Origin of the sequence: Rhodohalobacter sp. (genome assembly GCF_041686455.1) — a bacterium.
In the GTDB taxonomy this organism is placed as follows: Bacteria; Bacteroidota; Rhodothermia; order Balneolales; family Balneolaceae; genus Rhodohalobacter.
This window is the reverse complement of sequence record NZ_JAWLDW010000005.1, coordinates 1-48,423: the sequence shown is the minus strand read 5'-3', so window position 1 is coordinate 48,423 and position 48,423 is coordinate 1. Positions and strand designations below refer to the sequence as shown.

Here is a 48,423-nt window from a genome sequence, read left to right as displayed (position 1 = left end):
TCCCCTCCTTGAAAAAGGAGGGGAAATTGATCCAAAAAATAGGGCACATTCCTCTGAATTACCCAGAATACTCCGGCAACAGTTCAAAAAATTTCGCAGAAGTCTGGATTCCCCGGTGGAAATCCTTCAGCGAAAAACTCTCATTGGGAGAGTGCAGGGCATCTTTGGTTTGTCCAAAACCCATCAAGATTGAGTTCACTCCCAATACTTTTTTAAAATCGGCAACAATCGGGATGGACCCACCTTCACGAGCGAAAAGCACATCTTTGTTGTATACCTCTTCGAACGCTTTTGCAGCAGCTTTCAAACCATAGAAATTGAGATCTATAACTACGGGATATCCACCGTGATGCTCTTCTACTTCAACGGTTAAGGTATCCGGAGCCAGGGATTTTACATAATCTGTGAACAGTTTGGAAATTTTCTTAGGTTCTTGATCCGGAACAAGGCGCATGCTGATTTTTGCTCCTGCTTTTGCAGGCAGTACAGTCTTGGCACCTTCACCCTGGTAACCGCTCCATAATCCGTTTACATCCAGTGATGGCCGGGCAGATGCGCGCTCTAAAGTGCTGTACCCTTTCTCACCGTGAACGGTTTTCAGGTTTAAATCTTTTTTGTAGCCCACTTCATCAAATGGCAGCTTTTTGTAAGCTTCGCGCATCTCAACTGTCATCGGTTCCACATCATCGTAAAAACCGGGTATCTGAATAACTCCGTTTTCATCTTTCAGTTTTGCGATGATTTCAGCCAGAGCGTTGGCCGGATTTTCTACCGCCCCTCCAAATACGCCGGAGTGAAGATCGCGATTCGGCCCTGTAACATGAACTTCCATGTAAGCCAATCCTCGCAGTCCGTAGGTGATGGACGGCTGATCTTCGCCGAACATGGCGGTATCGGAAATCAGAACCATATCACATTTCAGTAACTCTTTATTTGCTTGAATAAATGGAATCAGATTTGGTGATCCGATCTCTTCTTCACCTTCAAGAATAAACTTCACATTAACGGGGAGATCGGTTCCGGTTTTCATATAGGCTTCAATCGCTTTCACATGGGTAAAGGATTGCCCTTTGTCATCACTCGCACCACGGGCATACACGCGCCCTTCTTTCACAGTTGGCTCAAAAGGTGGTGTTTTCCATAATTCATCGGGATCGGAAGGCTGCACGTCGTAGTGGCCATAAATCAGAACCGTGGGTCGATCCTCATGTGGGCACTTTTCGGCAGTGATGATCGGATGTCCATCTGTTTCATGCATAGTTACTTTGTCCAACCCGATTTCACTTAGCTGATCAATTAAAAACTGCGCTGCTTTTTTTACGTCCCCTTTGTGCTTAGAGTCCGTACTCACACTTGGAATACGGAGAAAATGAAATAGTTGTTCTTCAAAGTTTTTAGCGTTTTCCTGAATATATATTTCTACAGAACTCATAATAAATTTTTGTCAGTTAGATTCTTAAAAAGATACGTTTTTAACGGCTGAATGTCATTTGGGATTGGGATGATTTGGACTGTGGAATGATAATGTTACAATGTTTTCACGGCTTGATTCTCGATCCAGCCTTTCATCCCGTTTTCAAGACGGATGTAAATCCAATCTTGATGGTTTTCACTTTTTTGATAGTCAACTCTTACGGTGTACCCTTCGTACGCAGTGCTTATTTCACCCGAAGTTGTATCGGGGGATTGGTAGACAATTGACTGCCTCTCAGTCACAACTCCTGTCCCATATCTGTTATCAACATACTGTATGTAAAACGCAGTAACAAAAAGCAGAACCGACATGACCACTGCGCTAATGCCGGTATAATAAGAGTAAGTACGAAATTTGCCGTAAAACCAGAAAATCAAGATCCCGGCTATACCCAAATGAAGAAAGATAAGCGCCATTGAATAGAGTGACGGTATGCCTACCTGGTTATTGAGATAGTTGGATAAGCGTTCCCACGGTAAAGAAGGAAGTGTTGCCGATCGACGGTCAAAGCGTTCATTTACATACTCAATAGCGCTTTGAGCATCTGCTTTTGTTTCTGGATAATCGGAAGATTTCAGAAAGTGATATTTAGCAACTCCAAGTGAGTCAAGTTCAGTGTAGGCGGTACCGAGGTTGAACCACAATGCTCCGGAATGATGCCCCTCATCGGCGATCTTATGATATTGGGAAATGGCCTCCCGGTAGTTTTGCTTCTCAAGCTGTTCGGTAGCTTGTTCAAAGTTTGATTGTTGAGCAAACAGAAGCGAAGGAATATACAGTGCTGCCGCAAAAAGCAGAAGTGCAGTAGAGAGTGTTTTCAAAACAGTTTTTTTAACTCTTTGATTATACGTTCCGTTTTGTCGATATCAGACTGCTGATCAGCCATGGAGCCTGCCGGAGCGTAGCTAATGGTTGCACATTTGTCAAGCAGTTGTTTCAGAAGCTTAACAGTTTCAGAAGCAGCGTTTTTTTCTTTTACTTTTTTTATCAATTCAGAATCTGAAATACCAGCTTCCGGGAGTCCGACTTTGTCGCTGATAAAGCCGGTTAATGCCTTATGGAGTTGATTATAGAGCTCTTTCGGCTTTTGACTCTCATGGGCTTGTTTTGCCTGTTCAATTCTTACTTGAGCTTTTTCGAGGGCATTGTAGTTTCGGGAATAGTTTCGATCAGATTTCAGGCGATCGAGCTGATTCTTTTTCAAATAACCGACTACAAGCGCTAAAATTGGGACTCCCAATAAAATCCAGAATAGAGTAGTTTGGTGAAGGGGAGTACTTTTTTGATTGTTCCATACAGCAAGGCCTGTAATTGGGCCGGGCATGCCTTGATTCGATCCGGATGTTGCAGCTATACTTCTGTTTGACGAGGGATTTGCAGTAAAAGATACTGCCGGCAGGGTGATGTATTTGTAGCGATTATTCCGGGCGTCAAAAACAGCAATCTGCTGCTCGGGAATTGAGTAGCGACCCGGCGCGCGGGGAACAAGAAGTTCGGTAAAATTTTTATCTCCCCGTATACTTAAACCCCTGCGCTCAACATTGCTGCTCTCCTCCGGAGTATAGAGGTCCAAACCATCCGGAAGGTCATAAATTGGGCGTCTTACAAGCGGTACATTTCCGGTGCCCCGAATCGTTGTGGTAAGCTCTACAGTTTCACCTGTAACAACATCACTCCGATTTAAACTTCGCTCAATGTTCAGATCTCCAACGGCATTAATGGATACGGCATTTGAATCAGCTTCCGGCAACGGCTTTACGTCCATGTCGATAGGTTCAGATTCAAGGCTAACCCTTCGTTGGTTAACGCCACCTCCAAAAAAGCTGCCAAAAGGATCGTTTCTTTCAGGTCGGGTTCGAACTCCTACACTCATTGGATATTCTGACAGGGTAAGTGTGCCGCTCCGGCTTGGAAAAAGTGCATAGCGAAGCAGTGTAGCCGTTCGATAGCGCACCCCATCCAGAATAACAGATTCCGGTTCCGGCTGGCGGATATTTTCAAGTTCCTCTTTCCAGAATCCATCGGTTCTCCATCCTGCCGTAGGTTGAAAGGATGTAATCTCAATTCCTTGTTTAAAATAAAGAACAACACTTGCCACAATCTGCTGACCGGTAACGGGATTATCATCATCGAGTTCAATTTCAAGGAAAATATCCGGGAGTTGCTGGCTACCGTCTGTCGAGAGATTTCCTTTTTCAATAATCTCAATTTGAATAGGATTGGTGGTTCGTGTTTCACCGTCAATTTGAATGGAAACCGGAGGAATTGTGTAAACTCCTGTTTCTCTGGCAATTAAGGAAAAACGATAGGTGGTACTGGTGGTGGTTCTGCCATTTATTATGGAAATGCTCGTGCTTCGCGAGGGTGAAGAAGACAGCACACGCACACCCGACAGTTGAGGCAGGGTAGGTAGAGAAACATCCTGCATGGACGACCCTGAAACTTCAATATTGAGATTGAACTGCTCACCGACAAAAATTCTGTTTTCTGAAACAGTGGCTTCCAGGTTGAAATCCTGGGCAAAAAGATCAAGAGGTAGAAACAGAGCAGTAAAGAGCCCCAAAAGGGATAAGATTAAGAATTTACCAGTCTTTATCATTTTGATGTCTTCTGACATTTGCTTCTTTTTCACGATTTTCCAGAAGTTCTTTTTCCAGTTGTTCCAGCGCGTCCAGAATATTTTCCGCTTCTTGCTGACTCATACTGGAGGGCTCAGGTAGCTGTTCTTGGTTTTGTGGCTGATCTTCATTCTGAGGCTGCTGGTTGGGATTTTGCTGCTCACCTTCATCCTGATTTTCATCGTTCTCTTGCTCTTGTTCACCTTCAGATTCGTCCTGATCTGATTGTGAATCTTGCTCCTGCTCTTTCTCCTGTTTCATTCTCTGAGCCAGTTCGTAGTTAAAGCGCGCGTCTTCATCATCTGGATTTTTACGAAGGGCTTCCCGGAATTGAGAAATAGCTTCATCATAATTTTCCTGTTCAGAGAGCAGTTTGCCTTTATTGTAGTCAGCCAGGGCTTGCTGATTACTTGCTTCAGTCATATTTCTGAACTGTTCATAAACTTGCATGGCTTCTTCTGTATTTCCGGCCTCTGCCAAAGCATTCCCGAGATTGAAATAGAGGCGTGAATTATCCGGGTTTTGGTCAATAGCCTGCCTGTAAAGCTCTACAGCGAGCTCATAATCTCCATTTTTGAATGCTTCATTCGCTTTACGTGCGTCATTCAGTGATGAAGCAATAAGTAAGAAGCCGATAATAAGTAGAATGAACTTATTCATGTGAGTATATCAATTTTGTAAACTGCTGCTGAATAAACGGCTCAAACAGAGATGAAGTATAGAACATGTCAATCAGGAGTCTTCTTCGAGGAGACCCAGTGTCTCTTCATCCAGTTTCAAGTTGGTAAAAATGTTAGACACATCATCATTATCGTCAAACTTGTCCATCATTCTTAAATTCTTACGGGCTGTATCCGGATCAGCAGAAATTTCAGTCATTGGAATTCGGATCAGCTCGGCACTCTCCACATTTATATCATTCTCTTCCAGGTTTTTACGTACATTAAAAAGCTGCTCTCGGGAAGTGATGACTTCAAAGAAATCGTCTTCTATATTTACATCTTCCGCACCGGCGTCAATAGCTGTTAGCATAAACTCATCCTCATCAAGCCCCTCAGCATTCACTTTTATAGAACCCTTTTGCTCAAACAGGTATGCAACAGAGCCATCCGTTCCCAGGTTCCCGCCAGATTTGGTAAATATGTGGCGAATCTCTCCAACTGTACGGTTCAGGTTATTACTGGTAGCTTCCACAAAGTAGGCAATGCCACCCGGTCCGTATCCTTCGTAGGTAACTTCTTCATAGTTTCCGGATCCGTCATCCAGTTCACCGGTTCCTTTTTTGATGGCGCGCTCAATATTATCCTTTGGCAGGTTAACGGCTTTTGCATTTTCAATAGCCAGTGATAACCTTGGGTTTGCATCGGGATCACTGCCGCCTTCACGAGCCGCAACCGTCAATTCGCGGATATGCTTTGTGAAAACTTTTGCTCTTTTAGCATCTTCTTTAGCTTTCTTATGTTTGATGTTAGCCCATTTGGAATGTCCTGCCATGAGTATGTAATCAGTGTTTTAAGGGAAAATTGAATTTAGAAATATAACGGAAATGTCAAATTTCACCTAATGTCTTCTACACGATCCTGAAATATCGAGTATGATTAAAACGAATATGCGAAACGGTTTGTTTTTAAAGATCTATTTAGAGCAGTGTAAGTATATTGGTACATTCTCAGCAAAGATATAATCACTTTTTTAAAATCATTTAAACAGTAAAATATGAACATAGGTATTGTCTGTTACCCTACGTACGGCGGCAGCGGGGTTGTTGCCACAGAACTTGCCAAAGGTCTTGCAAACCGGGGTCACAATTTGCACATTTTGAGCTATGCACGACCGGCGAGACTCGATTCGCTGCGTACAGATATCACATTTCACGAGGTTGATCTCAGCAGTTATCCGCTCTTTGAATATCCGCCCTACGATCTTGCTCTTGCAAATAAAATGGTTGAGCTGATTGAGTATGCCAATCTGGATATTTTGCACGTACACTATGCAATTCCTCATGCCACCAGTGCTTATTTGGCGCGACAGATTGTGAATGAAAATGCATGCAAGGTTCCCGTAATTACTACACTTCACGGAACAGATATCACGCTGGTTGGAAGTAACCCCATGTATAAGAAGGTGGTGGATTTCTCTATCAATCAAAGTGACGGTGTGACAGCCGTTTCCGAATATCTGAAAGAGGAGACATACAAACTGTTTGATATAAAAAAGGATATCAAAGTCATTCCTAACTTTATTGACCTGGATCGATTTAAGAGATCAAAAAAAGAGCATTTTAAAAAGGCGATCTGTCCGGAAGGTGAGAAGGTAATCACACACGTATCAAACTTCCGTGAAGTTAAACGAGTAACGGATGTTGTGGAAGCTTTTGCTCAGGTCTTAAAAAATGGAGTTCCCGCAAAACTTCTGATGGTGGGTGATGGACCCGATCGATCAAAAGCCGAGCAAAAATGCCGCGATCTGGAAGTGTGTGAGCACGTCAGATTTTTAGGTAAGCAGGAACAGGTTGAGGAGGTTCTATCCATTGCTGATCTGTTTATGATCCCGTCTGGAAGTGAAACATTTGGACTTGCAGCGCTTGAGGCGATGAGCTGCAGTGTGCCGGTTATCAGCTCTAATGTTGGCGGGCTTCCGGAAGTAAATATTGACGGTAAAACCGGCTTTGTTTGTGAGCTGGCTGATGTTGAATGCATGGGCAGATGTGCTACAAAGGTTCTGAAAGATGAAAAGCTTCACAAAAAAATGTCGAAAGCAGCACGAAAGAGGGCCGAAAATTTTGAAATAGACAAAATAGTGTCCATCTATGAAGAGTACTATTTGCAAGTAAAAGCAACGATGTAGATGGGGCAAATGGTAAACGGATTGAAATTCAAAACGACAGCAGGGATCATTTTTATTCTCCTGATTGGTATATCCTGCGGGGATGAACAAGATCAGGAATCGGCATACGAGTACTCCGCTCAAATTGATAAGGCAGTTGAGAGTGGATTGAGTGAGTCAAGTTTTACAGGAGCTGTTGTATTGTTAGGTACCGATGATGAGATACTCTATCAAAAAGCATATGGCTATGCTTCTCTTTATGATCAAGAGCTTAACGTTGTAGAAAATCCGGAGAGCACTACAGTTGATCATATGTTTGATATTGCATCTCTTACAAAAATTTTTGCCACAACATATGCTATGATGGCACTTCACAGTGACGGGCTTATTCAGCTTGATGATCCGGTTTCTGAATATATTGACGAGTTTGCAAAACCATCACATTCGAACATTACGATTCGGGATCTTCTCTCGCACTCTTCAGGATTACGCCAATGGTATCCTACATACTACACGATCGACAATTCTTCGGAATTTATTAACTGGGTTGTTGATTTAGACTTAGTAGGTTCACCGGGGGAAGATCGTCGATATAGCGACCTGGGATTTATGATTTTGGCTGAAATCATTGAAAGAGTAACGGTACAGAATATTGAGGAATATTTGTATGAACGCATTTATGAACCTCTCGGGCTGTCAGTGATTGGTTTTAATCCGGTTATGGGTAGTGACGAAAAAATTGTTTCTACTTCTCATGGAAATCCGTTTGAAAGAAAAATGATTTCAGACGACAGTTTTGGGTACAGTATTGATGTGAATCCGGATGCCTGGAATGAATGGAGAGATTATACTCTGAAAGGAGAAGTTAATGACGGAAATGCTTTTTATACCTTTGACGGTATGACCGGTCACGCAGGCCTTTTTTCTACGGCTGATGAACTTTCAATTCTATTGCAGCTTATTTTGAATGAAGGATATTGGAATGATGAAGAGATAATTTCAAGCTCAACAATTGAAAAGTTTGTTTCAAAGGATCAATTTAGAAATGGACTTGGGTGGGCTATGGATCCCGGATTTTTACACGCAGAAACTTTACCTGAGGGTAGTATTGGTCATACAGGATTTACGGGTGTTAATTTTATAATGAGTCCTGAAGATGATATGTTCTACATTTTTTTGACAAACCGGCAACACGTTGGCGTAGACGAGAGTGGTAATTATCCCGATTTAAGTAACATCAGAGAAGAGTTGAGCAGCATCATTTTTAAAGGTTTATAGAGGTATGAAATTGAATTCTTGCAAAAGGTTTCAATAGTTAAAAATGAAGTAAATCAGAGGGCGGGAGAGATATTTAAGTTTAGAAAATTGCTAGTTCCGAATAGACAATTTCATTAATTATTGTATTTTTCTCTGCTTATTCTTAAAAGTATTTTGTGCAAAATGTTAAAGTCTACGATGAAGCGTAAGTAGAATCTTTAATTAGAAATGGTTTTAGCACAAATTTCACAAAGTATCATGCAGACAGGCGTTTGGTTTAATTCAAAAAATAAAATAACAGCAGGGCTGGTTTTCGCTTTTCTTCTGTTAGCCGGCAGCCTATACACGGTTAATTATTACAGCAGTGGTTTGCAGGTAGGGATGAGGTCTTTCAATTTTGGAAGCAGTCAGTTCTTGAAGTCTCAGCAACACGCTGTAAATGAGTTGGTTCAGTTTATCCATACCGAAGAGCCTGAAAATATTGAAGCTTTTTATAATCATATCAAAGTTGTAGAGCGGCTAAAACAGGGTAGAGATTTGCTGGTCTCAGAAAGCGGCGATCGAGAAGAGATTATAGAATATCTTCATCTGGGTAATAACGAACCACATGGCGTTACAGAATTGGTTAGGCTGTACGATTTTTTTTCACATACAGAAATTGTCCAGCAACTAATTTCTCTTTGGCAACAGACTGATCAAAAAGTGGTGGATGTACAGCTTCTTGCTAATGAAGTATCTGAGGCATCTGGTTATAATGAGTTAACCCAGGAATCCAGACAGGAATATCTCATCCGGATTTATACATTATCAAATGAGATAACCGAGCTCGATCAAAAGTTTTTTTCAAATCTGACTCTTGCCGGTATAATGATTGATCGTATCGTGAATCGAGTCAATTTGGCTGCCATTATAGTCTTTGTCTTATTGCTTGGATTATTTACTTGGATGCAATTGAGAACTGTTAGAAAGTGGAATGAAAAAATTTCCGAGTCCGAAAAGAAATTCAAAGTGGTACTGAACAATTCTCAGGATGTAATCTATCAAATGGATCTGGAGACTGGTAAATATGTGTACATGAGTCCCTCCGCAGAAAACATGCTCGGCTACAATATCGAAAGAATGAAGGAAGGAGGGGCCGATTTTATGCTGAAAATCACACATCCTGAAGACCTGAAACGAATGGAGGAACAGGTTGAAAGCTATTCATCGGATGATCTTGAGCAGCGCCTGTCCGATGACACTCAGTTTCGGGTTAGAAAGAAGAATGGGGAGTATATCTGGGCAAATAACAAGCGAACCTTGTTAAGAGACGTAAATGGCAATCCCAAATATATTATCGGTAACGTCAGGGATATTTCGGAACGCAAAAAATATGTTGATGCGCTGGATCAGTCATTAAAAGATAAAGAGATGCTGTTGTCGGAAATCCACCATCGGGTTAAAAATAACCTTTCAATTGTATCGAGTCTGATTGAGCTCCAAAAAGGAGCCCGTGATGAAATTACAGAAGCGGACCTGAAAGATATTCAGGATCGAATTAAATCAATTGCGCTGGTTCATGAAAAGCTGTATCAGGCAGAAACCCTGGCTGATGTTGACCTCTCTGTATATATAGAAGATTTACTGATGATGATTAAGTCAGCTTTGGGCTCAAAGCAGAAAGATGTTGATATCGTAAGTGATTTGGATGCAATTCTGATCGATAATAAAAAAGCAGTGCCCGTTGGTCTGCTGATAAACGAACTTGTGAATAATTGCTACAAATATGCCTTTTTGGATAAAGAGAGTGGGGAAATACATATCTCGCTGAAGAAAAAAAATCAGGATATTGTACTGAAAGTTGAAGATAACGGAGCAGGTTTACCTGCCAATTTTGAAGAAAAATCGAAGGCATCATTGGGAATGACTCTGGTTCGGGCATTTACTCGCCAACTAAATGGAGATCTTGACTTTAAGTCTGACCATGGTGCGAAGTTTACGATTCGATTTGAGGTTCCAGATAAAAATGGAGAGAAATAAAAAACCCCAATCTCAAAAGAGAAAGGGGCTTTGTGACGGAGAATCTTGACTATCCGACATTATTAATCAGAATAATTCTGAATAATAATTAAGCAGCCAATACTTTAGAAACCTCTTCGGCTGCTTCTTTCAGAAGAACAGCAGAAATTACGTTCAGATCACTATTGTCGATGATCTCTTTCGCTTCCTCAGCATTGGTTCCCTGAAGACGTACAATAATTGGCACGTTTTTCACCTTGTCGGCAATTTCAGGATCCTTAACGGCTTCAATCACACCGTTGGCAACGCGGTCGCAGCGTACAATCCCGCCAAAAATATTTATAAGAATCGCTTTTACATTTTTGTCGTCCAGGATGATTCGGAATCCGTTTTTAACGGTTTCAACATTTGCGCCGCCGCCTACATCAAGAAAGTTGGCAGGCTCACCGCCTGATAGTTTAATGATATCCATTGTTGCCATTGCAAGTCCGGCACCGTTTACCATACAGCCAACGTTACCATCCAGCTTGATATAGTTCAGATCATACTTGGAAGCTTCCAGTTCAATCGGATTCTCTTCAGCAGTATCGCGCAGTTCAACGATATTTTTGTGGCGATAGAGTGCATTTCCGTCGAATGTTACTTTTGCATCGAGAGCCATTACATCGTCGTCGGTTGTAAGTACCAGCGGATTAATCTCCACCATGTTGGCATCTTTCTCAACATAAAAGTTGTAAAGTGCCGTGATAAACTTTACCGCTTTTTTGAAGGCAGCCCCTTCAAAACCCAGTGCAAAAGCGAGGCGCCGCGCCTGTGCTGGAAACAGTTCCATTCCGGGCTCAACCCACTCTTTTACGATCTTTTCGGGAGTCTCTTCGGCAACTTTTTCAATCTCAACTCCACCTTCAGTTGAAACCATAATCACGTTTTTACTATTGCCACGGTCTAGCAAAATGCCAAGATAAAACTCCTGTTCGATGTCAACACCGTCGGTAACATAGATGGTTTTAACTTCCTGTCCTTCTTCTCCGGTTTGGATAGTTACCAGTGTGTCTCCCAAAAGTGACTCAGCGGCTTCACGAACTTCGTCGATTGAACGACAAAGAATTACACCTTTTGCATTATTCTTTTTGGTGCGCCCTTTTCCGCGTCCCCCGGCATGAATTTGTGCTTTAACTACAAACAGTTTGGTTCCGTTGGCCTTCATCTCTTCTGCAGCTTTTACGGCTTCATCAACAGAAGATGTGGCAACACCTTTCGGAACGGCAATGCCTGCTTCTTCAAATAACTCCTTTGCTTGATACTCGTGAATTTTCATGATTCAGTTGGTTAATCAGTCAGCATTTTGGTTTAAAAATTTCGGCTGAATAATACCCAAATACACGAGCAAATAAAAGCGAGTGATATCTTTTGCTGTAAGGCTTTGCAATTTTTTGCCTCTTACAGAAAAGAAGATCTAAAATTGAATTTGAAATATGAGCAAAAGATCAAGAAACAGAATAAAAGAGCTTTTTTACGTAGAGCTAAAAATAACGGGTGAAGTACCTGTTTTCATCAGAAAGTCCGTTTCGAAAAAGATAACCGAAGGTTTGAAATGGTGTTGTGAAAAAAGAGGGCTTCGGATTTATGACTACATTATTTTGCCGGATAGAATACTATTCGTCGCTGATACAGCATGGGGTTCACTGCGGGATGTATTAGATTCTTTCCAGAGCTTTTCTTCTAAAGCCGTTATAAAGGTCTTGCAATCAGAAAGACAATCCGGGCAAGCGGATTGGATGCTTAAGTTAATTGATAAAATCGGCAGTGTGGATCAGACAGGAGAACGCAATATTTGGGAGTCATCTCCTGTGATAGAGAAGCTGATCAAACAAGAACAGCACGACAAACATGCAGAGATGATATCTAATCGGATGGTTCGGCTGGGTTGGGTTCACAAGCCGGAGCACTACATTTTATGCAGCTCATCACCTCGGCATCCACTAAACGGCTGGATTGTGGAAGGTATTGATCCGTGGAGTTAGAAAGTGATTTTTACACTATCGTTTGAACGGCTTCGTAAAGAGTATCAAATACTTTAATATTATGCTTCTTCAGCCACTTTTTATCTTGATTTGGCTCATGCCTGGAACGGATAAAGAATGGTTTGATTCCCAACCCTAACGCAGGCTTAAGATCAGTGATTTTATCTCCGGCCATAAAAGACTGTTTCGGATCAATCCCGTGTTTATCGATCGCCTTAAGAAACATACCGGTTCCGGGCTTTCGGTCGGTTGGATCAAAATCCCGAGGTTTTTTATCAAACTTTGGGTGGTGTGGTGCAATATACCAGTCATCAATATGGAGCCCATCTTTTTCAAGCTGTTGATCCACCCAATTGTGAAGCTGAATAACATCTTCTGTAGTATATCGTCCCCGGGCAATTCCGGATTGATTGGTAACAACGATGATTTTGAACTCATTTTCATTCATCCAGCGAATGGCTTTCAGTGCATCTTTACACCATGTCCACTCCTCGGGCTTGTGAACAAAATTGTAATCCACATTTAATGTACCGTCGCGATCAAGAAAAAAGGCTCTCATTGAAATGAAAATTATCTTTAGATGTTTTCAGACCGGCCGCTAATCCACCCGGTCCAGAATTTTAAGGTGGAAACGACTAGAAGAAAAATTAGCGGTGTAGTCCAGTTGCCTACAAAATCGTGAAATGCACCGAATAATGCGGGGCCAACAGCGGCAAGTGTATACCCGACTGATTGGGCCATCCCTGATAGTTCGTTGGCGGTTTCAGTATCTTTTGTGCGGAGAACGATAAAAAGCAAAGCCATCCCAAAACTGCCACCGAGGCTTATTCCCAGTATTGATGCCCAAAATTCTGTATAGGTCGTGTCGGTGATGAAAATAAGTCCCAACAGACTGAAAACCTCAAGCCCAACTAATATTCCCACAGGTAGTCTTTGCCGCTGCCGTCTGGAAGCCCAAGCCGGCATTAGAAAGGTGCCTAAGACACCGGATCCCTGAACAATAGCAAGCATCAATCCGGCTCTTGCTGTATTCATGCCGCGTTCAATTAGAACCTCGGGAAGCCAGGCAACAATGATGAAAAATGTAAAGGATTGCAAGCCCATAAACAGAGCTACATTCAAAGCTATGCGTGAGTTTGTAAGATGCTTTATTGCATTCTTGAAACTTCGGTTTGCCACTACCGGCATGTTTTTTTTCATTTGAGGCAGCCAAACCACCAGTGCAACAAAAGAGAAAAATGCCCATATGCCTAAGGCCCATCTCCATCCTAAATCAAGACCTTCTGAAACAGGCACACTTATTCCTGAGGAAACGGCCGCACCGGTTCCCAGCATGGCTGAATAGATCCCGGTTACCAGTCCGTACCTGTTTGGAAAACTCTTTTTTACAATACCGGGCAGCAAAACATTGCCAAGCGCTATACCAATACCAAGAATGGCTGTTCCGGCAAAAAGTGCGGCATGAGCGGGGTAGACCCTGATAAGCAGCCCGGCCGTTAACAGTAAAAGGGCCAGCGTCATTGTCCCTTCGGTACCCAGTTTTTTGGTGAAAAATGGTGTCAGAATAGAGAACAGGCCGAATGCCAGAACCGGGAGCGTTGTGAGCATTCCCAAAAGCGTATTGGAAAGTCCCGTTTCTAGCCTGATTTCATAGATCAGAGGACCTACAGCTGAAATTGCTGGTCTGAGATTAAACGCAATTACTGCAATCGCTACAATCAGTAAAACTTTCTTATTCTGTTCAGGTGACATTGCGTAGTTTTATAAAACGCTAAAGGTAAGGATTGTAACACCAAACTGTGAGCTATGATTTGTTCGAATTCAAAATTGTTTACCACATCGACATTGACTAATTTTGAAGCAAAAATCCCATAGAGGTAACTTTTTGGAACAAGCAAAAATCATGACGGAAGAGGACGTGAAGCGCACTTATTTGCGTTTTGCCTATCAGTTTCTCGAGCCGTACGAAGATCCATCCCATCCCGCAATAATTGGTATGCAAACGCGAGGAGTGTATATGGGCAGGCGAATTATGCAGATCATTAAAAATGAAACAGATGTAAAGCCGGATTTTGGTGTGCTTGATGTTACATTTTACCGAGACGATTTCCGGTCGAAGCTGAAAATGCCTGAAGTGAAAGTCACCGAGATCCCTTTTGATCTTTATAATAGGGATGTGATTTTGGTTGATGATGTTCTCTATACGGGAAGAACGGTTCGGTCAGCTATGGATGCGCTGATGGCATACGGCCGGCCGAGAAGTATTCGATTTTGCTGCATGATAGACCGCGGTCACCGGGAGTTGCCTGTCTCAGCTGACTACGTAGGGTTGACGGTTCCAACACATGAATATGAAGAGGTTAGGGTGAAAGTTAAAGAACTGGACGGCGAAGATGCGGTTTTTGTAGTGAAGGGAGGGCCGGATGAGTAAAGAGAAACAGACGGATTATAATTTTAAACAGAAACATCTGCTCGGGCTTGCTGATTACAGTGCAGATGATTTGAGGTATGTATTGGAACAGGCTAAAACCTTCCGTGAAGTGTTGGATCGTCCGGTTCCGAAAGTGCCAACCCTTCGAGATAAAACAATTGTAAATCTTTTTTACGAAAACAGCACCCGAACAAGACTCTCTTTCGAACTGGCCCAGAAAAGAATGGGTGCAGATGTAGTTAATTTTTCTGCCGGGACCTCAAGTGCAAAGAAAGGGGAGTCCCTGAAAGATACGATTCAAAATATCAGCTCCATGAAAATTGATATGGTGGTCAGCAGGCACGAAAGCCCCGGTGTGCCGCATTTTCTCACTCGCTGTGTAGATGCTGCGATCATTAATGCAGGAGATGGAGCTCACGAACATCCAACCCAGGCACTTCTCGATATTTTTACGATGCAGCAGATTCACCCTGAAATGAAAGGTAAAAAGGTAGCCATTGTCGGGGATATCTCTCATAGCCGCGTAGTACGATCAAATATCATCGGTCTTAAAAAACTAGGAGCAGAAGTGGTTGTCTGCGGACCAAAATCATTGATGCCGGTTTATGTAGAGACCATGGACGTAGATGTTTCATACAGTATTGATGAGACACTCGCATGGTGTGATATTGCAATGGCGCTTAGAATACAAATGGAGCGCATCACCGGAGGAACAGATCTTTTCCCTTCTCTTCGGGAATATCATGAGACATTTGGTATAAAAATGAGCCATCTCGAGAAATATCCTGATTTTACTGTAATGCATCCCGGTCCAATCAATCGTGGTGTGGAGATGGAGAGCCTCGTGGCAGACAGTGATCGGGCTGTTATTTTAAATCAGGTTACCAATGGTGTTGCGGTGCGAATGGCAATTCTTTACCTGCTGAGTGGCGGAAACCGAATGTTATGAAATGCGGCCGCCGTGGCGTGTGATTAAAATTCCCGCAATCACAATTGCAGCTCCCATGTATTGCAGTAATTCCAGATTTTCGCCTAAAAGCACAACGCCGGAAATTAGCCCAATAACGGGAACCAGGTTTTGATAAGTAGAAGACCGTACTGCCCCCACAACTTTAATTCCATTGTTCCATATAAGGTAGGCAAGGCCAATGGCCAGTAAGCCACTGAAAAAAGCACCGCCAAATGCGGCAAAAGAAACAGACTCCCAATCAGTTTCGCCAAAATGCGGTATTGCCAGAAGCGTAAGCGAAATAGCTCCAATTGATGTCATCATGGCCGAATATTGGACAGGCGTGTATCGCGTAAGGTGTTTTTTTGAAAAAATGGTATAAAGTGCCCAAACTACTGCAGCGAGTACAATGGTTACATCACCCGTAAAGTTATCAGAACCGAACGAGACAGGATTCTTTCCAAAGAAAATGATGATTGTAACTCCTGCAAAGGCTAGGAATACACCGATGGTTTTCAGACGATTCAAAAATTCAAGAGAAAACAGGTGTGAACTGATAGCCACCCATATTGGGATTGTACCAAGCATCACGGCGGCATTGGCCGCAAATGTCAGATTAATACCGACAATGAATAACCACTGATAAAAGAGATTGCCGATTAGTCCTAAAATGACTAGCGGTATGATGTCTTTCTTATCGATTGTAAACCACGACTTGCGCCTTATGATAATGGCCCACATGAAAAGAGCTGCCAATACAAAACGGATTGAGTTGAAACTGTAGGGGTCAATTTCTGCGAGGCTGGCTTTGATAACTGTAAAATTTAATCCCCAGATAACTGCCAGAAAAAGCAGAGAAAGGTCAGTAAGCAGAGATTTTTTGAGCGTTGTCATGATTCTATCTGTTGAGCATGCAAAGATAGAGATAATCTTGCAGAAATAACTTTTGGAATTGGTTGGAATGGAATTCTAAAAGTGATAGTTTTATGACTTCTGTTCAAAAAATGACTGACAGTCAAATATATGAAAGAATTATCCAGGAAAGAACGCGAAAAGCTTAGAAGGCGCGAAGCTATTATTGATGCCGCTGAGCAGATCATAGGGGAGCACGGTTTCAACAGTGCTACCATGGAAGAGATTGCCGAAAAAGCTGAGCTGGGCAAAGGAACTCTCTACCTGCACTTTAAAAGCAAAGTATCTATTTACCTTGCCATTTGTGAACGAGGTTCCAGACTGTTAAACCAAGAGATGGCTAAAGTTTTGACCAAAGACTTGAGTGGTTTAAAAATGGTTGAGAATATTGGTCATGTATATTTGAAATTCATTCAGAAGAATCCAATCTATTTCAGTGCTTTTAATTACTATGAAAGCATTTTGGATATGGAAGAGTATTCGAATAGCCCCATTGTGGAGAAATGCGAAGAGAATGCGTCTGAAGCTATGACTTTTATTGTGAGATCCCTTCAGGTTGGGATGCAGGATGGTTCAATTAAGGATACAATTGATCCTAAGGAATTAGGTCTGATTATTTGGGCAGCTTCAAAAGGAGTAATGCACATGGCTTTTATGAAACACAATGTTAAATACCATAAATTTATGGATGAAATTGAATTTAGTTTTGAATCACTAATACAGAATTTTATTCATCTGATTGGTAGTGGAATTGAAAAATGACCGACAGTCAGATAAGTTGTAACATGTATCTGGATATATCGTAGGAACGAGATAAAATAATTTGCGAAAATAGAATCGCCTAAAACAAATATGAAAGTGACAAAAAAGATACTACTGGGGGTATTCATTCTGTGGATATTTTCCGGGCAGATAAATCAAATAAAAGCACAGGATGTCGCTGATCTTACTTCCGGAGATACGGTGACAATAACGCTGGATGAAGCGATCCAAATCGCCCTCGTTAATAATCACCTTCTCCGTAAAGGGCTGCTCGATTTAGACCGGGCGGAAGCACAAATTCGTGAAGCATGGGGATCTGTTTATCCTCAAGTAAATGCTTCGGGGAGCTACACTAGGAATTTGCGCACACCCAACCCTTTCGCAGGTTCTGATGCCGGAGGCCTTTTTGAATCGTTTGGTGCAGTCGATTGGCTCGCATTTAATGAACAAGCACGAACAGACGGGGATCCGAATACCAATCCAATTACCTTTGATGAATACCTGGACCGGCAAAGACAGGGTTATGAAGATGCAGGAATTGCCCCGCCAGGTTCGGATGGAAGCAATCCATTTGCAGTTGAAAACCAGTTTGAGTTCGGTTTGTCTATTACACAAGCTATCTATAATGGAGCCGCATTCTCTGCAATTAAAGCATCACAGCAGTTCAGGGAGCTGAGTCAGGATCAGGTACAGGCAGACCGGCAACAGGTTGTTCAGGAGGTGAAAAATTCATTCTATTCAGCCTTGTTAGCCAAAGAGCAGGTAGAGGTGCTACGTTCCAGTGTAGAAAGGCTTCGGGTTACAGTAGAAGAAACCCGCCGATCGGTGGAAGCCGGAGTTTTATCAAGATACGACAGGGTCAGTGCAGAAGTTGAACTTGTAAATCTGGAAACCAACTTGATTGAAGCAGAAAATCAGGCAGAACTGGCAGCCAAGAATCTGGCACTTCAGCTTGGAATTCCGACTCAAAAGGAGATAAACCTCAGAGGTAAGCTTGAGTTCAATGAGTCTATGCAGCCGGATGTTGCCGATAAAGAGATTGCTTATGAAATTGCGTTACAGCAGCGACCCGATATCAAACAAACGGCGAGCTTGCTCGAACTAAGGTCAATTGAAGGGGAAGTAACAAAATCTAGATATTTTCCAACCGTAAATGCATTTGCGAATTTTGCCTACATCGGTTCTGTGCCATCGAACCGTACGGCGATATCGCCGGTTGAGGGTCAGGAATTTGCCTTTACAGCATCAGACAGAAGCTTTTTTGATGATTCCTATTGGAACGAGGCAGTATCGGTTGGGTTAAGGATGAACTGGAATATTTTCAATGGCTTTCAGACTCGAATGCAGGTTCAGCAGAACAAAATTGATATCAAGCAAGCCGAAATAGACAGGGAGTTTCAGATGAATGCAGTTTATCTGGAAATTGATCAGACCTTGAAAAATCTTGAAACATCGCTTAAAAGAATCAGGAGTCAGGAAAGAAATCTGGAACAGGCAGAACTTAATTATGAGTTTGCACTGAAAAGGCTGCAGGAAGGAGCCGGAACAGCACTACAGGAGCGCCAAGCCTCATCCTTACTGGATCAAAGTAAACTCAATTATCTCTCGGCTGTGTACGATTATTTGACCGCACTCAGTCAGTACGAAAAATCAATTGGTAAACAGGTATTAGACGCACAATAAAATGTTGAATAAAGAAATGATGAAAAAAGTACTCAAACAAACAGGATTTCTGCTATTGGCCATCGCCTTTGTATCGTGTGATCAAGGTGAGGATAATGGAGATCAAAACGGGGTTAATGGCGCAAGATTAATGCCGGTCGAAACCGTGATCATCGAAACGGACAGTTTTGAAGATTTTGTCCGCACAACAGGAACTGTAGAAGCTATTGATGATGCCATGATCTCTTCTGAAGCCTCAGGCAGGATACTCTCTATTAAAGAGAGAGGGGAAAGAGTAGAAAAAGGTGAAGTTATTGCACAAATCGACGATCGGCTCATTCAGGCTCAGTATGAAGCAGCTAAAACCGGTTTTGACCTCGCTGAAGATACCTTCAATCGTTTTGAAGCTCTGCACGCTGATTCGATTATAAGTACGCAAGACTTTAATAGCGCCAAAGCACAGCGCGATCAGGCTCGAGCACAGCTTAATCAAGTAGAAAAGCAGCTTCAGGATGCAAAAATTGAAGCTCCTTTTTCCGGTAGAATTGAAGAGCGATTTGTTAGCACGGGTGAGCTTATAAACCCCGGTATGCCGGTAGTTAGGCTGGTGAACACCGATCAGATTAGGGTGCTGGCGGGTGTTCCTGAAAGATACTCCGGTGAAATTACTGAAGGGTCCGCGGTTCAGATAAACTTCAGAACCGTAAATAATGATAGCATGGAGAGCCAAATCACTTATGCCAGTAATGTACTGGATCCGGAAACCAGAACGTACGCTATTGAAATTGAAATGCAAAATTCCGGTCAGCTCATTAAGCCGGAAATGGTGGTGGATTTGATGCTGAAACGAAGAACGCTTCAAGATGTAATTATTGTGCCCAGAACTGCTGTTTTGAGAGATGAAGATGGGCAATCTGTTTATATAGCTGAAGAAGATGATGGCCAAAAGTTTGCACAATTGGTAAGTGTGCAGACGGGGTCAGCTTCGGGGCCGCTAATACAAATTACTAATGGGTTATCAGCCGGGGATGAGATGGTTGTAACAGGAGTTCGGAATCTAAGCGAAGGGGATGCTTTGAATATATTGACAACAGAAACCAGCATTGAGAGAGCTGAGCGACTAAAAACTGCCGACAAGCCTGTGGTAACGTTTTAAACCGGATATTGTTAAAAAATTTTTGATCTGATACGCTGTAAATATGAAATTAACAGAGCTTACACTTAAAAACAGAACAGTTATTGTTGTTCTTACGGGGATACTTATTTTGGCGGGAGCTTTTAGCTACAGTTCTATTCCCAAGGAATCGAACCCGTCTATTGAGATTCCGATATTTATTGTCAATACCATCTATCCCGGCATATCGCCCACCGACATGGAATCCCTTATCACTCAGCCGATTGAAAGGGAGCTGCAGGGAATTAACGGAGTGAAGGAGATACGTTCAAACACCCTGGAGAGTTTTAGCAGTATTGTTGTTGAATTCGAATTGGATGTACCCTTAAATGAAGCCAGCCAGCGGGTTAGGGAAAGGGTTGACTTAGCCAGGACAGATCTCCCTCCTGATGCAGAAGAGCCTTTTATTGTAGAAATTGATCTGGACGATTTCCCGATTATGACGGTAAACCTAGCGGCAGATTATCCGCTTTCCAGATTAACGGAAGTTGCAGACAGACTGGAAGATGTAATAGAAACAGGTTCGGGTGTTCGCGAAGTAGAGATGGTTGGAGAGATTGAACGGGAAGTTCAGGTAAACGTTGATCTTGGTGCACTTAATGGATACGGACTGAGTTTTGGCCAGTTGGTTAACGCAATCCAGGGGCAAAATTTAACGATTCCCGGGGGTACGCTGGATGTAGATATGATGAGCTACCTGTTAAGAGTGAGCGGCGAGTTTGAAGACCCTGCCGAAATTGAAAACCTGGTTATCGCACGTCCAATGGGAGAGCAGTCGCAAAGTGCTGGTCTGGTATATATGCGGGACGTTGCGGAAGTTGTTTTTGGATTCAAAGACAGGGAAAGTTTTGCACGTCTGAGAGCCTATAAAGTTGATGATAACGGCAATCAAGTTGAGCTTGATGAATCAGAAATACAGGATAATCAGGTAATCAGCCTTAACATTAAGAAAAGGCCCGGTGCAAATATTCTGGATACTGTGGAGGAGGTGACTCAGATTGTAGAGAGTTATCCGATTCCATCCGGCACGAATGTTGTCATTACGGGAGATCAGAGTGAAGATGTGCGTGAACTTATTTCCGATCTTGAGAATAGTATCATAAGCGGTATGCTGTTTGTTGTATTGGTTTTGGTTTTCTTCCTGGGTGTCAGAAATGCGTTATTGGTTGGAACAGCTGTGCCATTATCCATTCTGGTAGGGTTTATCGTTCTCTATTCACTTGGTTACTCAGCGAACTTTATCATTTTATTCAGTTTAATTATTGCCCTGGGTCTGCTGGTTGATAATTCTATAGTAGTGGTAGAGAATATTTACCGCTATCGCGAATTGGGATATGAACGCTTTGAGGCTGCGAAGCTGGCTACAGACGAAGTTGGATACGCACTTATTGCGGCCACTTCTACCCTGCTTGCGGCATTTATACCGATGACCTTCTGGCCGGGAATTATAGGCCAGTTTATGGGGTATCTACCGTTAACGCTTATCATTGTTCTGCTCTGTTCGCTGTTCGTGGCATTGGTCCTTTATCCCGTACTCACAGCATATCTTGTACGGCTTGATGATGAAGAGAGAAAACCGATGTCGGTTTATGTAAAAGGTGCAGTGATTGGTCTGTCTATATTTTTGGCGGTGGCAATCGGTATGGCAAACTTTACAACACTCGTTGTTACTCTATTAACCGTCGCTTTCTTTTTCCTATCCTATAGATATGCGATCAAGCCACTGTCTGCGATTTTTACGGAGAAAACATTGCCCAGAATATTGAAGTACTATAAGGTGATGCTGCGCACTTTTTTAAAGAGAGATTATTCCGGTAAGTATGCATTACTTCGAAATACACTCTCATTAGGGAGCTTAACCGCGGGTCTGCTATTCGCTGTATTGGGTGCTTTAGTGGGGCTCTTTTCTCCGGCATCTACTTTTTTATACATTATTGCAGGAGTATTTGGGGGGGTAGGTGTGATTTTGGTTGTGATACACTCATTAGAAGCCATTTTCATTGGCCGTAAAATCTCTATTATTTCCGGAGTACTGCTGGCTCTTCTCAATGCATCTATTTTGCTGATTGTATCTTTAACAGGTTCAGTTAGTTTTACAGTCTGGCTGGCTCTAATGTCGGTTCCTCTGCTTTTGGTAATTGTCGGAACTTTTGGAATGTTGAGAAAGTCGACAAAACCGTTAATTCTTTCAGATAACCGATCCCTACTTTTAAATTCAGTGATGGGCGCACTGCTTGCCATCTTCGGGCTGTTTGGTTTAGCGCCTACAGGGGTTGAGTTTTTCCCTGAAACAGATCCGGCCCGAATCATTGCAGAGCTGGAAGGACCCATTGGAATGAATGTTGAAGCAAGTAATGAAATTGCCAAAGAAGTTCAGGATCGAATTTACAACCTGATTGACGAAGATCCCTTTGTTAAAGCGAATATCGAAAATATCCAGACAAACGTGGGTGTATCCGGAGATCCGTTTTTTGGAGGCGGTGGGCAAAGTCCTGAGCTATCCAGGTTGACTTTAAATCTTGTAGATTATGGTGATCGCCCGGAACCATCTGCAACTACATTGACCAAGCTGCGTGACGTTGTCAAAGATATTCCCGATATCAATGTGAAAATTGAAGGAGAGGAGCAGGGCCCTCCAACCGGGGCTCCTGTAAATATTGAAGTATCAGGCGAAAACTTTGATGAGATTGTGCGAATCACCGAAGAGATTACAGAAATGCTTGTTGATGCATCTGTATCGCAAGCTGTTCCGGGACTCGTTGATGTGAGAAATAATGTGAGTGGAGGCACACCTGAATACCGGATTTTGGTGGATTATGAGAAAGCTAGTCGGTTTGGCTTAAGCATGTCGGATATTGCTCAGACCATTCGCATTGCGAATAATGGATTGGAAACCAGCAAGTGGAGAGACGGCGAAGATGAATATGATATTATGGTGAGACTAAGGCCTGAAGATCGTCAGGATCTTGAAAACCTTCGCAATCTTAATATTGTAACACAAATGGGGGCGTCTATTCCGCTTGTTTCTGTGGCAACATTTGAGGAGGGAACCGGCCTTGGCTCAATTACACGGTTAAACTTACAGAGAACGGCTACGGTTGAAGGTCAGGCAGCTCCCGGATTTAGCGGGCCGGAAGTGCTTTCTAATGCTCAGGAACTTCTGAGTGAATACAGGGAGAATTTACCTGCGGGTTATTCTATGGAGTACACCGGTGAAAGTGAAGACCAAGAGGAGGCATTTGGATTCTTAACAACCGCACTAATTGTCGGTTTTGCCCTGATATTTCTGGTAATGCTGGCAAAATTCAACAGTATTGTCTCACCATTCATTATCATGGTTGCCGTTGGGTTGAGCTTAATCGGCGTGCTGCTCGGATTGATTCTGACTCGTACTCCATTTGGTTTGATGACGTTTATTGGAATTATATCTTTGGCGGGAATTGTGTGTGTAAACAACATTGTCCTGCTGGATTATGTGAAACAGCTTACGGAACAGGGATTGCAGAAAAAGAATGCCATTATCGAAGCCGGTTTGATTCGTTTCAGACCGGTAATTCTAACAGCTCTGACGACAATTCTTGGTCTTGTGCCACTTACCTTTGGCATCAACATAGATTTTGTGAATCTGTTCGTAAATCTCAACCCCAATTTTCAGTTTGGCTCGGAAAGCACAGCTTTTTGGGGGCCTATGGGTATTGCCATTATAAGCGGATTAACCTTTGCTACTTTCCTTACCCTGGTAGTTGTGCCGGTTCTTTACTCAGCTTTTGATTCGCTTTCAAAGCGTATTTCGGCTTTAAAAGCATGAGAAATTCAGACAGGTTTTATTTTTAAACATGAGATCTGTCTGATTATTCTTATTTTTGATTGAAAACTGAAAAAAACAAAGCTACCTGTGATTCAAAGACCACAAACCTTCTTTTTAATTCTTACTGTAATTTTAAACCTAGCGGTTTTTTTTACACCGATTTATAGTCATGCCGTAAATGATCCTGTAGCCTGGTTTGGTATGGGAATGGCGTTTTCACTCACCATGCCGATGATAATCGCTGCAGCTGCAATCTTGCTCTATAAAAACAGGCCAGCCCAACTTAAATGGGTCAAAATTGCTACTTACATACAGATAGTAGCTTTGGGTTTTGCTTTAGGAGTACTCTTCTCTCTAGGCGGTTTCGGTAAATTTTTATGGAAAGAAGTCGTTAGTTCAGGCATTATTATTCTATCAATGGCGTCTTTGTGGCAAGCCGGCCGTTTAATTAAAAAAGATGAAGAGCTTGTTAAGTCGATGGATCGGATAAGGTAATTCATTTGAGAAACTCACCGCAGAACGAGGTTCCTCTAACAAAAGTAGTCACGCTGCTTACTGTTGGGTTACTTACATTTGGTTTTGCCCCTATTCTGGTAAGATTTGCAACAGATGTAGAGCCCCTGGCTTTGGCCACAATGAGAACCGGTTTCTCTGCATTGATACTTCTGCCTTTTTGGCTTCCGAAGCGTATGAGGCTTCATGAAATAAAGGCGGCAGGAATAAGTAATTTTCTTTTAATAGCAGCAGGAGTAAGTCTGGGCCTTCACTTCACACTCTGGATTGCTTCACTTCATTATACATCAGTTGCATCTGCATCTGTGCTGGTAACCATTCATCCGGTTATGCTTATCGTTGCCGAAAGCTTACTGTTTAAAACAAAGTTCAGGCCTGTAGTTTGGATTGGCGTTAGTATAGCCTTTACCGGGTCGGTACTTCTGGGTTTAGCAGACGATACACAGATGGATCAGTTCCCGGATGCGATATTTGGAAATACTCTTGCTTTTATATCAGCTGTTGTTTTTGTGGCTTACTTCATGTTAGGGCGGAAAATAAGACAGCGAACAGAATGGATTGACTATGTTTTTTATGTTTACACGTACGCTACAATTACATGCCTGGTGCTAACACTTTTGTGGGTGGGCGGAGTGCCTGCTATTACAGCAACTTCTGTTCTGGTTGGAATAGGTCTGGCAGCCGGGCCAACTGTTTTGGGCCACGGATCAATGAATTACGCTGTTAAATACATTTCACCAACTCTTCTGTCTACCCTGGTTTTATCTGAAGCTGTTGTTGCTGCAATTGCCGCCTTTTTTATTTTTGGGGAGATACCATCAGGATTTTCTTTGGCAGCGATGCTTGTAATCGTTTTTGGGGTAACATTAACCTGGATTAAGAGAATGAACCGTCCTCGAAAGGGAAATCGATAAAGTAAAATTAATTAATGATATACTCTCCATTTCTGCCTTAGATAATCTTAACAGAAAGAGGAATCTTTGTTCCTCTGAAATAAATGAGGTAATTTTCTTTCAATAAATTATTTAGCAATTAATAAGAGATAATTCAAACATCGTACAATAGTAGTGGTCAAGGGTTTATAAAGCATGAAATTTGCTTTTTAAAAACGGATTTTTACTCAAATTTGTTATGTAAGCATATTTCCGTGGCAATTCTTTTAAATAAGCAGAGATAAATTAATTGCCGCTCTTAAACAGGAACGAACCTGTAATTAATGAATATATTTTTAAATAAAACTTTTAAGAAATATCAACAGTGGTCATTTCTGATACTGTTCGTATTTATTGTAGTGCTATTTTCTGCATGCAGTTCTGAAAATCGTGAAGTTTCAAAAGAAGCCTCAGAGACAGAGCAGTCACTGCCGGTATCTATTATGGAGCCGGTCCAGAGAGACTTGGCCGAAATTAAAAGAAGCGGCGTGATTAGAATGATCACGTACTACAGCTCTAATACTTATTTTCTCAACCAAGGAATAGAAGTTGGATTTGAGTATGAATTGGTAAAAGAGTTTGCCCGGGAAAATGATTTGGCTCTGGAGGTTGTAATAGTCGGAGCAGATGAAAATCCATTTGACCTGTTGAACAGTGGTGAAGGTGATCTGATTGCCGCAAATTACACGATAACACCGGAACGTCGGAAAATTGTTAATTTTACCCGTCCCTACAACTTAGTCGACCAATTATTGGTTTTCTCCTCTCAGGCATCTGCGCAACCTCAAACGTTGGAAGAACTTGCTAAAACAGATATCCCCATTTCTGTAAGAAGAAATAGTTCATACTATTCCAGATTACAGGACTTGATTGATAGCGGATACGATATCAATATAAATACTATACCGGATGCCGTTGATACGGAAGCAGCACTTATGCAGGTTGCTGAAGGTGAATTGATGGCTACTGTAGCGGATGATAATATGTTTGATGCAGCCAACCGCTACATGGATGGACTTTTCCCCGGTCCAACTATTGCTGAAAATGATACGATTGCGTGGGCCATCCGGGAGAATGCTGCTGATTTAGAATCCGCTATGAATCGGTTCTTATACAAACATTTCAGATTCACCGAAGACCGGGAACGCCCAAGGCGCTCAACATTTCTGAACGTATTGAGGCAACGCTATTTTGAGGAGAGTAGGCAAATAGCGGAGTTTTATAATCCGGAATGGCAGTACCAGACGATCGGCATAATCTCTCCATATGATGATATTGTCAAATCAGTAGCAGACTCATTAGACCTCGACTGGTTAATGCTTACCGCCATGATTGCCCAAGAATCCAGTTTTAACGCTAATAGTAAAAGCTGGGCGGGTGCCGTCGGGTTGATGCAGGTTATTCCCCGTTTTGTAGAAACGGAGTATGAACAGCTTTACGATCCTGTTACAAATATTCGAGAAGGCGCCAGAATCATTAAAGAAAATCTCTCACACTATTCTTATATGGATAGTACTAACCAATGGCAAATGGCTTTGGCAACCTATAACGTTGGTCAGGGGCATATGGCCGATGCTAGACGGCTTGTAATCGATCAGAATAAAAATCCAAATGAGTGGGAAAATGTGTCAAATGCTCTCTTGATGCTAATGCAAAGGCGCTACTATCAGAATGCACGATATGGATTTGCCAGGGGTATTGAGCCGGTTCAGTATGTAAAAGAGATTATGAACCGTTACAGGACGTATGAGGCTATTATTGCTTTAGCAGAAAATCAGCGTCAAGGAAGTGTTTCCAATGCAATGATAGGAAGAAGCTTATCTAACTGACTTTAAATATTAACAAAGTCAAATCATCACCGAGCTTATCATTTGCAAAAGCTCGTACTTCAGACAAGATTTTTTCCATCAGTTCATTTGAATTGAGGTCCCTGTTTTGAAGGATTAGCTCATATAAACGCTCTTCACCAAACTCTTCCTGCTTATTGTTCATGGCTTCATTCACTCCGTCTGTATAACACACCACTAAATCGCCACTTTTTAATAAAATTTCCTCTTGTTCGTAAGGGCTAATGGTTTCCATTGCCCCTAAGAGTAAACCTCCTATCGATAATTCTTCAAGACTTGAAGAATCGTTACGGAGCAGAAGCGGTGGATTATGACCGGCATTGACATATCTGAAAATGTTTTTGTCGAAAAAATACTTGCCCCAGAAAAAAGTGATGAACTTATCGCTGGGTGTATTTTTATGAATCAGGTCATTGATTCGTTCGGTGGCTTCACTTAATTCTATGTCTACAGGCAACAGTACGTGCAACATGGACTGCAGATTTGCCATTAGTAACGCGGCAGGCACCCCTTTTCCGGTTACATCGCCAATGGCAAATATCGAATTTCCGTCAGGAGTGGGAGCAATATCGAAATAATCTCCTCCTACCTCTCTGGATGACAGCGTACTGGCCGCCAAATCAACTCCTTTTACCTTTGGGACAGGATCAGGCAGTAAACCGCGCTGAATAGATTTTGCAATCGCCAGCTCCTCTTCCATTCTCTCCTTATCAATTCTTTCTTCTAGGAAATAGGTTTTTTGGATGGATACCACAGCAAGATTCGAAAGAGATTTCAGGAAGTTAAAATCGGTCTCCGAATAAGCTTCTTTGTTAAGGCGGTCGCCAACTCCAATTACGGCAACTTTTTCACCCTGAATTGAAATTCCAATAATATTGGTAATCTGATTGGTTTCTAATGTGGGTGCCTTTTCGCAGCAGTGGTCATCTACGGCTCGCACCTCCATAGGACAAAGATTGAAGAGAGTGTCAATCTCTTTTTGACTGAATGGTTTATTCAAACCACTGGAAGTCAAAATAGTTACCTTTTCGGGAGTTTTGTAAATCAGAAAAAAGGTTCGAATAAAGAGCTGACCAAGCAGGGCGAATTTGAAGATGTTGGAAATTTTTTTACGATCCGTAAGCAGGTTAAACTCTTTAGATAGATCAAACAGTGTGTTCAGTTCATGAATTCGGCGATCGAGCTTTCTATTGGTGTTTTTTAGCTGGTCGAAGAGCAGTGAATTTGATAGTGCTACAGACGAAATAATGCATAAACTTTCAGCAAACTCTAACTCTCTGGAAGAGAATAGTTTCCCGGTAGCTTTCCTCCCAAGAAAAAGAAATCCGATGTGTTGATTACTGGTTCGAAGAGGGAAAAAAACAGAATTTTCCATTTCATCTGCTAAAATGGGCAGTTTATCGGAAAAAGAGTTGTAGTCTATATGAGAGCAAGATTTTTCAGATGTACTGAGATTAATTTCAATTGAATCACCTTCAGCAATACTATTTAATCCTTTTGTTTTTTCTACTCTGTAAGTTTGCTTTGCCTGATCAAAGAAAAGTATGGCGGCTTTGCCTGAAAGCAGCTTGCCCATTATGATGAGCAGTAAATTGTTAAGCACAAAATCACTGCTTCGAGATTCGATAAGCATTCTGCTTGTCTCGAGTACGGTTTTCATCTCAAACCGATTTTGGAGCTCTTTTTCCGATACAGCCATAGTCCCCCTTAATTTCTATTTTTACAGAGTCTGATTTCATTTTTATCAGCCCTGGCGTGGTAAGACACGCTATCCATGAGCCGGTGAATAAGATAAACTCCCATGCCTCCTCTTTTTCGCTCTTCAATTTTTTTCTGAATATCCGGCAGGTTGTAATTTTTCGGACTAAAGCTGTTTCCGCTATCAAACAGGCTGATACATAGCTTGTCAGAATCAAAAGAGAGGGTTATATCAACGTGTTTGCTTTTATTATTCTGGTAAGCGTGCTTGATAATATTTGTATACGCTTCGTCTACAGCTAGTTGAAGATCTGATATTTGTTCCTTTGTAAAACGTTGATGCTTTGCGTGTTTTGCAACAAACTCCCTCACCTCTGCAAGGTTCTCAGTAGAAGCATTTACTGTAATTTGGTATGTGGCCGTCTTATTCAACAGCTTTTAATTTTCTTTTGAAAATTGTTCAATGGCATCTCTTTCATCTTCGAGAATATCATAAAGTGTTGGAAAGCCAAGCAGATCGAAGACGTTATAAACACGTTCGTTCATATTGGTTAACTTGATATCTCCACCGGTTGAACGTACATCTTCTATATAGGCCATAAATACACCAAGTCCGGCGCTGGCTATGTAATCAAGTTCACTGCAGTTAACAATAATGCTCGACTTATTGTTGTCTATAAGTAGCTTCAGTGATTCTTCAAGCTGAGAAGCGGTATGCGCATCCAATTCTCCATGAAGATCCAAAACATCTAATCCCGAAGATTCCCGATGGTTAATTTCAAAATTCTTCATCACAATGGTGCTTTCATTTTATTTGGGTTCCTCAAAGATAGAAGTTAGAAAGGGTTGTACAAATAATGAATACGAAAAAATGATAGGCAGGTTACAAAAAATAAGGCATCACACGTATCCGGTGTGATGCCCTGACTATTCATCAAGAGAGACGCTACTTGAGCGCATAAGAATATTAGTAAAAATGATCGAAAAAGCACAACTATAATTGAAAAGTACTTTAAATAATCATGAACAAAGCTTAAAAATCAATTATAACAGTTTGTTAGAGTGGGAATATGTGCCTAAGTTTTGGGCAGGCTTTTTAAGGAATGAAACATTTATAAATTGATTGCCTATATGATTGTGAGAATTAAAGTTATCTCTGAACCAATTCAAACATTTTAAATTAAACCATTATGAAAAAGCTATTATTTGCAATACTAACTGTCGGTTTTCTCTTTACTTTCACTAACCAGGCGAGCGCTCAATGGTCGATTGGTGCCAGCTACGAAACCAGAAATGAAGATCCGACAAATGGATTTGGGTTGCGTGTTGAAAGAAGTGTTTTATCTGCTGTTCCCATAGTTGATTTTAACATGCGGGCTCATTTCAGCTTTTTTAATGACGAAGCACAAATTACTCCAGATGAGCAGTCGTATAGCGGCGATATTGAAGCGTATGATTACGGCTTAGCCTTGACTGCGGGTGTTGGAATAGCATTAGTAAAGCCCTATGTAGGATTGGGGATTGGTGCAGAGAATTATAATTTTCAGGGAGATCAGGGTTTCAGTTTTGATGAGAGTAATTTGTTCTGGAATGGCTTCGGGGGGTTGGAACTCACAATTCTTCCAATGATAAAACCATTTGTTGAATACAGAATAAGCCAGATTTCAGGATCAGATCAGATCAATTTTGATAATGTAAACAGGCTAGCACTTGGAGTTTCTCTAAGATTCTGATGCCAATATCTTGAAAGGAAATAAAAAAGGCTCCTACTAGGAAGCCTTTTTTATTCTTATGGAAAAATTAGTTTAAACGAGAGACCCAGGATTGAGCTTCATATTCGTTTGAAAGTTTATCCTGTAAATTTTCTGCCATTTGCTTGGATTCAACACGTCCTATTCGAACACGATACCAAACATCACCGGTCTCTTCGTTTCCGGACATAACTACAAAAGCGTTATCGAATCCTCGGTTTTTCCACATTTCCAATTCTTGATTAGCTTTCTCTTCAGATCTCCATGACTGAACCTGAACAGCATAATCTCCGTCGTTGCTGTACTGAATCTGACTACGACGCTCTGCTTCCTCAACACTGTCTTGTCGAGCCTGGGCAATGCTATCTTGAATCATCTGCTGCATCTGCTCTTCATAGACCTGTTCTAAAGAGTCTTGCTCTGCTTGCTGCCGTTCAAGTTCCTGTTGGCGAAGCTCTTCTTCACTGGGTCCGCAACCGGCAATTAAGGTGACTGCTAAAATTGAAGCTCCTAAAAAGGATAATAGTGTTTTCATAATGTTTAAACTTTTTTTAAAAGCCTTGGAGATTTGTTTGTAGTACAAGGTTATTAAAAAACTTAACTTATTCATTGATCTTAAACAACATTACGGGAAATTTCTGAATGATAACTCTTTAAAGCTTCCGTAAAATTGCTTAATTTAAATAGACTGAATTTAAATAAGGCCAAAAAAGGCTGCTTATTGTCTATGACAAGGTTTAAGGATGTTATTAGAAGTAGAAAATATTAAAAAATCCTTCGAAAAAGGGAATCCGGTTGTTAATAATATCTCTTTTTCAGTAGGTGAGAATGAAATTTTTGCTTTGCTTGGGCCAAGCGGGTGTGGCAAAACTACAACTTTACGCATGATTTCCGGATTTGAACGTTCTGACCAAGGAACTGTAAAATTGGAAGATAAAGTGATCTCATCTGATAATATCCACACAGCTCCGCAAAAAAGAGGGATTGGGTTTGTTTTTCAGGATTATGCTTTGTTTCCACACATGTCAGCATTGGACAATGTGGCTTTTGGGCTTACAGATCTACCAAAGTTTAAACGAAAGGTTTTTGCTGAAGAAGTTCTGTGCAGAACCGGAATGGGAGATTATAAACACAGAAGTCCGGCAGAACTGTCCGGTGGGCAGCAGCAAAGAGTTGCATTGGCCCGGGCAATTGCTCCAGAGCCAAAATTGGTCTTGTTGGACGAACCATTTTCAAATCTGGATGCAATGCTTCGTGATACAACCAGAAAAGAGGTTCGCTCTATTATCAAAAAAGCCGGAATGAGCGCTATTTTGGTTACTCACGATCAGGAGGAAGCACTCTCTTTTGCCGATAGAATAGCAGTTATGAATGACGGCAAAATTGAGCAAATTGGGACTCCTGAAGAGGTTTATTATAAGCCAAAAACAAAATTTGTTGCTCAGTTTTTAGGACGAACAAATCTATTTGAGGGAGATGTTAACAATATAGATCGAATTGAAACCAACCTTGGTTCGCTACAGCTAAACTGTAAAGCAAAGGGAAGAGTTACCTGTTCTATACGTCCTGAGCATTTGACAATTGAGCGTCCAAATGGTGAAGTAAACACCTGTAATCGCGGGGTAGTTATTGGGCGTGAGTTTAAAGGGCATGATATTACCTACCATGTGAAGTGCGGCGGAGAGAGATATATTGTACACACCGATAACAGAGTTTTATTTGAAACGGATGATGAAGTATTGGTTAAACCGCTGGAACCTGCTGTAGTATTAACTAATCCGTAAATAAGAAATTCTCTGTCCCTGCAGTAACGCCCTTTCCTTATTGATATATCCGATATTTTTTTAATAAAGTGGAGTTGTTTCAAAAAATGAAGTTTTACTGAAACGAAGCCTTCAACTTCCACGTATTGCGTCTTAAAGACTATAAAACCTGAAGTTGATGCTGTACCACTTTTTTCGATTTGCACTACTATCATTTTTATTGATTCCAATGCAGGCTTATGCGCAGGTAGAATTAACCGGTATAGTTCTGGACGATGAAACCGGAGATTCTCTACCGGCAGCTACTATTGTAATAGAGAATTCACTTAAGGGCACCGTCAGCAATACGGAGGGGTACTTTTCAATATCGGTTGCCGAACTGCCTGCTACAATACTGATAAGCTACATTGGATATGAGCGAGCTTCGATTACAATAGATAATATTCAGGCTAGTAACATCACTGTTAGACTATCTCCTTCCATTACGGAACTTGATGAATTAGTGGTTACTGACAGAGATCCCGGTTTAACGATCATGGAGAAAGTGATTGAAAGAAAAAAACTGTGGCGGGCAGATTTGCAATCATATCAAGCTGATGCTTACACGCGGCAGGTTCTTCAGAACGATACATCAATTGTGTCAATATCCGAAAGCAGTTCTGTACTCTATTGGAATCGAAACCAAGGTCACAGGGAAGTTCAGAGATCAGTGAGTCAGACGTCAAACCTATCGGCAGATCAAAATTTTGCCGGTGTTCGAAATTTACCAAATTTTTATGACGACAATATTGATATTGCCGGATACAACCTTGTAGGAATTACGCATCCTGATGCACTATCCTATTACCATTTTACACTTCTTGAAATTCTGCAAATGGATGGGGTACCGGTTTATAAAATCGAAGTAAAACCGCGCCGTAATCTTCAGCCCACTTTTGAAGGTGTGGCCTACGTACTTGGCAGGGACTACGCTCTAATTGATGTAGACTTGAAACCGAATGATGTTGTCAGTTTCCCGCCTCCGGTTCAGGATTTTGATCTGGCATACAAGCAGCAATTCAGCAATTACGGAAGTGACTTCTGGTTTCCTGTGGACATGAGAATTATTGGGCGAATCCGGATTGGTATGGTTGGCCTGCAATTTCCGTCCATTCAGTTTAGGCAGGTTTCAAATATATCAGACTATCGTGTAAATGTCTCACTACCTGACTCCATATTCCAGGAGCAGACTCTTCTCACACAAGCTGACACCATCTCAACTGCCGATGCTACAAAGAATGAAATTCCACTTACTGAAGAGGAAAAGCTGGCATATGAGACAATCGACAGTACGAAAACAATTGAAGATGCATTCAGACCGGAAGGTTTTCTGGCCAGAATGGTTGAGGATAGTGATGGAAGTGAAAGCTCCGGGTTTTTAGCAAGATTCGGTAATCGGGTGCCGGGAGGAGTAGGCGTTCGTGGACGTTATAATCGCGTTGAAGGAGTTCACCTTGGATTGAACTACCAAAAAAGGACTGCGGATTCAGGTCTGGGTACAAAGTTTTTTGGCGGATATAGTTTTAACACGAAGGATTGGGATTATGGGGCTGATGTTGAAAAAAGAGTAGTAAAGTTTAAAAAAAGCGAAATTTCTGCGCAGTTATCATATCAAAATGGCACGGAAACGCAGTACATGTCTGAGATTTATTCTTCCGGGATGAACAGTATTGTAACGCTGCTTGGCGGGGATGACTATTTTAATTACTTCAGAAATGAAATGGTGTCCACGGGTTTTAAACTGTCGAATATCATTAACTGGATAGATCTGGAGGTTTCAGGAAATCACGAAGTACATCGTTCTTTTAATGCAGGTAATGAAATTGATTTTAAACTTTTTAATTGGGAGAGTGCCCGAAGAGTAAATCCTGAGATTGAAGAGGGCACGAACCGTTCTCTATCTGTAAATATTGGATACAACGTACAGGATCGAAATTTTGGACTTACAGGGGGAAGGCAAATTAAAATGGCTGCGGAAGTGAGTCGGCCGCTATTTGGGAGTGATTTTGATTACTCGTCTATTCGGATGACGGTAGATTGGAATTTCGAAACATTTTATAAGCGGAGGTTATTTGCAAATACTCTCGATTTATATCTCTCAGGTGGAGTTGTAGAAAGTTCAGCTCCGATACAAAAATTGGGTAGTCTAGACGGTTCATTAAGCAGATTCACCCCGTTTTCAGTTTTAAAAACGAGATCATTTCTTCCATATATTGGAAATAAGTATGGTGTGATTTCATTTGAGCATAATTTTAGAGCAATTCCTTTTGAATTGCTTGGTCTAAATTATTTTGTGGAAAATGGATGGGGTATTATTCTTTTTGGAGGTGCCGGCACTTCAGAACTTAACAAAAAGTCTTCATTTCTTATGATGGATACAGATGGAATTCATACTGAAGCTGGAATCAGTTTGAATAGTATCTTTGGAATATTGAGGCTTGATTTTGCCAAGCGTCTGGATTCACCTGGTCATTTTATAGGCTTTAGTGTTCCGCGCTACTTTTAAATATTCCGGGAAATAGTGGGGATATTGAATTTGATTGGTAAATAAAAAAAGCGGACTGAGTTATTCAGTCCGCTTTTAGTTTGTTGAAACTTACGTTCAGTTAGTTTCCTGGAGAAAATGGATATGGATTCAGAGGATGTGACTCTGCTCGTCGGTTTTTCTCACAACCGGGTGTGTTCTCATCCATTTCAGCTTCAGCACACTCAACTGGAGCTTTTCCTAAGCCTCTATGTTCAATGCGATCTTCTGCAATACCATTCTCAGTGTAGAAATCTACAACAGAATTCGCTCTTCTCAAGCTAAGTCTTAAGTTGTACTGATCTCCACCAATATGGTCAGTATAAGCATCAACTCGAACTCTGAATGCTTCAACGTCCATCAGCATCTCAACGTTTTCAGCCAATAGTCTGGCGTCGCCGTCGCGAATGTCGGATTGGTCAAAGTCAAAGTTAATGGTATTCAGTTCGTTAATGAAAGGGGGATCATTTGGATCGAGCGGATCTGTTCCCATTTCAATCTCTTGTCCATCTGTAAATCCGTCACTGTCTGAATCAGGGGCGAGTGGATCTGTATCGTAAACGTTAACTTCATCTCCATCAGAGAGTCCGTCACCGTCACTGTCCGGATCAAGCGGGTCAGTTCCGTATTCGTCAACTTCATCACCATCAGAGAGTTCATCTCCATCAGTATCCGGACTCAGTGGATCAGTTCCGTAAGCGTTAACTTCATCTCCGTCAGATAGACCGTCGTCATCGCTATCCATGTTAAGCGGATCGGTTCCGTAAGTATTAACTTCATCGTTGTCGGTAAGACCGTCATCGTCAGTATCTGCGTTAAGCGGATCAGTTCCGTAAACGTAAATTTCATCGTAATCAGATAGGCCGTCTCCGTCACTGTCTCGCTCCATAAGCTCTTCGTCAGAAAGGCTCATTAGGTATTCGAGTGTTAATGGATCGGGATCCCCTTCAGGTTCTCCTGTACCGCAGGCTTGAAAAACGAGCACTGAGGCAAGTAACCCAATAATTAAGTATGTAGGTGATTTAAACATTGTTATTCTCCTGTACAGTTAGTGTGAGGTTTTAAGTTAGATATTATTCACTTTAACAAAAAATACATAACCATCAATCGCAAACAAAAATGTTTTTTTTGACAAATGCTTGTGAAAGATGATATATTCTGCCTCGACGGGGCTATAGCTCAGCTGGCTAGAGCGTCGCGCTGGCAGCGCGAAGGTCCGGGGTTCGAATCCCCGTAGCTCCACATCGGTTGAAAATCAATTATGTGTATTTGTCTGGAGAAAGAAAAGGCGTACAGTTTTTCAAACTCCGGATTATTGTAGGTTTTCCCCATAAATGTATTTTTAGTTTGCATGAGTATCAATTAGTATGCAGTACACTTCTATTTCTGAATAAAAACATACTAAATTGACATACTTGAGGCACAGTTATATACGTCTTTCTTCTATTCTTGTTCCTATAAGCTCAAAGGGTTTTCATAATTTAGATTTGGTATAAACATCCTCAAGAACAGTAGATCAACAGTATTCAAATTGTTTTTAAGATCTTCTCAATGAGATAATCAGCCTTTTGGGCTTTTTAGGTTGCGAATAGTGAAAGAATTTTGTTTTTCTATTTAAATATGAACGCTTGCCGGGAAAATCAAAATTACAGGCTTGAAGTCTGTATATTTTAGAGACTTCAAGCAGTCTATTTTGATTTTTTCAGATTTCGATAGGTATGGATCCGATTTTGCAGCATTACCAAATGGTCGTATAATGCAGTTAAATTACATCCACAGAATTTAAATCTACCAATGAGCAAAACTATTTCATCAGTTCTGACCCTTATTCTGGCTGCACTGCTGATGCTTTTTATTTTCTTTTTACCTCCTATAAAAACAGCAGACCTCAATTCCAGAGACCTGCTATTCCAACTTAGAGGACCGATAGATCTTTCCGAAAGTGATATTGTAATCGTTGAGATAAGCTCAAGAGCTGATGATGAAATTCCGTATAAATATCCTTGGCCAACCTATGTTTATGCAAATCTGATTGAAAATTTAAACCAGGCCGGCGCCAAAGTTATTGCTTTTGATATCCTTTTCGACCAACCTGATCTTTATGATCTGAACAACGATACACTTTTTGCCCAAGCTGTTGAAGAGGCCGGGAATGTTATTTTTTCAGGCCGGGTGAGACAGGAACCGGAAAGGCGCTTTTTGGGCGGTGTGGTTGCAGATCAGCGAACGCCTTCTTTTCCAAGACAGATGTTTCTGGATGCTACCCCGTGGGGAATCGGGTTTGTAGATATGAGACCTGACCTTGATGGGTTTATTCGAAGCTATCCATTTCAGTATAACTATTTGAATGAGACCTACTATTCGTTTTCTGTTCAGATTCTCCCGTTGATATTTGGGGAAGATGTTACTCTGGAAAACAGGAGTGACGTGTATGTAGCTGCGAATCAACCGATACCCAAAACGGAAAAGAACCGTATGCTAATTAATTATCACGGAGGGTATCGATCATTTGACTATGTGGGTTTCGAATCGGTGATCGATGACGCAGATTTTGAAACCAGAACCGAAATGCAGGCTTTTGAAATAAATGAGTTCGATGATCCGGATTACGGTCTCTTATATAAAAATATCTTGAAGGATAAAATTGTATTGGTTGGAACCACAATGCCTGAACTGCAAGACTTCCATTCGGTGCCTTATCCCGACCGAAGTGGTGAATACTCAATGGCGGGGGTTGAGATACACGCACACGCACTGCAAACTATATTGAGCGGAAACTTCCTTGAGGAAGTTGACAGCCTGAATAGTTTACTTATCACCATGATTTTACTGCTAGCTAGCTACCTCATAACATCCAGATTTGTAGGATGGTCGGGATTATTTATGGCGCTTATTATTGGCTTTATTTGGGTAATTACTGCTGCACTGTTTTTTATATACGGAAGTCTGTTTATCCCAATTGTACCTGTTTTGCTAGCAGTTGTAGTTGGATATACAGGTTCGGTAACACATAATGTGATTTACGAAGAGCGAGAGAAGAAAAAAATTAAGTCGATGTTTTCCTCCTACGTATCTCCTGAGCTTGTGGATAAAATGATTTCCGATGAAATTGAGTATACGCTGGGCGGAAGGGAAGATGAGTTGACGGTAATGTTTTCAGATATCGAAAATTTCACAACCCTTTCAGAGTCACTCGCACCGACTGAACTGGTATCCATGATTAATAATTACCTGAATACTTTTACGGAAGTAATTAATGAGGAAAAAGGTACACTGGACAAATTTATAGGGGATGCGGTAATGGCTTTTTATGGGGCTCCGGTTCCTATTGAAAATCAGGCAGCATGCGCCTGCAGAACCGTTTTGAAAGTTGAAAAGCGATGGGAAAAAATATCAAACGGAGTAGACGGTATACCATTTAAAACAAGGTATGGAATTAACACGGGGCTCATGCTGGTGGGGAATATGGGATCAGAAAGGCGCTTTAATTATACCGTGATGGGAGACAACGTGAACCTGGCCGCACGGTGCGAGTCTGCTTGTAAGATTTTTGGTGTGTACGCTATAGTATCTGAAAGTACGAAACAGCAGGCAGAATCGTCCGGCGAGTTCGTGTTCAGGCAGCTGGGAAAAGTTCGTGTAAAAGGCCGATACAAGTCAGCAGAATTATACCAGCTTGTTGGATTTTCCGGCCAAATTGATCAATCATCGTTAAGTCTGATTAAACAATTTGAAACGGGTTTACACTTTTACTTCGACAGGAAATTTAAAGAAGCGCTCGCCATTTTTGAAAAATTGAGCGCAAAAGAATCGGAGAGCTTTCATGTAAGTGAATATCTCAATCCATCCCTATTCTACGCAGAACTGTGTCGTGATTTGATTGAAAACCCTCCCGAAAACGATTGGAAAGGTATTATCGAACGATAAATTTCTTACGATTTATCGTTTATATTTAGTGTGAAAGGCCTTATATTTATTGCTCGGGGCAAGTCTCATACAGCCAGCTCCCTATGAACTCCGTCAGGGTCGGAAGGCAGCAGCGGTAGTAGGTCGTAGCGGCGTGATATGAGTAGCTTGCCCTCTTTTTTTTATATACTCTTCTCGATATGACCGGCAATGTGCTCAGCATGAATTCTGCTGTTCTCTATAAACAGACTGCTTGTATCCATTCCACCACAAACCACACCGGCAACGTACAGTCCTTTTCGATTGGTTTCTAACGTTTTTTCATCAAAAACCGGCATCTTTTTTTCATCTGTGGTCAGTTCAATACCCATACTCTTCATGAGATCAAAGTGTGGCAGGTAGCCGGTCATCGCAAGAACAAAATCATTTGGAATGGTCTTTTTCCCACCCGGTGTCTGAATATCAACCTCTTCTTCCCGTATTTCTAAAACTTCAGAGTTAAAGTAACCGGTGATTGATCCCTCTTCAATTCGATTATCTATATCCGGTTTCACCCAATATTTAATGGAGGGTTTGAGGGTATCCTGCTTAACAAGAATGGATACATTGGCACTGCAGCGATAAGTTTCCAGGGCGGCGTCTGCAGCAGAGTTTCCGCCACCTACTACAAGTACGTTCTGCCAGGCATACCGATGAGGGTCATCGTAATAATGAAGTACTTTAGGCAACTCTTCACCGGGCACGTTCATCATATTGGGTTTGCCATAAAATCCTGTTGCCAGAACAACTTTTTTTGCTAAATAGGTATCTTTTGTGGTAACAACCTCAAAATTTCCATCTTCGCCATTTACACTCTTTACTTCTTCAAAAAGATTTACATTTAGCTCGTAATGTTCTGCGGTGCGTCTGTAGTACTCAAGAGCTTCTTTTCGTGTAGGTTTAGATCCATGAGAGATAAAGGGAATGTTTCCAATCTCCAGTTTATCAGAAGTTGAAAAGAATGTCATATTGGTAGGATAGTTGTAGATTGAGTTTACCAAACAACCCCGCTCTATAATAAGAGATTGAATTCCTTCCTGTTTCAACGCAATTGCTGTGGCAAGCCCGATTGGACCTGAACCGATTATAATAACCATAGGTAAATGCTAGTAAGTAAAATGTGTTTATTTGCAGATTTTAAATTATGCCTGTTTCCCATGAGGGGACAGAGCAAAATAATCGCCAATAACTTTGTTAATCCATCCGGATGGAATACTCCAAAAACCAACATGCCCACCCTCTTTTGGGTAACTTGATGATAAAACTGAATTTTTTTGAATATCGTTGACCGGAGTCCATTCAAACGGGCAAAGAGGATCGTCCTGGCTATGTATGAGTAAGGTTTTTGTTTTTATTTTATCCATAAAGAATGCACTCGAACAGCTTCCGTAGTAGTGATCGGCGTTTTCGAAGCCGTGAATAGGAGCGGTTACCTGATCGTCAAATTCATACAGCGTACTTCCTGTAAAATCAGGAAGGTCTGAGAACATCTCTTTTTTTATTTTCAGTTTCTTTTCAAGTGTGACAAGAAAGCTTTTTGAATAGAGTCTGTTGAATCCTTTTTCGAGATTCAAAGATCCTTTTTTTAGTTCAAACGGTGTGGAGATTACAGCTGCCTTATCGATCAAATGATGCTTGCCGTGTTTGTTTAGATAATTCAAAAGTGTGCTTGCTCCAAGTGAAAAGCCGGCTGCTGTATAGTATTCGGCATTTGGAAAGTTTTGTTCAATCCATTCAAAAACAGTGTGAAGATCTTCAGTTTCTCCGGAATGATAGAATCGTTTTTTCCGATTCATTGTGCCGCTGCAGCTTCTGAAGTTAACGGAAACTACGCTGAAGTTTCTTTCAAGCAAGTGTTCGGTAAGTCGTTTAATGTAATATCTTCTTGCATGGCCTTCCAGACCATGAAACAACACCGCAACCGGAGATGTCTCGCTTAGTTGGGTTACATCCAAATCCAGAAAATCTCCATCCGGTGTATCAATTCGAACTTCTTCTGCACGAATGGGAGGTCCCTGAAAAAAAAGAGAACAGAGGATAGTGTGAACATGTCCGTTAACACACCAGGGCGCAGATTGAAATCCGTTTGCATGAACTTGCTGATCAGATTGTAAGGAGTCCGCCATTGTGTTGATTTCCAATTTTTAAAGAAATTGCGATGCACTTTCTGTATCATTTCTTAATTAAACATAAGATAAGGAAAGTAAACAGACGATGAATCAATCATTTCCGCGACGGCCTGTAAAGAGAATTGCTGCAATAGACCTGGGAACAAATTCATTTCACGCCTTGATCGTTGAGATTTTTTCAGACGGTAGTTTCTATACGGTCGATAAGTTAAAGGAGATGGTTTTGCTTGCTGAAAAGGGATTGGGAAACAGACTTTCTGATCAGGCAATGGAACGGGGGATTGATGCATTAAAAAAGATAAAGTTACTTGCAGATAATCAACAGGCTGAAACAATTTTGGCTTATGCAACAAGTGCAATTCGGGAGGCAGAAAATGGAGGCGACTTTATCCAGTGTGTTATTGATGAGGTAGGTGTGAAAATTAACGCCATACCGGGTAGAATTGAAGCAGAATTAATAGGTCTTGCCGTTCAGCACGGAATACGGATGCCGAAAACCCCTGCAGTTATTATGGATATTGGCGGTGGCAGCGTTGAATTTATACTGGCCGATCAGGAGAAATTTCATCATCTGAGCAGTAAGAAACTAGGTGTGGCTCGTATGACGGCCAGGTTTGTTGATCATGACCCCATTACACAGGAAGAAATTGATTCGCTCAAAAAACACTTCGATAAACAGCTCGCTGATGTAGCAGAAGCATTTGCCATGCATCGCTCTTCTATGTTGATTGGATCATCCGGTACGATGGAGAATATCGGTTTAATGATTGCGCATAGAAATAATAAAACACCAAATTTAACAGTAAATGAGCTTGAATTTACGGATAAAGAGTTTTTTGAGTTTTATGATGATGTAATCGGGCTGAATGGAAAAAAACGAGCAAAATTGAAAGGGCTGGATGAAAAGCGTATCAAACTTTTGCCGGCCGGATTAGTACTCGTTTACTACATCCTGAAAAAGTTTGGGATTAAACGTGTAAAAATTTCATCTCAAGCACTCAGAGAGGGAATTGTGCTTCGTTTCATCAAAAAAGAGATGAGTGAGGGAGTTCGGATGCATCTGGATGAAACTCCACGCAGAAGAAGTGTATTGGAACTGGTACATAAATGTGACTGGCACAAAGATCACTCCATCCATGTTGCAGAAATTGCGCTAAAATTATTCGATGAACTGTCTGATGAACTAAATCTTGAATTCGAAGACCGCGAGCTTCTCGAGTATGCCTCCTTTATGCACGATATCGGTTATCATATCTCACACCGGAAACATCACAAACATGCGCTTTATATTATCAATAATGCAGACCTGAAAGGTTTTAAAGAAGAGGAGATTGATGTTATGGCAAACGTTGCCCGCTACCATCGCAGGTCGACCCCAAAATCGAGGCATTCCCACTATAAAAAGCTAGATAAAAACGTAAAAAACAGAGTAGAAAAATTGAGTGCTATACTACGGGTTGCAGACGGACTGGATCGCAGCCACTTTCAAAATGTGAGAGATTTAGAGGTAGTGAAAAGCAACGGTCAGATTAAACTAAATATTGAAACAGAGACAGACCCAAATCTTGAAATTTGGGGTGCTATGAGAAAGCGATTTCTATTTGAGGAAGTTACCGGAAAAGAGTTGAAAATTATCCATTCAGAGAAGGCTGAATAGAAACAAGTTTGTAGCGCAAAAACTTAAAAATATTTCGCGAATTCGAGGCTAGAGGGGATTATTTCTTTAATCTTTTTCTATAATTAACCGGTTTAGCTTAATAGGTTAGGGAGGAGATATTTACTTTTTTACTCCAGTCTATAAGGTAGATTTACTTTCTCTGTATCGGTTAAATTTATCTCTAAATGTGAAACCTTCCGTATCTTTAAATCGTTATACAATTCTCAATTGCAGGCCGGTCAAATTAAATAAAATCAACTGGTGAAAAACCCGGCATAAGAGATAATAAATCAGGACTAACTTAAAGTAATATTTAGAAGAAAAATGAAGTTCATAAGTAAATTAGTATTGAGCTCAGTACTGCTTTTAACACTGGTTGCAGGAACTGCTCAAGCCAACACTACAGATGTTGTAAAGGATAACATACTTGAAGCGATTCAAAACATTGACATCGTAAGTCTGAACGTTCTGCTTGCAGAAGGTGCGGATATAAATGCTGTTGATGAAAAGGGGAACACAGCATTAATGCTGGCTTCAAAAATTGGAAACCCAAGAATGGTGAAAATTATTCTTGCGCACAATCCGGATATAAATAAACAAAATAATATGGGCTACACTGCACTGATGATTGCATCGGAGCAGGGACAAACTCATCTTGTTGAAGAACTGCTAAAGCAAAGTGCAGATTCCACATTGAAAAATATGGATGGATTTACTGCTGCTGAATTGGCAATCCGTAATGGACAACCAAATGCAGCTGATTTGCTGAAGGGCAGGACCCAAAAAGTTATAGTCAGATAAATTTTGATTTGACCAATTAACTAGAAAGCCCCGGATTGCCTTGCAGTTCGGGGCTTTTTTGTTTTTTTGCGTAATTGTTGGCTAAGTTGTTTCGGTGCGATATTTTAAAACGTACGATAACTTATTTGATGCCATGCCATTATTACGCTTTCAACTGTTCTCTTTTTTGTTAATCATAACCGGGAGTTTATTTATGAATGCAGCTGCTCAACAGAATCACGACTCGTTGGACTGGAGTGAAATTGAAGATCATTTTATAAAAAAAGCTTCTGATTATGAGGTTGTGGGAGGCGCTTTAGTTTATTTGAAGGATGGTGAAATAAGCGAAAAGGTTTATCACGGTTACGCTGATTTGGAGAATGAGCGCAGAGTGAATGAAGAAACAATTTTTCACTGGGCATCTATTACCAAAACATTCACTGCTGTTGCCATCATGCAGATGCGGGATCAGGGATTTCTTTCACTGGATGATCCGCTGGTAAGCTATCTGCCGGAGTTGAATAAAATTCACAACCCGTTTGGCAGCATGGATGAGATCACCATTCGAATGGCGTTGAACCATTCTACAGGACTTCGAAATTCAACATGGCCCTGGGGTGGCAATGAGGACTGGCATCCGTTTGAACCAACCCAATGGGAACAGCTCGTAGCCATGTTTCCCTATACTGAAGTTGAGTTTGAACCGGGAAGCAAACATAGCTACTCCAATCCGGCAATTATTTTTCTGGGTAAAATAATTGAAAAACTGAGCAGTGACCCCTGGGAGGTGTATATCGACAAAAATATTTTGAAGCCGTTGGGAATGCACCTATCCTATTTTAATCACACTCCATATCATCTGCTTTCGAAAAGATCCAATAGTTATCAAATCAAGAATGACGCTCCTGTTGCCCGAGGGTTCGACTTTCATGCCGGAATCACCACACCCAATGGCGGTTTAAATGCTTCACTCACCGATATGATTGAATACCTCAATTTTCTGCTTGGGGTACATCGTTCAGAACATGAAGTGTTGAGCAGAACATCAATTGATGAACTTTGGCAAAATGAACTTGAAATTGAAGAGAAAGACGGAGTAAAATCATCTGCGGCACTCTCTTTCTTTTTGGAAGAGTTCAACGGCATACGGGTTATTGGCCATACCGGTACCCAGTTTTCGTACTACTCCTGGTTTTATGTTCACCCTGAATCGAATAGAGCCGTAATTTCTGTGACAAATACAGACGGTAAGCATGACATGTTTGAATTCAGGGATGAGTTTACCCGGCATCTGTTTAAAAATCTTTTTACAACATTTGAGTGAGCATGCATTATTTAAGGGAAAACATTCTTTTCTATGCAGTGAACATTTCGTTTATTCAATAGAACTCAAATAAATAGATGTTGGATGAAAAATATATTGCTACTGCTCTTTTCTTTTATACTCTTACCTCTTGGAACTTCAGCTCAGGAAAGTATATCCGAAATAACTTCAGGTATGGAGAAATACGAAGGTTATTTTAACTATTGGTGGGATGATGATACCGGAAAAATCTGGCTGGAAATCGACAAACTTGATCAGGAGTTTATTTATGTAAATTCAATGGCCGCCGGAGTTGGATCGAATGATATTGGACTGGACCGCAGTCAGCTCGGAAATACACGGATTGTAAAATTTGTACGAGTGGGTCCGAAGATATTGATGGTTCAACCAAACTACGACTACAGGGCATCCTCAGAGAACCGGCTTGAGAAGAAATCTATAGAAGAGGCCTTCGCGCAATCCATACTATTTGGGTTTGAAATTGAAGCAGGAGAAGGAAACCGTGTGCTAATTGATATTACAGAATTTCTGATGCAGGATGCGCATGGAGTAGCTGATCGTCTTCGAAGAAATAATCAGGGAAATTACTCCGTAGATCAATCTCGGTCTGCTATTCACTTGCCCGGGACCTTTAACTTCCCCAAAAATTCAGAGTTTGAGACCATGCTGACGTTTACCGGTTCCGGAGCCGGCTCAAATCTCCGATCAGTTGCGCCAAGCGCAGACGCGGTAACCGTGCGGCTTCATCACTCATTTGTTGAACTGCCGGATGACGGATACAAACCGCGAGAACTGGATCCTCGCTCCGGGTTTAACGGGATCAGCTACCAGGATTACAGCACGCCGATCGGTGAGGACATTACAAAACGATATGCTGTTCGCCATCGGCTTGAAAAGAGAAATCCGGAAGCGGAATTGAGTGAGGCTGTTGAACCGATTGTATTTTATCTGGATAACGGAACTCCGGAACCTGTTCGGACGGCACTTCTGGATGGTGGGCGATGGTGGAATGAGGCATTTGAGGCGGCCGGCTATAAAGATGCCTTTCAGGTGAAGGTTTTGCCTGATGATGCACACCCTCTCGATATTCGCTACAACGTTATAAACTGGGTTCATCGATCAACACGAGGCTGGTCGTACGGTTCATCCGTCGTAGATCCGCGAACCGGTGAGATCATCAAAGGAAATGTACTGCTTGGCTCACTGCGTGTTCGGCAGGATTATATGATTGCCGAAGGGCTTCTTGCCCCGTATGAAGAGGGCGTGGAGCCGGACCCTGAAATGCTGGAAATGGCGCTGAATCGTATCCGTCAGCTGTCGGCTCATGAAATTGGTCATACGCTGGGAATTACTCATAACTTTGCCGCCAGCGTGAATGATTTGGCATCAGTTATGGACTATCCTCACCCAATGGTTACAGTTGAGGATGATGAATCTCTTAGCCTGGCCAACGCTTATGATATAGGAATCGGTGAGTGGGATAAACGGGCTGTAATTTGGGGCTATCAGGACTTTACTGAGGATACAAATGAGAAAGAAGCTCTTGAAGATATTATTTTAGAAACCATCGACCAGGGACACCTGTTCCTGTCTGATGAAGTAGCTCGCCCTCAGAGCGGTTCACATCCCGATGCGCACTTATGGGAATACGGCTCGGATGTTGTTTCCCAGCTGGATCACATACTGGAAGTGCGAAAGATTGCTCTTGATAATTTCGGAGAGAAAAATACCCGAATGGGTCGACCTATGGCTAATCTGCAAGATGTTTTGGTGCCAATTTATCTTTTTCACCGCTATCAGACGGAAGCCACGGTGAAGCTTATAGGGGGAATGGATTTTGCCTATCAGATGCGTGGAGACGGTCAGCCCGGGCCGGCTGTTGTGGATGCTGATGTTCAGCGTGCCGCACTTGAAAAGATGTTAAAAACACTACAGGCAGAAACTTTGGCACTTCCTGAACGCTTATTGGATCTGATACCGCCAAAGCCGGCCGGTATATCGTCTACACGGGAGAATTTCAGGGGGTACACAGCTCCTGCTGTAGATCCCATTGCAATGGCGGAAGTTGCTTCAAACCTTTCAGCATCATTGATTTTTAATCCGGAGCGGGCAGCGAGACTGACTCTCCAATCAGCACGAAACAGCGACTATCCTGATCTGCATGAAGTTATCAGGGAAATAATTCATAACACTATTCTGGATGATGAAAGAGAAGGCTATCTCGGATCTGTTCAAAGGGCAATTAACGTTTCTGTTCTGCGCAATTTAATGCAGTTGGCAGGTAATCAAAATGCGTCTCCTGATGTTCAGGCTTTAACCAGAATGATGCTAGGTCAAATTCAGGGGCATCTCGCTGAAAAAGCGGAAGGCGACAGCAACATGATCTGGAAAGCTCACTACAGCGAAGCATCAAGTATGATTGAGCGTTTTTTGATGGATGCCGAGTCTTTCTCTGTTCCACCTGCACCCTATACCCCGCCGGGATCTCCCATTGGAAGCGGTGGGATGAATACGGACCTGCTGATGTGTGAGTTTTAATCATTAATAAATTAAGGTCAAAGTCCCCTCTTATTAGGCATGGACTTGTATATGTCTGAATCGATGTATTATTAACTGAACTCAGGTTTATAGATACAAACTTTAGTCATGTAAATTCTTTATAACAGAATATTTGGATTGGTTGGTGTGGATATGTTAGACGGTTTTACTTTTAAGAAAAATGATCGAGGTTTTTCGGAAAAGTCGTTCGCATTTATGCGCAAAACGATTATTCCGACTACGAAATATCTCTTCAGCCCGCGTATTACAAACCCGGAAAATTTACCTCAAACGGGACCCTGTTTTATCTTTGGTAATCACTCTAACTATTTTGATCCATTTTTGATCAACGTTGGGATGCAGAAGGAGCCGACTGCCGGAGTGATGACCAGGGATCAGTTCCATAAGACTATCCCCAGAGTTTTTATGGACAGTATTGGTATTGTGCCGACCAGCAAATATGTGCCTGAACCGGGAATTATTCGCAGTGTGATGAAGATGATCGATCAAAACCGGATGATTGTGATCTTTCCTGAGGGTGGCCGGCGCTGGGACGGGAAGCCAAAACCACTCATAGAAACCACGATTAAGCTATTCTGGAAGATGGGAATTCCGGTTCATCCGGTACAAATTCACGGCTCATACCTTGGGTGGCCGCGATGGGCAGACCGATTTCGAAAGTGCAGTATGGAACTCCGATTTATGAATCCGCTTCATGTATCGGAGTTTGACAATTATGAAGAATTTGCTCAAGTATGTCGCAATCAGATAGAATTTGAGGAGTATAATCCTCCGGATGAAGTACGCCCGCCGTTTGCAAAAAAACCTGCAGCAGGAATTGAAAGATTTCTTTACAGGTGCCCGGACACAGGTAAAAACGGAGCTATTTTTTCTCCCGACGGTGAGCATATCTTTAGCCGATCATCATCAATGAACTACAGAATGAATGCTTCATCCAGGCTGATCGACATTCATGGTGAAGAGCACTCGTTGATTAACCTGTTTGAGAAAATAAGTGGCATGCCCATAACTCTTTTAAGGGAAAAGCTGGTACTTGAAAAACAGGGAGCAGAACTATTTAAAATTGA

At 41.6% G+C, this 48,423-nt stretch carries 38 protein-coding genes, 1 tRNA gene and 1 other RNA gene; 24 read left to right on the top strand and 16 right to left on the bottom strand.

What is annotated here, in order from left to right; all coding sequences use genetic code 11:
• Positions 1 to 58 precede the first annotated feature (58 nt).
• The 5 genes from ACESM0_RS01475 to ACESM0_RS01455 form a co-directional block, all read right to left on the bottom strand.
• Positions 59 to 1,432 carry a dipeptidase gene (locus ACESM0_RS01475; RefSeq protein WP_372902939.1) on the bottom strand — a complete coding sequence of 458 codons (1,374 nt, stop codon included), beginning with the start codon at positions 1,430 to 1,432 and terminating at the stop codon, positions 59 to 61.
• Between the two features lie 95 nt (positions 1,433 to 1,527).
• A complete protein-coding gene (locus tag ACESM0_RS01470) occupies positions 1,528 to 2,295 on the bottom strand; it encodes an SH3 domain-containing protein (protein WP_372902937.1) in 768 nt (255 codons plus the stop codon).
• Positions 2,292 to 4,091 carry a BatD family protein gene (locus ACESM0_RS01465; RefSeq protein ID WP_372902935.1) on the bottom strand — a complete coding sequence of 600 codons (1,800 nt, stop codon included), beginning with the start codon at positions 4,089 to 4,091 and terminating at the stop codon, positions 2,292 to 2,294. Before ACESM0_RS01465 ends, ACESM0_RS01470 begins: the two co-directional genes overlap by 4 nt.
• Positions 4,057 to 4,752 (bottom strand): tetratricopeptide repeat protein, encoded by a 696-nt coding sequence (locus ACESM0_RS01460; protein WP_372902934.1) that lies wholly within the window; start codon positions 4,750 to 4,752, stop codon positions 4,057 to 4,059. The genes ACESM0_RS01465 and ACESM0_RS01460 overlap by 35 nt, the downstream gene beginning before the upstream one ends.
• Positions 4,753 to 4,824: 72 nt before the next feature.
• The gene (locus tag ACESM0_RS01455) at positions 4,825 to 5,586 is read right to left on the bottom strand and encodes a YebC/PmpR family DNA-binding transcriptional regulator (RefSeq protein WP_372902932.1); all 762 of its coding nucleotides are present in this window, start codon (positions 5,584 to 5,586) and stop codon (positions 4,825 to 4,827) included.
• A 222-nt stretch (positions 5,587 to 5,808) separates the two neighbouring features.
• On the opposite strand from ACESM0_RS01455, the gene bshA reads away from it, so the two are divergent.
• From bshA to ACESM0_RS01440, 3 genes are all read left to right on the top strand, one after another.
• The gene (bshA, locus tag ACESM0_RS01450) at positions 5,809 to 6,939 is read left to right on the top strand and encodes an N-acetyl-alpha-D-glucosaminyl L-malate synthase BshA (protein ID WP_372902930.1); all 1,131 of its coding nucleotides are present in this window, start codon (positions 5,809 to 5,811) and stop codon (positions 6,937 to 6,939) included.
• Positions 6,940 to 6,960: 21 nt separating this feature from the next.
• Positions 6,961 to 8,196: a serine hydrolase domain-containing protein gene (locus ACESM0_RS01445; protein WP_372902928.1), complete on the top strand. Its 1,236-nt coding sequence runs from the start codon at positions 6,961 to 6,963 to the stop codon at positions 8,194 to 8,196.
• Between the two features lie 207 nt (positions 8,197 to 8,403).
• Positions 8,404 to 10,194 (top strand): sensor histidine kinase, encoded by a 1,791-nt coding sequence (locus tag ACESM0_RS01440; RefSeq protein ID WP_372902926.1) that lies wholly within the window; start codon positions 8,404 to 8,406, stop codon positions 10,192 to 10,194.
• An 88-nt stretch (positions 10,195 to 10,282) separates the two neighbouring features.
• Here ACESM0_RS01440 and sucC read toward each other — a convergent pair whose 3' ends face one another.
• Positions 10,283 to 11,491, bottom strand: a complete 1,209-nt coding sequence (sucC, locus tag ACESM0_RS01435; RefSeq protein WP_372902924.1) for an ADP-forming succinate--CoA ligase subunit beta — start codon at positions 11,489 to 11,491, stop codon at positions 10,283 to 10,285.
• 157 nt (positions 11,492 to 11,648) lie between these two features.
• On the opposite strand from sucC, the gene ACESM0_RS01430 reads away from it, so the two are divergent.
• Positions 11,649 to 12,197: a hypothetical protein gene (locus ACESM0_RS01430; protein ID WP_372902922.1), complete on the top strand. Its 549-nt coding sequence runs from the start codon at positions 11,649 to 11,651 to the stop codon at positions 12,195 to 12,197.
• A gap of 10 nt (positions 12,198 to 12,207) precedes the next feature.
• On the opposite strand, the gene ACESM0_RS01425 is transcribed toward ACESM0_RS01430, so the two are convergent.
• Together ACESM0_RS01425 and ACESM0_RS01420 are read right to left on the bottom strand one after the other, a co-directional pair.
• Positions 12,208 to 12,756 carry a D-glycero-alpha-D-manno-heptose-1,7-bisphosphate 7-phosphatase gene (locus tag ACESM0_RS01425; RefSeq protein ID WP_372902920.1) on the bottom strand — a complete coding sequence of 183 codons (549 nt, stop codon included), beginning with the start codon at positions 12,754 to 12,756 and terminating at the stop codon, positions 12,208 to 12,210.
• Positions 12,757 to 12,773: 17 nt separating this feature from the next.
• Positions 12,774 to 13,949: a CynX/NimT family MFS transporter gene (locus ACESM0_RS01420; protein WP_372902918.1), complete on the bottom strand. Its 1,176-nt coding sequence runs from the start codon at positions 13,947 to 13,949 to the stop codon at positions 12,774 to 12,776.
• A gap of 133 nt (positions 13,950 to 14,082) precedes the next feature.
• Here ACESM0_RS01420 and pyrR point away from each other — a divergent pair, with 133 nt between their 5' ends.
• Both pyrR and ACESM0_RS01410 read left to right on the top strand, forming a co-directional pair.
• Positions 14,083 to 14,628, top strand: a complete 546-nt coding sequence (gene pyrR / locus ACESM0_RS01415; protein WP_372902916.1) for a bifunctional pyr operon transcriptional regulator/uracil phosphoribosyltransferase PyrR — start codon at positions 14,083 to 14,085, stop codon at positions 14,626 to 14,628.
• Positions 14,621 to 15,577 carry an aspartate carbamoyltransferase catalytic subunit gene (locus tag ACESM0_RS01410; RefSeq protein ID WP_372902914.1) on the top strand — a complete coding sequence of 319 codons (957 nt, stop codon included), beginning with the start codon at positions 14,621 to 14,623 and terminating at the stop codon, positions 15,575 to 15,577. Before pyrR ends, ACESM0_RS01410 begins: the two co-directional genes overlap by 8 nt.
• On the opposite strand, the gene ACESM0_RS01405 is transcribed toward ACESM0_RS01410, so the two are convergent.
• Positions 15,572 to 16,471, bottom strand: a complete 900-nt coding sequence (locus tag ACESM0_RS01405; protein ID WP_372902912.1) for a DMT family transporter — start codon at positions 16,469 to 16,471, stop codon at positions 15,572 to 15,574. The two genes, ACESM0_RS01410 and ACESM0_RS01405, sit on opposite strands and share 6 nt — an antisense overlap.
• 129 nt (positions 16,472 to 16,600) lie before the next feature.
• On the opposite strand from ACESM0_RS01405, the gene ACESM0_RS01400 reads away from it, so the two are divergent.
• From ACESM0_RS01400 to ACESM0_RS01370, 7 genes are all read left to right on the top strand, one after another.
• Positions 16,601 to 17,251, top strand: a complete 651-nt coding sequence (locus tag ACESM0_RS01400) for a TetR/AcrR family transcriptional regulator (protein WP_372902910.1) — start codon at positions 16,601 to 16,603, stop codon at positions 17,249 to 17,251.
• A gap of 90 nt (positions 17,252 to 17,341) precedes the next feature.
• Complete coding sequence (locus ACESM0_RS01395) at positions 17,342 to 18,934, top strand: TolC family protein (RefSeq protein ID WP_372902908.1); 1,593 nt, start codon at positions 17,342 to 17,344, stop codon at positions 18,932 to 18,934.
• A gap of 1 nt (position 18,935) precedes the next feature.
• Positions 18,936 to 20,069 carry an efflux RND transporter periplasmic adaptor subunit gene (locus ACESM0_RS01390; RefSeq protein WP_372902906.1) on the top strand — a complete coding sequence of 378 codons (1,134 nt, stop codon included), beginning with the start codon at positions 18,936 to 18,938 and terminating at the stop codon, positions 20,067 to 20,069.
• A gap of 43 nt (positions 20,070 to 20,112) precedes the next feature.
• Positions 20,113 to 23,895, top strand: a complete 3,783-nt coding sequence (locus tag ACESM0_RS01385; protein WP_372902904.1) for an efflux RND transporter permease subunit — start codon at positions 20,113 to 20,115, stop codon at positions 23,893 to 23,895.
• Between the two features lie 87 nt (positions 23,896 to 23,982).
• Complete coding sequence (locus ACESM0_RS01380) at positions 23,983 to 24,390, top strand: DUF4293 family protein (protein WP_372902902.1); 408 nt, start codon at positions 23,983 to 23,985, stop codon at positions 24,388 to 24,390.
• A gap of 5 nt (positions 24,391 to 24,395) precedes the next feature.
• Positions 24,396 to 25,322, top strand: coding sequence for a DMT family transporter (locus tag ACESM0_RS01375; RefSeq protein ID WP_372902900.1), 927 nt, complete (start codon positions 24,396 to 24,398; stop codon positions 25,320 to 25,322).
• A gap of 302 nt (positions 25,323 to 25,624) precedes the next feature.
• On the top strand, positions 25,625 to 27,169 hold the full coding sequence (locus ACESM0_RS01370) for a transglycosylase SLT domain-containing protein (protein ID WP_372902898.1): 1,545 nt from the start codon (positions 25,625 to 25,627) through the stop codon (positions 27,167 to 27,169).
• Here ACESM0_RS01370 and ACESM0_RS01365 read toward each other — a convergent pair.
• The 3 genes from ACESM0_RS01365 to ACESM0_RS01355 are packed head-to-tail and all read right to left on the bottom strand — an operon-like array spanning position 27,162 to position 29,677.
• Positions 27,162 to 28,886, bottom strand: a complete 1,725-nt coding sequence (locus tag ACESM0_RS01365; RefSeq protein WP_372902896.1) for a GAF domain-containing SpoIIE family protein phosphatase — start codon at positions 28,884 to 28,886, stop codon at positions 27,162 to 27,164. The two genes, ACESM0_RS01370 and ACESM0_RS01365, sit on opposite strands and share 8 nt — an antisense overlap.
• 8 nt (positions 28,887 to 28,894) lie before the next feature.
• Positions 28,895 to 29,317, bottom strand: coding sequence for an ATP-binding protein (locus tag ACESM0_RS01360; protein ID WP_372902894.1), 423 nt, complete (start codon positions 29,315 to 29,317; stop codon positions 28,895 to 28,897).
• 6 nt (positions 29,318 to 29,323) lie between these two features.
• Positions 29,324 to 29,677 (bottom strand): STAS domain-containing protein, encoded by a 354-nt coding sequence (locus ACESM0_RS01355; protein WP_372902892.1) that lies wholly within the window; start codon positions 29,675 to 29,677, stop codon positions 29,324 to 29,326.
• Positions 29,678 to 30,075: 398 nt separating this feature from the next.
• On the opposite strand from ACESM0_RS01355, the gene ACESM0_RS01350 reads away from it, so the two are divergent.
• Complete coding sequence (locus tag ACESM0_RS01350) at positions 30,076 to 30,618, top strand: outer membrane beta-barrel protein (protein ID WP_372902890.1); 543 nt, start codon at positions 30,076 to 30,078, stop codon at positions 30,616 to 30,618.
• 67 nt (positions 30,619 to 30,685) lie between these two features.
• Here the strand turns inward: ACESM0_RS01350 and ACESM0_RS01345 are convergent, their stop codons facing one another.
• Positions 30,686 to 31,171 carry an SPOR domain-containing protein gene (locus tag ACESM0_RS01345; RefSeq protein ID WP_372902888.1) on the bottom strand — a complete coding sequence of 162 codons (486 nt, stop codon included), beginning with the start codon at positions 31,169 to 31,171 and terminating at the stop codon, positions 30,686 to 30,688.
• A gap of 208 nt (positions 31,172 to 31,379) precedes the next feature.
• Between ACESM0_RS01345 and ACESM0_RS01340 the strand changes: the two genes are divergently transcribed.
• Together ACESM0_RS01340 and ACESM0_RS01335 are read left to right on the top strand one after the other, a co-directional pair.
• Complete coding sequence (locus tag ACESM0_RS01340; protein WP_372902886.1) at positions 31,380 to 32,420, top strand: ABC transporter ATP-binding protein; 1,041 nt, start codon at positions 31,380 to 31,382, stop codon at positions 32,418 to 32,420.
• A gap of 157 nt (positions 32,421 to 32,577) precedes the next feature.
• On the top strand, positions 32,578 to 34,944 hold the full coding sequence (locus ACESM0_RS01335; protein WP_372902884.1) for a DUF5686 and carboxypeptidase-like regulatory domain-containing protein: 2,367 nt from the start codon (positions 32,578 to 32,580) through the stop codon (positions 34,942 to 34,944).
• Positions 34,945 to 35,044: 100 nt separating this feature from the next.
• Here ACESM0_RS01335 and ACESM0_RS01330 read toward each other — a convergent pair whose 3' ends face one another.
• Entirely contained in the window at positions 35,045 to 35,992 is a 948-nt protein-coding gene (locus tag ACESM0_RS01330; protein WP_372902882.1) for an OmpA family protein, read from the bottom strand.
• Positions 35,993 to 36,130: 138 nt separating this feature from the next.
• On the opposite strand from ACESM0_RS01330, the gene ACESM0_RS01325 reads away from it, so the two are divergent.
• The 3 genes from ACESM0_RS01325 (at position 36,131) to ffs (ending at position 39,045) form a co-directional block, all read left to right on the top strand.
• Positions 36,131 to 36,204, top strand: a tRNA-Ala gene (locus ACESM0_RS01325).
• A gap of 552 nt (positions 36,205 to 36,756) precedes the next feature.
• Positions 36,757 to 38,889, top strand: a complete 2,133-nt coding sequence (locus ACESM0_RS01320; RefSeq protein WP_372902880.1) for a CHASE2 domain-containing protein — start codon at positions 36,757 to 36,759, stop codon at positions 38,887 to 38,889.
• Between the two features lie 56 nt (positions 38,890 to 38,945).
• Positions 38,946 to 39,045, top strand: an RNA gene (ffs, locus tag ACESM0_RS01315) — signal recognition particle sRNA small type.
• A 5-nt stretch (positions 39,046 to 39,050) separates the two neighbouring features.
• On the opposite strand, the gene ACESM0_RS01310 is transcribed toward ffs, so the two are convergent.
• Together ACESM0_RS01310 and ACESM0_RS01305 are read right to left on the bottom strand one after the other, a co-directional pair.
• Positions 39,051 to 40,004, bottom strand: coding sequence for a YpdA family putative bacillithiol disulfide reductase (locus ACESM0_RS01310; RefSeq protein WP_372902878.1), 954 nt, complete (start codon positions 40,002 to 40,004; stop codon positions 39,051 to 39,053).
• A 45-nt stretch (positions 40,005 to 40,049) separates the two neighbouring features.
• On the bottom strand, positions 40,050 to 41,033 hold the full coding sequence (locus ACESM0_RS01305) for a YheT family hydrolase (RefSeq protein ID WP_372902876.1): 984 nt from the start codon (positions 41,031 to 41,033) through the stop codon (positions 40,050 to 40,052).
• 88 nt (positions 41,034 to 41,121) lie between these two features.
• Between ACESM0_RS01305 and ACESM0_RS01300 the strand changes: the two genes are divergently transcribed.
• The 5 genes from ACESM0_RS01300 to ACESM0_RS01280 form a co-directional block, all read left to right on the top strand.
• Positions 41,122 to 42,693: an HD domain-containing protein gene (locus tag ACESM0_RS01300; protein ID WP_372902874.1), complete on the top strand. Its 1,572-nt coding sequence runs from the start codon at positions 41,122 to 41,124 to the stop codon at positions 42,691 to 42,693.
• A gap of 324 nt (positions 42,694 to 43,017) precedes the next feature.
• On the top strand, positions 43,018 to 43,494 hold the full coding sequence (locus ACESM0_RS01295) for an ankyrin repeat domain-containing protein (protein ID WP_372902872.1): 477 nt from the start codon (positions 43,018 to 43,020) through the stop codon (positions 43,492 to 43,494).
• Between the two features lie 193 nt (positions 43,495 to 43,687).
• Positions 43,688 to 44,797 (top strand): serine hydrolase domain-containing protein, encoded by a 1,110-nt coding sequence (locus ACESM0_RS01290; RefSeq protein ID WP_372902870.1) that lies wholly within the window; start codon positions 43,688 to 43,690, stop codon positions 44,795 to 44,797.
• 174 nt (positions 44,798 to 44,971) lie between these two features.
• Positions 44,972 to 47,335: a zinc-dependent metalloprotease gene (locus ACESM0_RS01285; RefSeq protein WP_372902868.1), complete on the top strand. Its 2,364-nt coding sequence runs from the start codon at positions 44,972 to 44,974 to the stop codon at positions 47,333 to 47,335.
• Positions 47,336 to 47,488: 153 nt separating this feature from the next.
• Positions 47,489 to 48,423, top strand: a 935-nt coding sequence (locus tag ACESM0_RS01280) for a lysophospholipid acyltransferase family protein (RefSeq protein WP_372902866.1), incomplete at its 3' end; no start/stop codon positions are given.

Coding starts and splice junctions, on each gene's coding strand:
- ACESM0_RS01390 (WP_372902906.1), top strand. CDS start 18,936: ATGTTGAATAAAGAAATGATGAAAAAAGTACTCAAACAAACAGGATTT.
- bshA (WP_372902930.1), top strand. CDS start 5,809: ATGAACATAGGTATTGTCTGTTACCCTACGTACGGCGGCAGCGGGGTT.
- ACESM0_RS01345 (WP_372902888.1), bottom strand. CDS start 31,171: ATGAAAACACTATTATCCTTTTTAGGAGCTTCAATTTTAGCAGTCACC.
- ACESM0_RS01285 (WP_372902868.1), top strand. CDS start 44,972: ATGGAGAAATACGAAGGTTATTTTAACTATTGGTGGGATGATGATACC.
- ACESM0_RS01405 (WP_372902912.1), bottom strand. CDS start 16,471: ATGACAACGCTCAAAAAATCTCTGCTTACTGACCTTTCTCTGCTTTTT.
- ACESM0_RS01465 (WP_372902935.1), bottom strand. CDS start 4,091: ATGTCAGAAGACATCAAAATGATAAAGACTGGTAAATTCTTAATCTTA.
- ACESM0_RS01385 (WP_372902904.1), top strand. CDS start 20,113: ATGAAATTAACAGAGCTTACACTTAAAAACAGAACAGTTATTGTTGTT.
- ACESM0_RS01455 (WP_372902932.1), bottom strand. CDS start 5,586: ATGGCAGGACATTCCAAATGGGCTAACATCAAACATAAGAAAGCTAAA.
- ACESM0_RS01365 (WP_372902896.1), bottom strand. CDS start 28,886: ATGGCTGTATCGGAAAAAGAGCTCCAAAATCGGTTTGAGATGAAAACC.
- ACESM0_RS01300 (WP_372902874.1), top strand. CDS start 41,122: ATGAATCAATCATTTCCGCGACGGCCTGTAAAGAGAATTGCTGCAATA.
- ACESM0_RS01355 (WP_372902892.1), bottom strand. CDS start 29,677: ATGAAGAATTTTGAAATTAACCATCGGGAATCTTCGGGATTAGATGTT.
- ACESM0_RS01290 (WP_372902870.1), top strand. CDS start 43,688: ATGAATGCAGCTGCTCAACAGAATCACGACTCGTTGGACTGGAGTGAA.
- ACESM0_RS01410 (WP_372902914.1), top strand. CDS start 14,621: ATGAGTAAAGAGAAACAGACGGATTATAATTTTAAACAGAAACATCTG.
- ACESM0_RS01460 (WP_372902934.1), bottom strand. CDS start 4,752: ATGAATAAGTTCATTCTACTTATTATCGGCTTCTTACTTATTGCTTCA.
- ACESM0_RS01425 (WP_372902920.1), bottom strand. CDS start 12,756: ATGAGAGCCTTTTTTCTTGATCGCGACGGTACATTAAATGTGGATTAC.
- ACESM0_RS01340 (WP_372902886.1), top strand. CDS start 31,380: ATGTTATTAGAAGTAGAAAATATTAAAAAATCCTTCGAAAAAGGGAAT.
- ACESM0_RS01420 (WP_372902918.1), bottom strand. CDS start 13,949: ATGTCACCTGAACAGAATAAGAAAGTTTTACTGATTGTAGCGATTGCA.
- ACESM0_RS01350 (WP_372902890.1), top strand. CDS start 30,076: ATGAAAAAGCTATTATTTGCAATACTAACTGTCGGTTTTCTCTTTACT.
- ACESM0_RS01440 (WP_372902926.1), top strand. CDS start 8,404: ATGGTTTTAGCACAAATTTCACAAAGTATCATGCAGACAGGCGTTTGG.
- ACESM0_RS01400 (WP_372902910.1), top strand. CDS start 16,601: ATGAAAGAATTATCCAGGAAAGAACGCGAAAAGCTTAGAAGGCGCGAA.
- sucC (WP_372902924.1), bottom strand. CDS start 11,491: ATGAAAATTCACGAGTATCAAGCAAAGGAGTTATTTGAAGAAGCAGGC.
- ACESM0_RS01310 (WP_372902878.1), bottom strand. CDS start 40,004: ATGGTTATTATAATCGGTTCAGGTCCAATCGGGCTTGCCACAGCAATT.
- ACESM0_RS01370 (WP_372902898.1), top strand. CDS start 25,625: ATGAATATATTTTTAAATAAAACTTTTAAGAAATATCAACAGTGGTCA.
- ACESM0_RS01335 (WP_372902884.1), top strand. CDS start 32,578: ATGCTGTACCACTTTTTTCGATTTGCACTACTATCATTTTTATTGATT.
- ACESM0_RS01330 (WP_372902882.1), bottom strand. CDS start 35,992: ATGTTTAAATCACCTACATACTTAATTATTGGGTTACTTGCCTCAGTG.
- ACESM0_RS01305 (WP_372902876.1), bottom strand. CDS start 41,033: ATGGCGGACTCCTTACAATCTGATCAGCAAGTTCATGCAAACGGATTT.
- ACESM0_RS01395 (WP_372902908.1), top strand. CDS start 17,342: ATGAAAGTGACAAAAAAGATACTACTGGGGGTATTCATTCTGTGGATA.
- ACESM0_RS01320 (WP_372902880.1), top strand. CDS start 36,757: ATGAGCAAAACTATTTCATCAGTTCTGACCCTTATTCTGGCTGCACTG.
- ACESM0_RS01430 (WP_372902922.1), top strand. CDS start 11,649: ATGAGCAAAAGATCAAGAAACAGAATAAAAGAGCTTTTTTACGTAGAG.
- ACESM0_RS01475 (WP_372902939.1), bottom strand. CDS start 1,432: ATGAGTTCTGTAGAAATATATATTCAGGAAAACGCTAAAAACTTTGAA.
- ACESM0_RS01295 (WP_372902872.1), top strand. CDS start 43,018: ATGAAGTTCATAAGTAAATTAGTATTGAGCTCAGTACTGCTTTTAACA.